Source organism: Faecalibacterium sp. OF04-11AC (assembly GCF_003460645.1).
Taxonomy (GTDB): Bacteria; Bacillota; Clostridia; order Oscillospirales; family Ruminococcaceae; genus Faecalibacterium; species Faecalibacterium prausnitzii_I.
The window spans coordinates 1-57,671 of the sequence record NZ_QTVP01000012.1 but is presented as its reverse complement, the minus strand read 5'-3'; the positions used below and the strand labels follow the sequence as shown (position 1 = coordinate 57,671).

Here is a 57,671-nt window from a genome sequence, read left to right as displayed (position 1 = left end):
GATGAACGAGATGAAGTGGTCTTTTGTCATGGGGTGATGGAGCGTGACAAAAAGCTCATCCTCCACCCGCTCGATGGTCAGCTGGTGGTGCTCGTCGGCGTCCTCCGCTTCCGCAATGTCCTGCGCGGGCAGGGCCACGCCACAGCAGCTGACCACGGCCTGCCCGGTGGCGTGGAGCACATTGCCGCAGACGGGGCAGACATAGAGTTTGGAGCGCAGGAGATTGGCGGAACGGTTCCGGTTGACGACAGGCTCCCCCTGCATCAGCTCCAGAACAGAGACGCCCAGCGCAGCCGCCAGGGGCTCCAACAGGGAGATATCGGGCAGGCCCTTGGCCGTCTCCCATTTGGAGATGGTCTTGGCGCTGACGGAAAGGGCAGCGGCCAGCTGCGCTTGTGTGAGGTGTTTTGCATCCCGCAGCTGTCGGATGGTGCTGCCGGTGACATAATTGTTCATGGGTCTGTTCCCTCCTTTTCTTCTGCCCAAGCATACCAGAACAAAACACTCCACGCAACCTACGCTGCGTGGAGTGTCTGAAATTACGGATTTGGAGAATGAATTTTATGGGTGGTTTCCAGCTCATCCACCCGCTTCTGCAAAGCAGTGATCTTATCATCCATACGGAGGAAAGCCCATACGAGGATGGCAAGTACAAGGGCAGGCGGGACGATCATCAACAGGGACTGCTGGCAATAAAGCAGCAGGGAATATCCGCCGAAGACCGTGAAAAGAAATACCACAAAAAGGCTTGCAGTCAGGATAGCAAAGAAGCCCATTTATGCGTCTCCTTCCTCATCGTCCTCATCCGGGTCCAGTGCAATGGAGAAAACGGCCTTTTTCAGCTTGCCGCAGCCCTGGGCCTTGAGGCCGGATTTGTAGGGCTCCCCGGCCAGATAGAGGGCAAAACGGCCCTCGCAGAGCATTCCGGCAATGCTGGTGCCGGCGCTGCCCACGGTGATGTCCGCAGCCTCGTCAGCGGGTTTGGTGGGGGAGAACTCGCCCAGCGAAACTTCAAACAGCTCGCTGCCCTCGAGGTCGGTCTCAAGGGTCAGGTGGGCGTCATGCCGGACAAAAGGCGCTTTCTCGCTGGCCTGCGGGGTGATGGTGCTCACGGTGACGAGGATGTTGTCGCCGTCGATGCGGGTCTTGCCTGCGGGCAGGGTGTTGATGTCCCGGGCCATGATGTATTCGATCACAGTGTCCAGGTTGTCGCTCATGCCCAGATAATTGGGGAGGTTGTTCAGGGTATCGTAGATCATAGGTTACTCTTCTTTCCGGGGCTCGGTGACGAGCTCCTTGATGGCGGGCACCACGCCGCCCAGGTTCTGCAGCTCCGAGGGGATGATGATCTTGGTAGCCTTGCCGTTGGCGACCTTGGCCAGTGCTTCCAGGCTGCGGAGGGCCAGCACCTTATCGTTGGGCATGGCCTCGTTCAGCAGGCGGATGGCGTCGGCGTTGGCTTTCTGCACGGCCAGGATGGCCTGTGCCTCGCCCTCAGCTTCCAGGATGCGCTGCTGCTTGACGGCGTCGGCCCGGAGGATGGCGGATTCTTTTTCGCCCTCGGCGGCCGTGATGGCGGCCTGTTTCTCGCCGTCGGCTTTCAGGATGACGGCCCGCTTCTCACGCTCGGCTTTCATCTGCTTCTCCATGGCTTCCTGAATCTCGCGCGGCGGAATAATATTTTTGACCTCCACACGGTTGACCTTGATGCCCCACTTATCGGTGGCTTCGTCGAGGATGGCCGTGATCTTGCTGTTGATGGTGTCACGGCTGGTGAGGGTGTGGTCCAGCTCCATCTCACCAATGATGTTGCGCAGGGTGGTGGCGGAAAGGCTCTCGATGGCCGCGATGGGCTGGTTGACGCCGTAGGTGTAGAGCTTGGCGTCCATTACCTGGAAGAAGACCACCGTGTCGATCTGCATGGTGACATTATCGCGGGTGATGACCGGCTGGGGCGGGAAGTCCGCCACCTGCTCTTTCAGGCTGACCTTTTTGGCCACCCGCTCAATAAACGGGATCTTGACATGCAGGCCGGAGGCCCAGGTCTCGGAGTAGCTGCCCAGCCGCTCCACGACATAGACCATGGACTGCGGCACGATGACGATGTTGGTGATGACCACCAGCAGAACCACGAGGATGAGGGCGAGGATGACAAAAAACAAGACCATAGTTCGCTCCTTTGTTAATGAGTGGTTTCGGTACGGATGGGCTCCACGATGAGCAGGGTGCTGTGAATTTCCGTGACGCGGCAGCTCTCGCCCGGGGCGAGGGTGTCACCCGGGGTGGCACAGCGGGCGTTCCAGTCCACGCCGTCCAGCCGGACGCGGCCGGTGGCCTCCGCTGTCACGGGGGTCAGCACCGTGCTTCCCGGCCCAGGTTGCGGTCGCCGTTGGTGGCGGTGGGGGCTTTGCGCAGTTTTTTGGCCAGAGGCTTAAAGGCCAGCAGGCAGAGGGCGCTGACGGCGATAAATACCGCCGCCTGCACCCGGAACGACTGCACCAGCAGGCAGCTGAGCAGGGCAGCGGCACTGCCCACGGCAAACCAGATGGAGACGAGATTCCAGGTCATGGCTTCCAGCACCACAAAACCGATGGCACACAGCAGCCAGAAGATGGGGTCGATGGAGACGACCAGAGACATGCACATCCCTCCTTTGCGGGGTTTCTGCCTCTATTATAAAGCAGAAAGCCGGGTGCAAGTCAATGATTTTTTCATGAATTGTTGCGTGGGATACGAAATCAGGTCACTTGTAATCGTAATAGCTGTGGTTGGGGTTGTGGCCCACCTCTTCCACCACGATGGTGAAGCCCATGGGGTTCACCTCGGTATGCTTGCCGGAGGCCAGTGGCTCCACGATGAGGTGCTCGGTGCGGTTGACGATGATCTCTGCCGTTTCCACCAGCCCAATGCGCTGGTAGTGGAGCACGCCGCCGTCCGCCCGCAGCACCCGCAGGCACCCGAGTGGAACGCCTCGCAGGTGTGGCGGAGCTGCGCCAGCTGTGCCAGCACCGGGCGGAGCCGCTTCTCGTGGCTGTCCCAGCAGTAATAGCCGCGGTTGAACGGGTCGCGGTAGCCCTGCATCCCGATCTCGTCGCCGTAGTACAGGCAGGGCACGCCGGGCAGGGTGTAGATGATGGCGTAGGCCATCTTGAGCCGGAGGATGCCCTCTTCGTAAGCCTCTCCGGTCACACAGCGGCCGCTCTGCCACTCCCGGCCCCGGCCATTGGCGGGCTCATCCGCAATGACGGTGAGGGCGCGTTCGGTATCGTGGGTGGAGAGGAAGTTGAGGGCGGTATCCATGGCCGGGGCCGGGTAGTGCTCACAGATGGTCAGGATCTCGTTCATGGCCTGCTCGGCGGGCTTGCCTTTGACGAAATCCAGCACGGCGTTTTTGAACGGGTAGTTCATCACGCTGTCCAGCCCTTTGCCCAGCAGGTAGGTGCGGCGCTTGTCAAAGCCGAACTTGGTGGTGGCATCCTCCCACACTTCGCCCAGCAGGAACTTTTCCGGGCCCACCCGCTTGACGGCGGCGCGCACTTTTTCAATAAAGCTGTCGGGCAGCTCGTCGGCCACATCCAGCCGGAAACCGGCTGCGCCCCGGCGGAGCCAGGTGTCGATGACGCCGCCCTCGCCCGTGACAAAATCGACATAGGAGGGGGTCTCCTCGTTGACTTCGGGCAGGGTCTCAAAGCCCCACCAGCTGCGGTAGCCGCCCTTGTACTTGGGGTCAAAATCGTACCAGTCGCGGTAGGGGGAGTTCGCGTCACGGTAAGCACCGCCCTCACCATAGCGGCCCTCCCGGTTGAAATACCGGCTGTCCGAGCCCGTATGGCTGAACACGCCGTCCAGCACGATGCCGATGCCGTATTTGGCCGCTTCCATGCAGAGGGCTTCAAAATCCTCGTTGGTGCCAAGCAATGGGTCTACGTTGAGGTAATCGGCCGTGTTGTAGCGGTGGTTGGAGTGGGCCTCAAAAATGGGGTTGAGGTAGAGGAAGTCCACCCCCATCTCGTGCAGGTAGGGGAGCTTGAGCTGGATGCCTTTCAGGTCGCCGCCAAAGTAGTCCTCATTCAGATGGCCGCCGATCTCGTTGGGCTGCCAGAACGGCTCCGCGTGCTTATCGGCCTGATAGAGCCGGTCCGGGAAGGGCATGGGCTTGTTCTCCACGCCCTCGCAGAAGCGGTCCGGGAAGATCTGGTAGAACACCTTGCCCTTGATGGAGTCCGGCGTCTGGAAGCTGGGCTCGTAAACGGTCAGCTGCCAGCTTTCGCCCTCCTGCCAGCTGACCACGCCGCAGTTGTCCGGCCCGCGGAAGATGCAGCGGAAATCGGTGTAGAGGTCAAAGTAATAGAAGTACAGGCCCACGTCGCCCAGCGTGACGTCCACCGAAAAGTGGTTCTGTTTGGGCGTCTGGCCGTCAAATTTCATCCGGTAATGGACGGGCACATCGTACTTGCCCTCTTTCTGGATGACGAGGTGTGGGTCCACATAGCCCAGCTCTTCCGGGATACAGAGGGACAGGTGCACCGTCTGCCCGGCGCGCACGGCACCAAAGGGCTGCTTGAAATAGGGGTCATAGCTGTTGAACAGACAAGACAAGGGAAAATCGATCCTTTCTCAAAAAACGCCCCGGAGCCGTTACACAGTCCGGGGCGCTTGGATTATTCAGGGAAAATGCTTACTTGACGGCAGATGCGTGCCAGATGTCACGAGCGTAATCGAGGACAGCACGGTCCGCGCTGAAGATGCCGCTGTTGGCAATGTTCTTCAGGCTCATCTGTGCCCACTTCTCGCGGTCGGCATACAGCTTCTGCAGGTCGGCCTGTGCACGGCGGTAATCCTTGAAGTCAGCCATGACCATATAGGGGTCGCTGCTGCGCAGGTTCTCAGTCACTTCGTGGAAGTTCTCGCCGTTCCAGCCGCGCTCCAGGAAGTTCAGAGCGGCATTGGCCACGTCATCGCCCATGATGAACGCGTTGGGGTGGTAGCCGACCCGCTTCAGGTTGTTGACCTCGGGAGTCAGCATACCGAAGATCAGCTCGTTCTCCTTGCCGGCAGCGTCTGCGATCTCGACGTTTGCACCGTCCAGAGTGCCCAGGGTGATGGCACCGTTGAGCATGAACTTCATGTTGCCGGTACCGGAAGCCTCGGTGCCAGCCAGAGAGATCTGCTCAGAGACCTCGGCAGCGGGCATCAGGTGCTCGCTCAGGGAGACACAGTACTCTTCCAGATAGACCACGCGCAGCTTTTCGCGGACAGCGGGGTCGTTGTTGATGAGGTCGCCCAGCTTGCAGATCATCCGGATCATCTGCTTGGCCATGTAGTAGCCGGGAGCAGCCTTTGCGCCAAAGATATAGGTCTTGGGGATGAAATCCGCGTTGGGGTTCTCTTTCAGGTACAGGTACTGGGCAGCGATGTTCAGCGCGTTCAGGTGCTGGCGCTTGTACTCGTGCATCCGCTTGACCTGGCAGTCAAAGATGGAGTTGGGGTCGATGACCTGGCCGGTGCTCTTGGAGAGGTAGTTGGCAAAGTTCTTCTTGTTGTCCAGCTTGATCTCGTTCAGCTTCTTGAGCAGGGTCTTGTCGGTGGCATACTTGTTCAGTTTGCTCAGGTCGGAAGCATCGTGCTTGTAGCCATCGCCAATGGTCTCATCCAGCAGCTTGCACAGCTCGGGGTTGGAGGCCAGCAGCCAGCGGCGGTAAGCGATGCCGTTGGTCACGTTCTTGAACGCCTGGGGCTTGAACAGGTAGTAATCGTGGAAGACGCTCTCCTTGATGATCTCGCTGTGCAGCTTGGAGACGCCGTTGATGCTGTTGGAGGTGTAAGCGCAGATGTTGGCCATGCGCACCTGATTGTCGCCGATGAGGGCCATATAATTGATCTTGCCCTCGTCGCCGGGGAATGCTGCTGCCAACTTCTCGCGGGCACGGCGGTTCATCTCGACCACGATCTGGTAGATGCGGGGCAGGGTCATCTTGAAGATGTCCACATTCCACTTCTCCAGAGCCTCGGCCATAACGGTGTGGTTGGTGTAGGAGAAGACGTTCTGGCAGATCTCAAAGGCCTTATCCCAGCCAAAGCCGCACTCGTCCAGCAGAATACGCATCATCTCGGGGATGGCGAGGGTGGGGTGGGTATCATTCAGCTGGATCGCGACCTTGTCGGCCAGGTTCTCCAGCGTGCCGTAGGTGGCCAGGTGGTTCTGGACGATATCACCGATGGAAGCGGCAGACAGGAAGTACTGCTGGCGCAGGCGGAGGATCTTGCCCTCAACGTGGTTGTCGTTGGGGTACAGCACCTTGGAGATGAGCTCGGTGCTTGCGTTCTTGCTCATCGCGGTGTTGTAGTTGCCCAGAGAGAAGCTGGACATATCAAAATCGGGGGCCTTGGCCTGCCACAGGCGGAGCTTTGCCACGCCCTTGCCGTCGTAGCCCTGCACATACATATCGGAGGGCACAGCCATGACGCTGTTGTAGTTGGTGTGCTGGATATAATGGAAGCCGTGATCCCAGTTCTCGTGGATCTCGCCGTCAAAGCGGACTTCCACAGCCTGATCGGGGTGGCTCTTCAGCCAGACCTGACCGCCGGGCAGCCAGTTGTCGGCACGCTCCTGCTGCCAGCCGTCCACGATCTTCTGCTTGAAGATGCCGTACTCGTACAGGATGGAGTAGCCGGTGCCGCAGATGCCGGTGGTGGCCATGCCATCCAGGTAGCAGGCAGCCAGACGGCCCAGACCGCCGTTGCCCAGGCCTGCATCGGGCTCTTCCTCAAAAATGCTGTCGATGCTGATGTCGGCATCGGCCAGTGCTTTCTGGGCCACATCTTCCAGCCCTAAGTTGAACAGGCTCATTTTCAGGCTGCGGCCCATCAGAAACTCCATGCAGAGGTAATACACTTGCTTGGTGCCGGTGCCAATGGCACGGGACTGGAACTTTTTGTGGTTCTCGCTCATCATCTGGCGGCAGATCAGTGCCAGAGCACGGTAGATCTGCTGCTGGGAAGCAACGCTCAGCTCCACGCCATATTCGCTGGTCAGCTTGTCCTGAAGAATTTTTGCAAATTCTTTTGTCGTCATAAATAACTCCTATCCGCACGAGTGCTTAAAATTATTGAGCTTTTTGAAAATAGGACACCCACTTTATATACTCCCAATATTCCCGCGTGTCCTTCACACAACGGTAATATTATAATATGTTCCCCGGGTGATTGCAAGAAAAAGCCCCTATTTTTTCCGTAACTGCTATTTTTGAGCCTTAGTTTCTGACAAATCTGCCAAAAATTCAAAAATAGCACTTTTTCTCGCACGGTATTTATATTATAATAGAGGGTACAGATGGGTGGCGCAGGGCCGAAACCGGGCGCGGAACAGCCTCTTTGGATGGGTAATTCGGCCACAAACTCCACCCCAAATGAAAAAACCGCAGAGAAAAGCTCCGCAAAGGGCGGGGTTCGGTACCGGAACCCCCGGGAACACGCCATTTTGCCCGGGAGTCCCGGCAGACACCCGCCGCAAGGAGCCGCAAAACCCTGTGCAAAGTGAGGATAGACGATGGTAAACAAAGTGAGAGTGACCATTGCGGGCGCGCCTATGCGATCGCAACGACGGATACCGAGAGCTACATCACCTCTCTGGCTAAGAAGCTGGATGAGGACATTACAAAGCTGCTGGACGACAACGGCAACCTTTCCCTGAGCAAGGCAGCGGTCTTCTGTGCCATGGATTATCTGGACGAATACCGCAAGAGCGCGGGCAGTGCTGAAAACATGCGCAGCCAGATCCAGGATTACATTGCCGATGCAGCCAAGGCAAAGCTGGCCGAGGATAAGGTCCGGGCCGAAAACGAGGTGCTTCAGCGGGAAAATGCTGCCCTGCGGGAGCAGCTGGCAAAGCTGCAGGCCAAAATGAAAGAGACTGCTGCCCGGGAGCAGGCCGCCAAAGCCGAGGCAGGCAACTGAGGGACAGCTCTCAGATCGATTCTATTTAATAGGTACAGCAACATGCCGTCAAAAGGAGAGTTATGGCAAATATTGAGATCCTTGCCCCTGTGGGCAGTGAAGAAATGCTGCACGCCGCCGTATTCAGCGGGGCAGATGCGGTTTATCTGGGCTTTTCCGGCTTCAACGCCCGCACGGGCGCCGGAAATTTTGATGCCGACAGCCTGAAAGAGGCCGTCCGTTTCTGCCACGCCCGGGGCGTCAAGGTCCATGTGGCCCTCAACACCACCGTGTACGGCGGGGAACTGGCCTCTCTGCGCGATGCCATCCGGGCGGTGGCCGCCAGCGGGGCGGACGCGGTCATCTGCCAGGATCTGGCCGTGGCCACCCTCATTGGGAAGATCGCACCCCAGCTGCCCCGCCATGGCTCCACCCAGATGAGTGTCCACACCCTGCAGGGGGCGCTGGAGCTCAAGGAGCTGGGCTTTACCCGGGTGGTCCTGGCCCGGGAGCTGAGCCTGCCGGAGGTGGAGCACATCACAAAGCACTGCGGCATCGAGACGGAGTGCTTCGTCCACGGAGCGCTCTGCATGTGTGTCAGCGGCCAGTGCTATATGTCGGCGTTTTTGGGCGGACGGAGCGGCAACCGCGGCTCCTGTGCAGGCCCCTGCCGCCTGCCCTTTGAGGCCAACGCCCTGCCCGAGGGCAAGCCCGGGCGGCTGCACCACCTTTCCCTGAAAGACAACTCCGTCATCGACAAGCTGGACAAGCTGCAGGCCATCGGGGTGGCCTCTGCCAAGATCGAAGGCCGCCTGCGCACGCCGGAGTATGTGGCGGCGGCGGTCAGCGCCTGTCTGGCAGGCCGGGAGGGCCGTGCCTATGACCGTGACCTGCTGAAAAATGCGTTCAGCCGCTCCGGCTTCACCTCCGGCTATCTGGACGGGAAGATCGACGGCACCATGTTTGGCGTCCGCAGTGAGGCCGACGCCGAACTGACCAAAAAGACCCTGCCCGCCCTGCGGGAGCTCTACCGCCGGGAGCGCTCCCGGGTGCCCGTGCGGATGAAGCTGGAAATCGAAGAGGGCGGCGAGAAGCTGACCGTGACCGACGCCGACGGCAACAAGGCGTTTGCCTACGGCGATTTTGAGCCTCAGCCCGCCCGCGCCGACCCCACCGAGAGCCTGAAGCGGAGCCTCGCCAAGACGGGCGGCACCCCCTTTGCAGCGGAAAACATCGAGGTGGAGATGGACGAGGGCCCCTGGTTCGTGCCCGGCAGCACCGTGAACGAGCTGCGCCGGGAGGCGCTGGACGCCCTGCTCAAAAAGCGGGAGGTGCTGCGCCCCTGGCCGGTGCAGGATGTGGAGCTGGAGCCGCTGCCCCAGCGCACCCTGCCGCCCCAACGGACCCTCCGTGCCCGGTTCGAGCGGTGGGATCAGGTGCCGGAACAGGCTCTTTCCGGCGTGGAATATCTGATCCTGCCCATCGCGCAGGCCGACCGTGTCCCCCGCGAGTGGCGGGGCAAGACGCTCCTGGAGCTGCCCCGGGTCATGTTCGGCAAGCTGGAAGAGGATACCGCCCGCCGCGTCGCGGCCACCCAGGATGCAGGCTTTGCGGGCTATGAGGTGAGCAACATCGCCCACCTGCGGCTCTGCCGGGGCCTGCCCATGTCCGGCGGCTTTGGCCTGAACGTCACCAATCAGGTGGCGGCGCAGTTCTACGCGGACAACGGCCTTGGCTCGGTGCTCATCCTGCCCGAGACGAAAGACAGCGACATCAGCACCATTGCCCCCACCCATGCAGGCAAGCCGGTGCCCACGGGCGTGCTGGTCTACGGCCACATGCCGCTGATGGTCACCCGCGCCTGCCCGCTGCAGAACATCCACGACTGCGCCCACTGCGATCAGACGGGCGTCCTGACCGACCGCAAGGCGAAAAAGTTCCCGGTGCGGTGCGGCATGGGCGTGCGTACCATCTACAACCCGGTGCCCATCTATATGGGCGACAAGCCCGGTGCCCTGACGGTGGACTACGGCGTGGCCTACTTCACGCTGGAAAGCAGGGAAGAGGCTGCTGCCATTCTGGACAATATCCGTGTCCATGCACCTTTCGAGGGCGATTTCACCCGCGGACTCTATTTTAAAGGAACAAACTGAGGTATACTATGGAACCCATCACTGTAAACTATAAAGTATTGGACCCCCGGGCGAAGGTGCCCGCTTATGCAACCCCCGGCTCTGCTGCTGCCGACCTGTGTGCCGTGCTGGACGAGCCCCTGACACTGGCCCCCATGGAGCGGGCACTGGTGCCCACCGGCCTTGCCATTGAGCTGCCCGGTGCCCATACGGTGGCGCTGGTCTATGCCCGCAGCGGCCTGTCCATCAAGCATGGCCTGTGCATGGCCAACGGCGTTGGCGTCATTGACAGCGATTATCGGGGCGAGCTGAAAGTGCCCATGGTCAACCTGGGCAAGGAGCCCTATACGATCCAGCCCGGCGAGCGGGTGGCGCAGCTCTGTATCGCGCCGGTGTACACCGCCGCCTTTGCTCCGGTGCAGGAGCTGGGCGATACCACCCGCGGCGAGGGCGGCTTTGGCTCGACGGGGAAGTGAACGATAGAATGAAAAAACTGATTTTAGCTTCCGGCAGCCCCCGCCGGAAAGAGCTTTTGAGCCTGTACACGACGGATTTTGAAATCCATGTCAGCGATTTTGACGAGAGCGCCGTCACGGCCGATACCCCTGCCCGGCTGGTGGAAAAGCTGGCCCGGGGCAAGTGTCTGGCCGTGTCTGCCCGACACCCGGGGGATCTGGTACTGGGGTGCGATACCGTGGTGGATGTGAACGGGGAAGTCTTCGGCAAGCCCCACAGTGTGGAGGACGCCAAACGGATGCTCCGGGCACTGTCCGGTGCCACCCACCAGGTCCACACGGGCGTCTGCGTCTCGGACGGCGTACGGACCAAGAGCTTTGTGGACAGCTGCCGCGTGACGTTCTTCCCCATCTCCGAGGAAGAAATTGAGCGGTACACGGCCACAAAAGAGCCCTACGATAAGGCCGGAGCCTACGCCATTCAGGGCCGGGCAGCCCTCTGGCTGGACCGCATCGAGGGCGATTATTACACCATTATGGGCCTCCCCGTCAGCCGCACTGTCCGGCTCATCGAGCAATTTTGATGCACTGAAAATGAAAAATTGCCGAAAAAACTTGACAAAACGCTTGAGAAAACAGCGTCTTGCGGCTATAATAGTAGCGTGTTATTCTGCGATGGACAGCCGGACGGAATCTCGCCCGGTCTGCCGTGCGTTTTGGGAATAGAACTGGAAAGAATTTAAGGAGAGAGCTTCAGTATGAGTTTGTTTTCAAAAGATGTAGGGATCGACCTGGGTACTGCCAATACCCTGGTTTACATGAAAGGAAAAGGCATTATCATGCGGGAACCGTCCGTTGTGGCGGTGGACACCAAGACCGACGAGGTGCGCTGCGTGGGCGGTGAGGCCAAGGCGGTCATCGGCCGTACCCCCGGCAGCATCGTGGCGGTCCGCCCCCTGAAAGACGGCGTCATTGCGGATTTTGACATCACGGCCAATATGCTGGAAAACTTCCTGAAAAAGGCCTGCGGCAACAGCATGTTCTCCCGCCCCCGCGTGGTCATCTGCATCCCCTCGGGCGTGACCGAGGTGGAGCGCCGCGCCGTGCGTGAGGCGACCCTGAAAGCCGGTGCCCGTCAGGTCTCCGTGATCGAGGAGCCTATGGCTGCCGCCATCGGTGCGGGCCTGCCCATCAGCGAGCCCACCGGCAGCATGATCGTGGACATCGGCGGCGGCACGGCGGAGATCGCCGTGATCTCGCTGGGCGGCATCGTGGCTTCCCGCAGCGTCCGGATGGCCGGTGATATGTTCGACCAGGCCATCATCGCGTTCATCAAGCGGAAGTACAACCTGCTCATCGGTGAGCGTACCGCGGAGCAGATCAAGATCGAGATCGGTTCCGCCTACCCCATGGACCCCGAGATGACCATGGAGATCAAGGGCCGCAATCTGGTGGACGGCCTGCCCAAGAACATCGTGGTCCACTCCGAGGATGTGCGGGAAGCGCTGCTGGAGTGCCTGGTCAAGATCACCAGCGCCATCAAGGAGACGCTGGAGCGCACCCCGCCGGAACTGAGTGCCGATATCATCGACCACGGCATCACCCTGACGGGCGGCGGCGCTCTGCTGCGCGGCCTGGACCAGCTGATCCAGAGTGAGACGGGCATTGACGTCCATGTGGCGGAAGACCCGCTGGACTGCGTGGCCAAGGGCGCCGGCGCGGTGCTCGACCATGTGGATGTCCTGCACGATGTGCTGGATACCGACGGCGCACACATGTGATAAAGCGCGCGGATGGCTCCGGCTGTCCGCGCTTTTTTGCAATCGGAGGAAGCTCCCTTGAAAGATTTTTTCGATACCTGGAAATTTAAGATCCTCGTGGGCATCGCGGTGTTTCTGGCGGCCATCATGGCCTATGCCGGTGCCAATGGCCGCCTGACGGCCGCCCCGCAGGAGATTTTGAGCGTGGCGGTGGCCCCGTTCCAGCGGGCGGCGGCGGCGGTGAGCAATGGCGTTTCCTCCCTGTGGGAGAAGTACACCAACATCGACGCCATTCTGGAAGAGAACGAGAAGCTTACCACGGAAAACGCCGAGCTGCGCGGCCAGATGGTGGATTACGACAAGCTCAAAGCGGAAAACGAGGCCTACAAGGCCTTGACCAACATTCAGGAGCAGCACCCGGAGATGAGCTATGTCTCGTCGTTCGTCATCGGGCGGGACCCGCTGGATTCGTTCTACGGCTTCACGCTGGATAAGGGCAGCCTGGACGGGGTGGAGGCCAACGACGCCATCACCAGCGACGAGGGCTATCTGTTGGGCGTGGTGACGGAAGTAGACCTGACCAGCTGCAAGGTCATGACGATTTTGCACCCCAGCTTCAACGCGGCGGGCGTGGTGTCCCGCACCCGGGACAACGGCATCATCACGGGCAGCGCGGATTACGCCGCCGAGGGCCTGTGCATCCTCTCCAACCTCTCCCGCGGGACTCTGACCAAGGCCAACGATCAGGTCATCACCACCGGCTTGGGCGGCGTGTTCCCGCCGGATGTGCTGGTGGGCGTGGTGCAGGAGCTGGTGCCGGAAGCCAGCGGCAAATCCACCATCGCGGTGATTAAGCCCGGCGCGGACCCTCGCACCGTCAAGCATGTGTTTATCATTACCAATTACTGATAGGAGGAGCCTGTCTATGGAATCACGCCGCAAGCGCAAAAGCAGCCAGATCTTCAAATGGGTCTGCTATACGCTGCTGATGCTGCTGTGTACGGTTTTGCAGACCATGCCTGGGCTGTTTCAGCTGGGGGCGGCAAAGCCGCTTTACCTGCTGCCGCTGGCACTGGCGGTCTCCGTGTTTGAAGGGGAGTTTGCCGGGGCGATTTTCGGCGCGGTCTGCGGCCTGATGTGGGACTACACGGCGGGCCGAACCGTGGGGATGCTGGCACTGGAGCTGATGATCCTCAGCTTTGCCGTCTCCGCCGTGGTGCAGCTCTACCTCAAGGACACCGCCCAGAACTTTTTGCTCATCGCGGCGGGGTGCGCGGTGCTGGTGCTGGCCTGCGACTGGCTGTTCTTCTATTACATGCCGGGCTACAGTGGGGCGTGGAACCGCTTCTTGTGGTTCGTGCTCCCCAGCGCGGTGCTGAGCATCCCGGTCAGCCTGCCCATCTATTGGGCGGCGCGGAAGATCAGCATTGAATTCAAGATCGACAACGGCGTGGTCTGAGTGCTGCGGCTCCGCAGCCTGCCCCGCCGGGAGGAAACCAGATGAATTTGGACGAACACAAGACCGTTATGCGCCGGATGCGGCTGCTCATCGCCTTTGCGGCGGTCATCGTGGGGCTGTATGTGTTCCGGCTGATCTTTCTGCAGCTGGTCAACGGCGACAGCTTCAAAGCCCGCGCCACCAACACCACGGACTATAATTTTACGGTCACGGCGGCCCGCGGCGACATCGTGGACAGCGAGGGAAAACGGATCGCGGCCAGCACCACCAGCTACAATGTGGTGCTCAGCAAGCTGCTGATGGGCGGCGAGGATCTGGACGCCATGCTGCAGCGGATCGTGGAGCTGCTGGGGCAGAACGGCGAGAGCTGGAACGACTCCCTCCTCATCAGCGAGCCGGATGCCAACGGCCACTATACGTTTACGGCTGCGGAGGACAGCACCAGCGACCAGAAGAGCCTTGCCAACATGAAAGAGGGCCTGGGCCTGCAGCAGTATGCCACTGCCGATGACGTGATGGAAAAACTGGTGGAGGACTATGACCTCAGCGCCTACTCCCTCCACTGGCAGCGGGTGCTGGGCGGCATCCACTATGAGATGCAGCAGCAGGCGTTCTCCAACGTCAACAACTTTGTCATGGCCGAAAACGTCAGCGATGTGACCGTGGCCACCATCAAGGAAAACAGCCTCTCCCTGCCTGGCGTGGAGATCGTGGAGACCTCCACCCGCAGCTATGAGCAGAGCACGGTGCTGCCCCATGTGCTGGGCCGGGTGGGCAAGATCACGGCGGAAAAGTGGAAAGTGACCGATGAAAACGGCCAGACCACCTATCCGCTGCGGGATAAAGGCTACAATATGAACGATGTCATCGGCATCTCGGGCCTGGAATCGGCCTATGAGGACGAGCTGCGGGGCAAGGATGGTGTGGAGACCATCACCCGCAACTCGGATGGCGTCATCGTCAGCACGGCCATGACCACGGTGCCGGAGCCGGGCCACACCGTCCAGCTCACCGTCAACAGCGATTTCCAGAAAGCGGTGGAGCAGGCGCTGGGCAAAAACATTGATATGATCAGCCGGGCCTACGGCACCGATGGTGCCCGGGCCAATGCAGGCGCGGTGGTGGTGCTGGATGTCAAGGACGGCAGCGTGCTGGCCTCCGCCAACTACCCCAGCTTTGACCAGAACCTCTACGCCACCCAGTACAGCGAGTACAGCGCCGACCCCGGGATGCCGCTGTTCAACCGGGCGCTGCAGGGCCTGTACACCCCGGGCTCGACCTATAAGCCTCGGTGGCCGTTGCCGCGCTGGACACCGGCGTCATCAACCGGTATTCCACGGTATACTGCAACGGCGTGTACAACTACTTCCAGGATTACCACCCCAAGTGCACCCGCCACGGCCACTCGGGCAACATCGACGTCATCACGGCCATCAAATGGAGCTGCAACATCTTCTTCTACGATGTGGGCCGCCGGATGACCAGTGACGTCTACGACGCTTATGCCTATAAGCTGGGCCTGGGCCAGCGCACGGGCGTGGAGGTCAGCGAGGCACTGGGCCGCCTGACCACGAAAAACGACTCCAACTACACGGCCTCGCTGGAAGTGCAGGCCGCCATCGGCCAGGGCAACACGGTCATCACGCCGGTGCAGCTGGCTACCTATGCGGGCACCATCGCCAACCGGGGCACCCGCTACCGTACCCACTTTGTCAAGTCCATCCTGGACACCAACACGGGCAAAATCCTGCAGGAGACCCAGCCGGAGATCATGGATGTCATCGAAGACCGGGGCGATACCTTTGACCTGGTGCAGCAGGGCATGGTGGGCGTGGCCCAGACCATCCCGGCACTGGCAAGCTATCCCTACACCATCGCCTGCAAAACGGGCAGTCCCCAGCGCAGTGAGAGCTACTACGCCGGCAGCACCCGCAAGCATTACACCAACGCGACGATGATCGCCTATGGCCCGGTGGAAGACCCGCGGATCGCCATTGGCATCGTGGTGGAATACGGCGGTGCCGGTGCCCGTACCGGCCAGCTGGTGGCGGATATTTTTGACGCCTACTTCGCCATGCAGAACGGCACCCTGACGGTGGACGAACCCGAGACCGCCGACCCGGCGGTAGACGATCCGAAGACAGAGGCTGTGGACGGCGACGCCGCAGCCGATGAGACGGACACGGCAGGGGAGACGGCTCCCGTGCCGGAACCCGCGGCGGCTCCGGCGGCATAAGGCGCTGTAACGCGGATTTGGTGGAAAAACCAGAAAAACCAGCGGAAATGCCCAAAAAACAGTTGTAAAATGACGGAAACTGTGATACTATGATATATGCAATACGATGCCCTAGAGAGAAAATAGAGCTGGGAGAGGTAAAAGGAGAGGTTGACCGATGACGATTGCACTGATTGCGCATGACTCCAAAAAGGAGCTGATGGTTCAGTTCTGTACGGCGTACTGCCGGATTTTGAGCCAGCATAAATTGGTGGCCACCGGGACGACTGGCAAGATGATCGCAGAGGCCACGGGCCTGCAGGTGCAGCGTTTCCTGGCAGGGGTTCAGGGCGGTGACCAGCAGATCGCGTCCCGCATTGCCTGCAATGAGGTGGATCTGCTGCTGTTCTTCCGCGACCCCATCAATGCAAAGCCCAGCGAGCCCAATGAGATGACCCTGCTGCGCCTGTGCGATGTGCACAACATCCCCATGGCCACCAACATCGCCACCGCTGAGGTGCTCATCCACGGCCTGGAGCGCGGCGACCTGGATTGGCGTGATATCGTCCACCCGCAGCAGTCCGTGTGATCATTTAATAAATAATAAAAAGAAGAGGCTCTGGATCGCAAGACCCAGAGCCTTTTTGTGTGCGTCAAACGTTAAAATCCGCGGCCATCTCCTGCACATCCTCCGGGGTGAAGGACCCCAGCGGCAAGATGAGCCGGGCCAGGATATCCTGCGGCAGGGCGGCAAGAGCATCGCTCTCGTCCTGGGCAGGGTCTTCCGGCGGGTAGATATGGCTGATGCCGTCGGCCCCGGTCTCCACCTGGGCAAAGTGCCCGGTGGCGATGTACTGGATGCCCAGTTTGTCTGCCGCCGTCAGCAGGGCAGAGAGGCGGGCGTCCACAGGGGTGGCTCCCTGTGCGGCCAGCGCCTCGGCGTTGAGGGTGGCACACTCGATGCCAAGGGCCTTTGCGGCCTCTTTTGCGGACTGCACCAGAGGCTCTTCTTCGGCAGAGAGCTTCACGACGGCACCCGCTACCGCAAAGCCCTGCTGCTGCAAAATACGGACGGCTACTTTGGCTGCCGTGCCGCCGCCCAGGCCTACCAGCACTTTGTCCTGCTGCTCGTAGGTATCAAACCCGCTGCCGGGCAAAAAAGTGTCGCTCATCGTCCCTGCCTCCCGCCATGTGCCTGGCTCTGTGCCACGGCCAGCTGGTCGCAGCGTTCGTTTTCCGGGTGGCCCGCGTGGCCCTTGACCCAGACGTATGTGAGTTTGTGCCGTGCTTCCTGCTCCAGTGCCTGCTCCCAGAGGTCCGGGTTCAGGGCAGGGGAGCCATCGGATTTTTTCCAGCCCCGGCGCTTCCAGCCCTTGGCCCAGCCTTTTTCCAACCCGTTGATAACATACTGGCTGTCGGAGCACAGGCGTACTTCGCACGGCTCCTTGAGCTGGCGCAGGGCCTCGATAAAGGCCGTCAGCTCCATCCGGTTGTTGGTGGTGCTGGCGTCGCCGCCGCTGAGCTCTTTTTCGTACACTTTGCCATTGAACCGATACCGCAGCACCGCGCCCCAGCCGCCGGGGCCGGGGTTGCCGCTGCACGCGCCGTCGGTGTAAATTTCAACCTGTTTCATGCGTTTCTCCCGGTGTGTAAATTTTTACTGCTTCTATTTAGAGCCATTTTACACGTTCTGTCAAGAGGAAAGTGCATAGACCCCGCCCGGCCTGCCAAACCTTGGAATTGACAAAAACGCTGAGAAATACTATACTGATGGCAACGAAATGCGTATAGGGGCGCGCTGTAAGTGCGCGCTCACGGCGTTCCCGGATAAGTGCCGCGGTCGCATCGAACAGATGGACTGGAAAGGCAGAGAGCTTGTTTCGGAACCACCAGCAGGCTTTAAAAAAGGCGCTGACAGGATAAATTCTATACGGATGCATCCAACGGAAGCAGATGCTTATTTTATGCTTCCCTGTGCAGAAAAGACGGCCGCTCCCGGGTGGGGGTGGGCCGTGTTCTGCGATTTGTTTTTTGGAGGTACGAATGGCACAGGTTAAAGAACAGAACCCCGCGCCCGCCCAGAACCGGGCCAGTGACAACAGCGGCGAGAAGCGCCCCCGCACCCGCCGCCCCTATTATTCGCGGCGTCCCCGCCGCCCGCAGCAGCCCAAGGAGGCCGCTGTGCCCATCCACATCTATCCGCTGGGCGGCCTGGGGGAAGTGGGCAAGAACATGACCGTGTACGAGTGCTGCGGCGATATGATCATTGTGGACTGCGGCCTCGTCTTCCCGGACAGTGATATGTTCGGCGTGGACATGGTCATCCCCGATTTCACGTTCGTGGTACAGAATAAGGAGAAGATCAAGGGCCTGCTCATCACCCACGGCCATGAGGACCACATCGGCAGCATCCCGTATCTGCTGCAGAAATTTGATCTGCCCATCTACGGCACCCGCCTGACCTGCGGCCTCATCAAGAACAAGCTGGAGGAGTTCGGCCTGGCCGGCAAGACCAAGTTTGTGGAGATCGTGCCCAAGCAGAAGATCAAGCTGGGCTGCTTCACGGTGGAGCCCATCCATGTCAACCACTCCATCCCGGACTCGGTGGCCTTTGCCATCGACAGCCCGGCGGGCACCATCATCCAGACGGGCGACTTCAAGGTCGATTACACCCCGCTGGCCTGCGGCCCCACCGACCTGACCACGCTCTCCGAGTACGGCCAGAAAGGCGTGCTGGCCCTGCTGAGCGATTCCACCAACGCGGAGCGCCCGGGCTTTACGGCCACGGAGCAGAAAGTGGCGGCAGGTGTGCGCAGCCTGTTTGCCCGCGCCCAGAACAAGCGCATCATCATTGCGACGTTCGCCTCCAACATTTACCGCGTGCAGCAGATCATTGATCTGGCTGTGGAGGATGGCCGCAAGGTGGCGTTCAGCGGCCGCAGCATGGTCAACAACACGGCCATGGCCCAGGAGCTGGGCTATATGCACATCCCGGAGGGGACTCTCATCAGCGTGGATGAGCTCAACCAGTACCCGCCGGAGCAGGTGGTGCTGGTGACCACGGGCAGCCAGGGCGAGCCCCTGAGCGCCCTCTCCCGCATGGCCTCCTGCAGCCACCGTCAGGTGCGGGTGGGCCCCGGCGATTTCATCATCATCTCGGCCAAGCCCATCCCCGGCAACGAGAAGAGCGTGACCAAGATCGTCAACGGCCTGCTGCTGCTGGGCGCGGAGGTCATCTACGAGGGCATGTACGATGTCCACGTTTCCGGCCACGCCTGCCAGGAGGAGCAGAAGCTGATGCTCACCCTGACCAAACCCAAGTATTTCCTGCCCGTGCACGGCGAGTACAAGCAGCTCAAAAAGCACGCCATGACCGCCGCCAGCCTGGGCATCCCCACCAGCAACATCCTGATCGCGGAGAATGGCTCCAACGTCATCCTCAGCCGGGATGAGATCAAGCTGGGCGAGCCTGTCACCGCCGGTGCCGTCATGGTGGACGGACTGGGCGTGGGTGACGTGGGCAATGTGGTCCTGCGGGACCGCAAGCACCTCTCCGAGGACGGCCTCGTCATCATCGTGGCCACTGTGGACAGCAAGACGGGCCAGGTACTGGCTGGCCCCGACCTCGTCAGCCGCGGCTTTGTCTATGTGCGGGAGAACGAGAGCCTGATGGACGGTGCCCAGAGCATTGTGGAATCGGCGCTGGACCGCTGCGTGGAAGAGCATGTGCGGGATTGGAACAGCGTCAAGACCCGTGTGCGCGAGGCGCTGAGCAGCTATATCTATCGCCGTACCAAGCGCAGCCCCATGATCCTCCCCATTTTGATGGAGGTCTGATCGACCGGGCCCTGCTGTGCAGGAGCAGGCCCGCCAGGAGGCATATGATCTGATGAAACAAAAACCAAGATGGACTTTGGAGATGCTCACCGCCTGTCTGGCGATTCTGTGTGTCCTGCTGATGCTGGTATTGCTGGTGCAGCGCCCAGCCATCTGGCCGGTACTGGTGGTGCTGGCAGCGGCCTGGTGCATTGGCATGGGCCTGTTCCGCTACCGCCTCCGCAGCCAGCTGGCACGCTGGGTCTGTGGCGGCGACTTTACAAAATCGAAAACAAAATTCAGCCTGGAACCCCTCTCCCAGCCGGTGGTCCTCCTCTCGGGGGAAACCGTGCTCTGGTACAATGACCAGTTCCGCCAGCGGATGCTGGGCGGGCAGGACCTGCTGGTGAGCCGGGTGCAGAAAGTCATCCCCGGGCTGGACCTGCAGCAGGCCCGCACCCAGGAGGGCCAGCAGCTGACCCTGGCCGATGGCGTGTGGTCTGCCCACAGCTCCACCGTGCCCGGCGATGCTGAAACGATGACGCTGGTGGTCTTCAATGAGGAGACCGCCCTGCGCCGGGTGGAGGCGGAGTATAAAGCCAGCCGCCCGGGTTACCTCGTCTTTCTGGTGGATGGCTACGACGATGTGTTCAGCGACATGCTGGACAGCGAGCGCGCCCGCCTGCTGGAGGGCATCAACCGGGTGCTGGAAGAGATGATCGGCCGGGGCACGGGCTTTTTGCGCCGAGTGGCCAGCGGCCGCTACATCGCGGTGGTGGAGGAGCGCCAGCTGGAGCAGTTTGCCAAGCGGGGCTACGACGTGCTGGATAAGATCCGCGCCCTTGACCCCAGTGTGAACCTGTCCCTCTCCATCGGCATCGGCCGCGGGGCCAAGACCTGCGGGAGGCCCAGGACATGGCTGTGCAGGCACTGGATATGGCCCAGGGCCGCGGCGGCGACCAGGCCGCTGAGATGACGCCGGACGGCTTTACGTTCTACGGCGGCGTCAGCCATGGCGTGGAAAAGCGCAGTAAGGTGCGCAGCCGCATTGTGGCCGACCAGCTGGTCAAGCTCATCAAGGAGGCTGACCATGTGGTCATCATGGGCCACCGGATGAGTGACCTGGACGCCATCGGTTCTGCCGAGGGTGTGCTCCGCATCTGCAAAATTTGTGATGTGCCGGCCGTTATCGCGGTCCGCCGGGATGCCACGCTGGCGTCCAGCCTGATCAATGCTCTCGTTGCCGCCGGGCAGGAGGACGATTTCATCGACCCCAAAGGTGCACTGCCCATCATCTCCAAGCGGACGCTGTGCATCGTGGTGGATACATACCAGGTCAATCTGGTAGAGAGCAAAGAAATTCTCGAAAAATGCGGCAAGGTGGCCGTCATCGACCACCACCGCAAGGGCGTGGGCTTTATTGAGAACCCGGCCCTTGTCTGCCACGAGCCCTACTCCTCCTCTGCCAGTGAGCTGGTCACGGAGCTTTTGCAGTATGTGGGCGAGCGGGATGACAAGCCCAACCGGGTGGAAGCTGAGGGCCTGCTGGCCGGCATCATGCTGGATACGAGAGACTTTACCCTCCACACCGGCGTGCGGACCTTTGAGGCCGCGGCCGCCCTCCGCCGCTACGGCGCGGAGACCGAGCGGGTGCGCCAGCTGTTTGATGTGACCATGGTGGAGTACAACGCCAAGGCCGACCTTGTGGAGGCGGCCCAGATGTACAAAAACTGTGCCGTCTCGGTGAGCGGGGAAGTACCCCCGGAGGCCCGGGTAGCCATTGCGCAGGCCGCCAACGACCTGCTGACCATCCAGAACGTGGAGGCCAGCTTTGTGGCGGTGCAGGTGGGCACGGGCGTGAACATCTCGGCCCGGAGCCTGGGCGCGGTCAACGTGCAGGTCATCATGGAGTCTCTGGGCGGCGGCGGCCACCAGACCATGGCGGCGGCACAGCTCAAGCATATCACCCCGGAGGCGGCCCGGGCACGCATCCAGACCGCCATCGACCAATACCGCGAATCCCAGAAGAAGACTTCTTCCGAGGCGGACGCGGAACCAAAGAAAAAGGATAACAAGCCATGAAGCAGTATGATTATCTCATCGTGGGCGCGGGCCTGTACGGCGCGGTGTTTGCCCATGAGGCCAAAAAGGCAGGCAAGCGCTGCCTCGTCATTGATAAGCGGGACCACATTGCGGGCAACATCTACACCGAGAGCGTGGAGGGCATCCATGTCCACCGCTACGGTGCCCATATTTTCCACACCAATAACAAGGCTGTGTGGCAGTATGTGAACCAGTTTGCAGAGTTCAACCGCTATACCAACAGCCCGGTGGCCAACTACCACGGCGAGATCTACAACCTGCCGTTCAACATGAACACGTTCAATAAGATGTGGGGCGTGGTGACTCCCGCCGAGGCAAAAGCAAAGATCGAGCAGCAGCGGGCCGAGGCAGGCATCACCGAGCCGAAGAACCTCGAGGAACAGGCCATCAGTCTGGTGGGCACCGACATCTACGAGAAGCTCATCAAGGGCTACACTGGTAAACAGTGGGGCCGCCCCTGCACCGAGCTGCCCGCGTTCATCATCAAGCGGCTGCCCGTCCGTTTTACCTACGATGACAACTATTTTAACGCTCTGTATCAGGGGATCCCCAACGGCGGCTACACGGCCATGGTGGAGAAGATGCTGGACGGCGTGGAGATTGAGCTGGGCGTGGATTATCTGGCCCGGAAAGCGGAGCTGGACAAGCTGGCGGAGAAGATCGTCTACACGGGCCCGGTGGACGCCTACTTTGATTACAAGCTGGGTGCTTTGCAGTACCGCAGCGTCCGCTTTGAGACGGAGGTGCTGGACACCGACAACTATCAGGCAACGCCGTGGTGAACTACACCGACGCCGAGACCCCCTACACCCGCATCATTGAGCACAAGCACTTTGAGTTTGGCACCCAGCCCAAGACCGTTATCAGCCGGGAGTACAGTGCTGAGTGGAAAAAGGGCGACGAGCCGTACTACCCCGTCAATGATGAGAAGAACGGCGCTTTGTATGCTGCCTACAAGCAGCTGGCCGATGCGGAGCCGGGGGTCATCTTCGGCGGCCGCCTGGGCGAGTACAAATACTACGATATGGACAAGGTCATTGAGGTGGCCCTGAGCGTCGCGGAGAAAGAGCTTGCCGAATAATTGCAATTGCGGTATACTAGAGTTACAAAACTGCACCGGTTCTCCGGTGAGAAGTGAGGGATAACATCATGAAAGTGATTCTGAAGCAGGACGTCAAGGGCATTGGCAAAAAGGACGAGATCCATGAGGTCTCCGACGGCTACGCCCGCAACTTTCTGTTCCCGCGCAAGCTGGCGGCTGTGGCCGATGCCAGCGCGGTGAATATTGCCCGCGGCAAGGAAGAGGCTGCGGACTTCCATGAGGCAGAGAACGTGGCCGCTGCTCAGGCAGTGGCTGCGAAGATCAACGGCAAGACCGTGACGATCAAGGCCAAGGGCGGCGCTTCCGGCCGCCTGCACGGTAAGGTCACCGGCAAAGAAGTGGCGGCAGCCCTCTCCGAACTGGCCGGCACCGCCATTGATAAAAAGAAGATCGAGCTGGAAACCAAGGACATCAAGGACGCGGGCGTTTTCAACGCCAAAGTCCGCCTGCATGTCGGTGTGGTGGCTTCGTTCAAAATTCAAGTGGAAGTGGAGCAGGCCTGATCTGAAAAAGCCTGTCTGCGCCCCCTCACGGCAGGGGGCGCTTTTTGTAGTATGAGACCCAGAGGAAACGATCATGCCGAACGAACGACATTACTCCAATGAACTGAATCTGGAAAGCGTGGGCATCAATCTGCCCTACAACATGCAGGCCGAGCAGAGCGTGCTGGGCGCGGTGCTGCTCAAGCCGGAGACACTGACCGACCTGGTTGAGATCATCCGGCCGGAAATGTTCTACACCCGGCAGAACGCCCAAATTTATTCGGAAATGCTGCGGCTGTTTACCAGCGACCAGACCATTGATTTCGTCACCCTGCTGGACGCGGTCATCTCAGACGGCGTGTTTCCCAGCGTGGACGAGGCGAAAGTCTACCTGACCGGTCTGGCCGAGACGGTGCCCAGCATCTCCAACGTGAAAGCCTACGCCCAGATCGTGCAGGAAAAATATCTGGTCCGCCAGCTCATGGGTGTGGCGAAAGATATCTTGCAGGATGCGGGCGACGAGCCGGATGCGGACCTGCTGCTGGAAAACGCCGAGCAGCGCATTTATGAGATCCGCTCCGGGCGGGATTCCAGCGCCCTGACGCCCCTTTCTTCCAGCATGGTGGAAACGCTGACCAATCTGCAGAAGATCAGCGGCCCGGATGCCGATAAGTACAAGGGCATCCCTACAGGCTTCCGCCTGCTGGACACCGTGCTCACCGGCCTCGGCCGCGGCGACCTTATTATTCTGGCTGCCCGCCCCGGTATGGGCAAGACCAGTTTTGCGCTGAACATTGCCACCCGTGTAGCCATGCAGCAGAAAGTACCGGTGGCCATCTTCAGCCTCGAAATGACCAAGGAGCAGCTGACCAACCGCATCCTCTCGGCGGAGGCCGGCATCGACAGCCAGGCGTTCCGCACCGGCGCCCTCCGGGCGGAGGACTGGGAGTACCTGGCCCTTGCCACCGAGAAGCTCCATGACGCGCCCATTTATATGGATGACACCTCGGGCATCACCATCACCGAGATGAAAGCCAAGATCCGCCGGGTGAACCAGGACCCCAGCCGCCCCAATGTGGGCCTCATCGTCATTGACTATCTGCAGCTGATGACCACGGGCCAGCGCACCGAGAACCGTGTACAGGAGATCAGCTCCATCACCCGAAACCTCAAGATCATGGCCAAAGAGATGAATGTGCCTATCATTGCGCTGAGCCAGCTGTCCCGTGCGGTGGAAAAGCAGGGCAACAACTCCTCCCACCGCCCCCAGCTGTCCGACCTGCGTGATTCCGGTTCCATCGAGCAGGACGCCGACTGCGTGCTGTTCCTCTACCGTGATTCCTATTACGCCAGCCAGAACCCGGACGGTGCCGAGGTGGACGCCGACACGGCCGAGTGCATCGTGGCCAAAAACCGCCACGGTGAGACCAGTACCGTGCCGCTGGGCTGGGATGGTGCCCACACCCGCTTTATGGATGTGGACTTCAAACGCTGATGAAACACGACGATTTTTCCGGCATTTTGCAGCGTGTCCGCGCGTTTTGCGAGGCTGAGGCGCTGCTGACACCGTTGGCAGCCGGAAAGCCGCTGCACTTGGCCGCGGCGGTGTCCGGCGGGGCCGACAGCATGGCCCTGCTGCACCTGCTGCTGGCCTTACAGGCAGAGTCCGGCTTTGTGCTGAGTGTCTGCCATGTCAACCACGGCCTGCGGGGGGAGACGGCTGACCGGGACGAAGCTTTTGTGCGGGAGGCCTGCGCGGAGCTGGGCCTGCCGCTGCGGGTCTTCCGCCCGGCGGAGGTTGGCTTTACGGTGCCGCCCCATGCCGGGGAGGACTGGGCCCGCCGCCTCCGCTACGCCTGTTTTGAACAGCTGCGGCAGGAGGGGATAGACTGCATTGCGACGGCCCATACTGCAAGTGACCAGGCAGAGACGCTGCTGTTCCGGCTGGCCCGGGGCACCGGGCTGCACGGGGCAGGGGGCATCCGCCCCAAACGCCCCGGCTACTGCCGCCCTCTGCTGGGCCTGACCCGGGCAGAGACGGAGGCTGTCTGCATGGCCCGCGGGCAGCGCTGGGTGACGGACGAGACGAACACGGGGGACGACTACGCCCGCAACCGCCTGCGCCACGCCGCCCTCCCGGCTCTTGGCTCGGTCAACGAGGCGGCGGAGGAAAATCTGGCCCGCTTTTGCGAGAAAGCCGCCCGGGCAGACGCCTATTTTGCCCGGCAGGCGGCGACACTGCTGGAAGAGGCCGGGCAGCGGCTGCCCCCAAAGCTCCCCGCCGGGGCGCGGTACGCGCGGGAGGCCGGGGAGGGCGTCTGGGCGCTGGAGCCATTGCAAAAGGCCGACCCGCTCATCCTGGAAACCGCCCTCCACAGCCTGACGGCCCCGGTGCGGGACGCCGAGGAAAAATACATCCGCCTGCTGGCAGCGCTGGTGCGGCGCGGCAGCGGGGCGGTGCAGCTGACCGGAGAGATCCGGTTCCGCGCTGGGGAAGAGGCATTCTGGCGGGAAAAAACGCCGGATGCCTGCCCGGAGAACACCGGATTTTATGAGCCGTTTTTCCCCACGGATGGGGCCGAATATCCCCTGTCCGGAGGCCAAAAGCTGAAAATCCGGGTGGTTCCGGCCCCATTTGAAGAAAAAATACAGGGTGTTCATAAAAAAGACTTAAAAAATCAAGCGGATTATGCTAAAATAACTACGTTGTATCCTGCTCTTGTTCTGCGCTGCCGTCAGCCGGGAGACCGTTTCCACCCGGCAGGCCGGGGCGTGGGCAAGGAGCTGCGCAAATGGATGAACGAGGCGGGGATCCCGCCCCGGCAGCGGGCTGGCCTGCCGCTTCTGGCAGCAGGCAGCGAGGTGCTTTGGGTCCACGGCACAGGCTTTGCCGCTGGCCTTGCCCCGGATACGGGCAGCACGCTGGTTTTGCAATTGGAACTGCAAACAATGGAGGAAGTAGAATCATGAGTATGCATGACGATATCAAGAACGTTCTGGTCTCCGAAGAAGAGCTCAAGGCCAAGGTGCGGGAGCTGGGCGCACAGATCAGCAGGGACTATGAGGCAAAAACCTTGTTCTCGTTTCCATCCTGAAAGGCTCCGTGGTCTTTATGGCCGACCTGATGCGGGCGGTGAGCATCCCCTGCAGCATTGATTTCATGGTCGTGTCCAGCTACGGCGGCAGCAACACCAGCAGCAGCGGCCTGGTCAAGATCATCAAAGACCTGGACGGCGACCTGTCCGGCAAGGACGTGCTGATCGTGGAGGACATTCTGGACACGGGCATCACCCTCTCCAACCTGGTGCCCATGCTCAAGATGCGCCACCCCAATTCCGTGAAGATCTGCACCATCCTGGACAAACCCAGCCGCCGCAAGGCGGACATCAAGCCGGATTACGAGGGTTTCCAGGTGCCGGATGAGTTCGTGGTGGGCTATGGCCTGGATTACGACGAAAAATACCGCAACCTGCCGTATATCGGCATCCTCAAACCCTGCGTTTACGAGAAATAAAAACATTACCAGAACTGGAGTTGATCATTCTTGCAACCAAAAAGACCTCGTATTAACCCGCTGATCTTTGCGCTGGCATTGGCAGCGGTGCTGATGATCTGGTCGGTGTTCACCAGCGGCACTGGTATGTCCGGCGGCTCTACCATGAGCTACTCGACGGTGGTGCACTACTTTGAGCACAATCAGGTCACCAAATTCACCCTGGACCGCAACACCAGCGTCATTACCCTGACGCTGAAAGAGGGCGACCTCGACCTGCCGCAGGCTACAGCTGCCTCCACGGCAGATTCCACCGGCGGCCTGTTGTCCGGGATGCTGTCGTCTTCGTCGGCGGATTCCACGGCCGCGGAGAAGAACTCGGACGGTACCGTGACGGTCCGCTACAAGCTGCCCTATGCCTACGTTTTCATTGAGAACGTGCAGAGTTATATTGATTCTTATGACGCGGCCAACCCCACGGCTCCCATGGAGTACGATTACACCTCCCTCAAGGAGACCATTCCCTGGATGGAGATTTTGTTCTATCTGGGGATGCTGGGCTGCACAGGTTTCCTGCTCTTCTCCATGATGCGCGGCGGCGGTGCCGGCGGCGGCATCATGAATGTGGGCAAAGCCAAGGTCAAGGACGAGCGGGAAAACAAAAAGACCGCTACCTTTGCCGATGTGGCGGGCGAAGACGAGGAGAAAGAAGAGCTCAAAGAGGTGGTCGAATTCCTCAAGAGCCGGATAAATTCAACTCACTGGGTGCCCGCATCCCCCATGGCGTGCTGCTGGTGGGCCCTCCGGGTACCGGTAAGACCCTGCTGGCCCGCGCCTGTGCTGGTGAGGCCGGTGTGCCGTTCTACTCCATCTCCGGCTCGGATTTTGTGGAGATGTACGTCGGTGTCGGTGCTTCCCGTGTGCGCGACCTGTTTGACAAGGCCAAGAAGACCATGCCCTGCATCATCTTTATTGATGAGATCGATGCGGTAGGCCGTCAGCGTGGTGCTGGCCTCGGCGGCGGCCACGACGAGCGCGAGCAGACCCTGAACCAGCTGCTGGTGGAGATGGATGGCTTTGAGGCCAACGATGGCGTCATCGTCATGGCCGCCACCAACCGCGCCGATATCTTGGATAAGGCACTGCTCCGCCCCGGCCGCTTTGACCGTCAGGTCTATGTGGGCCTGCCCGATGTCAAGGGCCGTGAGGAGATCCTGAAAGTCCACACCAAGAATAAGCCACTGGCTCCGGATGTGTCCCTGAAAGTCATCGCGCAGCGCACCGCGGGCTTTGCGGGCGCTGACCTGGAAAACCTCGTCAACGAGGCTGCCCTGCTGGCTGCCCGCCGCAGCCGCAAGGCCATCACGATGGAGGACATCGAGGAAGCATCCATGAAAGTGATGGCCGGCCCGGAGAAGAAGAGCCGCGTCGTGACCCCCGAAGAGAAAAAGCTCACGGCCTACCACGAGGCAGGCCACGCGGTGGCGGGCTTCTACTGCAAGCACCACCCCCGTGTGCATGAGATCACCATTATCCCGCGCGGCCAGGCTGGCGGCTACACCATGTATCTGCCCGAGAAAGACCGCAGCTATGTGACCAAGGGCGAGATGTTTGAAGACATCGTTTCCAGCCTGGGCGGCCGTGTGGCCGAGCAGCTGATTTTGGAGGACATCTCCACGGGTGCTTCCAATGACCTGCAGCAGGCCACCAACATTGCCCGCCAGATGATCACCAAGTACGGCTTCTCCGAGCGGCTGGGCCCGGTGGTGTACGGTACCTCTCAGGAAGAGACGTTCCTGGGCCGCGACTTTGCACAGGGCAAGGGCTACAGTGAGACCACCGCTGCCGAGATCGACAGCGAGATGCGGGACATCATCGACGAGGCCTACGAGACCTGCCGCCGCACCCTGACGGAGCACATCGACCAGCTGCACGCGCTGGCCAAGGCCCTGATGGAGCGCGAAAAGCTCAACGAGCAGGAGTTCAACACCGTGATGGCGGGCGGCACCCTGGCTCCCCGTGACGGCGAGGAACCCAAGGCGGAAGAGCCTGCCCAGCCGGCTCAGACCACGGTAGAACAGGCAGAGCCCGCCGAACCGGCAGAGCCCGCCGAGATGGCGGAACAGACCCGGCCCGTGGAGACTCCGGCAGAGGAGGCCCCGGCCCAGAAACCCGAAGAATAAACCGGAAAGGGGAGAGTGTTGTGGAGGAAAATTTTGAACCGGTCGCACGGACACGCGCCAATTACTACACCCCGGGCAGCCCGGTGCAGTTTGTCTGCGTGGAGCTGCTCAAGGGCGAGATCAGCGGCGAGCACGCGGTCTGCCTGACCTTTAAGAATATTTCCAAGGTGACGCTGACAGCCCTGGAGATTCATTTCAAGTGCAAGGGCGTGGACGGCATCATCCTCTGCGAGGACGAGTTTGAGTATCGTGACATTGCCGTGAAGCCCGGCGAGAGCTTTGGCATGGACGATGCCGTGTTTGTGACCCAGAAAGCCATCACCAGTGTGGATGTTTCCCTCAAGAACGTCTACAACGGCAAGCGGGTGGTCCATCTGGACGCCATCAAGCGGGTGCGCCTGCCGGCCCCCCGCCGCCTGAGCCCCGAGCTGCAGAAAGCACTGGAGGCCCGGATGAACCGTCAGGGCCTGAAGTATATGCCCCAGGTATTTGAAAACGGCTGGTACTGCGCCTGTGGCGCGTTCCATCCGAAAGAAGAGGATACCGTATACTGCACCGAGTGCGGCTGTGACCGCATCCTGCTGCAGAACGCCCTGAACACCCTGCTCCAGCCGGAGCAGCCGGACCCCGTGCCCGCTGCCCAGCCGGAAGCACCGGTGCGGCCCGTTCAACCTGCCGCGCAGGAAGAGCCTACCCGCATCATGAGCAGCGCGGCCCAGGAAGAGGCGACCCGGGTCATGCCTGCCCGCCCCCATGTGGAGCAGGCGGCCTCCTTTGCGCCGCCGCTGGAGCCGGTGGAAGCCGGAGAGCAGACCCGCATCCTGGAGCAGCAGACCCGCATCCTGGATGCACGGAACTACCAGCCTGCTGCCCGCGCGGCCCGGCCGGACGACGAGGGCACCCGTGTGATGCCTGCCGCCGTGCGGGACGCTGCCCCGGCACCGCAGCGCGCTCCGGAGCCGCAGCCCGTGGATGAGGACGACTACGAGGAGGAAGCGGACTCCCGTGACAGCATCGCTGAGACCCTTATCCGCTGGGTTCCGCCCATCACGGCTATCATCTGCGCAGGCATTGCGCTGTGGGGCTTTGTGTATTATCAGTTTATCCTGTAAAACAGCAGCGGAGGAGGCGGTGAGCGTTTCCTCCGCTTTTTGTTGCAACTGCTATTTGGCTCCCCTGCCAGGACAGACTCCCTCCGGCCGGAGGGAGATGTCGCGCCAGCGACAGAGAGAGGATAGCTGGACGCGCCAAAGCGCGGCCTGAGAGGTTTTATTTCAAATCGAGGAAGTGGCAATATGGTAGACGAGACGTTACAAGCGGCGTTTGAGATCAAGACGGCCTGCGATGAGATCAGCCGCAAGCTGCTGCGCTGGCACTGGGAGCAGAAGCCCGGGGCCCACAGCCTGGATGCCCTGCTCAAGCACCTGGCCCAGCGCCAGAAAGAAAGCCCGGATTACTACGACCGAATGCCGGACCTGAGCGGAAAGACCAGCTGGCAGCAGCTGGATACCACCCTGTGTATGCGGGTGCTGCTGGACCCGGAAAAAGACGCGGCCAAGCCTCTGGACCTGCTGGGCAATACGCCGCACCCCTCGGCGGCCCGCCGGGCCTGCAACGCGGTGCGCACGGCCCGCAACGAAGCCGCCCACGCGGCGGACCGCACCGATGGCACCCAGGCGGCCATCCTCTTCAATGAGGCCATCGAGAGCCTGGAAGAGGGCTATGCGGGCACGGCGTTCAAGACCAGTGAGCTGGAGCAGTATTACCGGATGGCGGAGGATTTCCTCAGCCGCTGCGGGGCCAAAAAGCCGCTGGCCTCGGCCAAGGCAGAGGAAGAAGAGCCCCGTGCCAGCACGCGAAACCGGAATGGCACAAAGCCCCGCAGCCAGAGCCGCGGCAGCGGAAGTTCCCGCAGCGGAAATGCCCGCCGCACAAACAGCGGGCGGAGTGCGGGCCGGGGCAATGGCTCCCGCAGCCGCGGCAGCGGCCGCAAAAAGCAGCGCCGGGTGCACTACAGCCGCAAAATGGCCGTGGTGCTGGTGGCGGCGGTGGTGCTGGGCCTGCTGGTCCGGGCTGTCAGTATGGGCCTGTTTGCAAAATAATGCAGGAAAGACAAAGAACCGAGAGGACTTTTCCGGATGGAGAAGCGCTCCCGGTTCTTTTTATGCGCCCGGGCCATACAATGGCAGCAGAACCCAAAAGGGAGGGAGGATCACGGAAAGGACAGAGATTTTACCACTGTTTGGCGGGCTGGCGCTGTTTCTGTTTGGAATGGACCGGATGAGCGAGGCACTGCAGCAGGCAGCGGGGGAGCGGCTGCGGCGGGCATTGGCAGCCCTGACCCGCACCCCGCTGACCGGGGCGCTGGCCGGGATGGTGGTCACGGCAGTGGTGCAAAGCAGCTCGGCCACCACGGTCATGGTCATTGGGTTTGTCAGCGCCGGGCTGCTGGAGCTGCCCCAGGCGGTGGCAGTCATCTTTGGGGCCAACATCGGCACCACGGTCACGGCCCAGCTGCTGGCATTCCGGGTGGAGGAAATGCTGGGGCTGGTGCTGTTCGGGGGCTTTTTTCTCTGTGCAGTGGCCCGGACAAAGCGGGGGCGGCAGATGGGGACGGCGGTGTTTTCATTCGGGCTGCTCTTTGCGGGGATGGAGCAGATCCAGAGCGTGGTGGAGCCGCTGGCCCTCCGCCCGGAGTTTGAGGCCTGGATGGCGCAGGTGCGGGAAAAGCCGCTCTGGGGTCTGCTGCTGGGGCTGGGGATGACGCTGGTGGTGCAGAGCAGCTCGGCTACCATCGGCGTGCTGCAGGGCGTGGCACAGCAGCTCGGCTACCATCGGCGTGCTGCAGGGCGTGGCACAGCAGGCCGGGCCGGACGGGGTGCACAGCCTGCTGGGGCTGGCCGGGGCCGTTCCGGTATTGCTGGGGGATAACGTCGGCACGACCATTACGGCGATTTTAGCGGCGGCGGGCGGCACCCGGGACGCCAAACGGGCGGCGGCCGCCCATTGCTGCTTTAACCTCTCGGGGTCACTGGTCTGCCTGCTGGCCCTGCCGTGGTTCGTGCGGCTGGTGGAGCTTCTGCCGCCGGAGGGAGAAGAGTTGGAAATTATCGCGCGGCAGATCGCCAACGCACACACGTTGTTCAATGCCCTCTGTACCCTGATCTGGCTGCCGCTGACGCCTCTCATGGTCCGGTTGGTAACGACACTGGTGCCGGAAAAAAGAACGGAATAAGGTCAAAACTGTTGCCATGGCAACGGCCGGGGGGTTGACAGATGTGGTATACTGATGTTAACTTTCAAAAGGAGGGTCTATCATGATCCGGAAAATCATTCACATAAACGAAGAAAAATGCAATGGCTGTGGTGCCTGTGTCACCGCCTGCCACGAGGGAGCCATCGGCCTTGTCAACGGCAAAGCCAAGCTGCTGCGGGACGATTACTGCGACGGCTTTGGCGACTGCCTGCCCGGCTGCCCCACCGGTGCCATTACATTCACCGAGCGGGAGGCCGCTGCTTACGATGAGCAGGCTGTGCTGGAAAACAAGCAGAAAAAAGCAGCGGCTGCACAGGCAGCTCCTGCCCAGCCCGCAGCCTCGGCATTTCACGGCTGCCCGGGCAGCCGGATGCACCAGTTCCACCGGGAGGAGGCAGCGGCTCCTGCCGCGGCTGCTCCGGGATGTCAGCCCTCACAGCTGGCCCAGTGGCCCTGCCAGATCAAGCTGGTGCCTGTGAACGCCCCCTACTTTGCAGGGGCCAAGCTTCTGGTGGCGGCAGACTGCACGGCGTATGCCTATGCCAATGTCCATCAGGAGTTCATGCGGGGCAAAGTGACGCTGATCGGCTGCCCCAAGCTGGACGATGTGGATTACAGCGAAAAGCTGACCCAGATCCTGCGCCAGAACGACATCAAGAGCGTGACCGTTCTGCGGATGGAAGTGCCCTGCTGCGGCGGGCTGGAGCGGGCTGTGGTCACGGCCCTGCAGAACAGCGGCAAAATGATCCCCTGGCAGGTGGTCACATTCTCGGTGGACGGCAAAATTCTGGACCGCTGAGAAGCGCGTGACCTGATAAAAAGAGAGGAACGAAGAAAAACGGCAGGTGCCCCCATTTAGAGGGGAACCTGCCGTTTTGGCGTGTGTGTTTATTGGATGGCGTTGAGAGTGCTCTGGACGAGCTGCGCGATCTGTTCCAACGTCTGCCGCAGCTGGACGAACGAGGCAATGTCGCTGTCCTGAATGAGATCCGTGGGGGCCGAGAGGTTGTTGACAACAGGGGCCACAGAGCCCGTGAGGGTCACAGAGACATCATGGGCGGGGATCTCCAGATGGATGTCCACCGGGATGCTGTCGTCAAAAAGAAGAGACTTGAGGGGCAGGCCCAGCACCAGCGTGGGGGAGCCAACGCCCTCCGACGGGAACTGAAAATAAGTAAAGCCCTGGGGATCGTAGTCCGGGTGGACGATCCACTTGGGGTCCAGTTTCAGGGTGTAGCCGGACATGTCCTGCATGGCCACCTGAGAATCCGGGACGCCCAGCATCTGGGCCAGCTGCGCCTGCGAGACGTAATTGGGCAGCGACCACTCGGGGAAGAACGTCCCTACCAGCGGGTAGCTGGAAACGACGGAATCCCGCAGGGTCCGGTAAAGCTTCCCGGCATTGAACAGAGTCTGGTCTGCATCAATATAGACATCGGTGAAAAAGTTGTCGCCGCTGGTCTCAGTGGTGGCGGCATCGCGGGAGTAAAGATAAAGCTGCAGCTGGCCGGGGGAGTAGAGGCCGGTCATCCGGCCCTCTGTGGCCCCGGCCTGGTCCAGAATGGAGTAAAGGGCCGGGTGGGTGGTGCCGCCCTGGGAGGTGACAGCGTAAGTGAACTCGAGATCCGCGCCCTGCTGCAGGGCTTTCAGCTTGCGGTTTGCAAGGCTGTAAAGGACAAGAGCCGCCACGATGCAGACTGCCGCAAGGCAGAGCAGGAGAGTGACAACGGCACGGGAACGCTTTTTGCGGGAAGATGCCATAGAGAACGCCTCCTTTTATTGAGAATACGAACCAGAACTTAAAAATCGTGCAAGCTGCCGGGGATTTTGGATCAAAATAAATTTTTCGGGGTATTGCCGGGCAATTTGCCGGTATCCGGCAATCCGGGCAGGTGTGCGGCCCTGATATAAGACCCACCAGACGAATTCAGCGTCGATCTTTTCCATACAGCCGGGCGCGGAGGAATCCCGCACGGCACCCCGGTTGGCCCACCACCGCCGGATGACCCGCCAGAGGCAAAGAAAGCGGTTGAATGCAAGGACGATGATCTGGTCCGCCTCTTCCAGCCGCCGAGCATAACAGGTTTTGGTGTAGTTTCCGTCCATGACCCAGCTGCTGTGGGTGTCAAGAAACGAGGTGACCAGCTGCTCCTCCTCTCCCGGAACGCGCTCCACCCAGCCGGGCAGAAAGTGCACAGCGTCCAGATGCAGGACCGGAGCGTGATAAAAACTGCCCAGCTGTTTGGCAAGGGTGGATTTTCCGCTGCCGCTGAGGCCCAGAATCGCAATTTTCATAAAAAACCTCTTAATGGCAGGCTTTGACAAAAGCGTCAAACAGGGCCTGCTGGCGGGGGTCGGCCTCGCTGAGCCACTCCGGGTGCCACTGGACCCCGAGGCAAAACTTTGCGTCCGGCTTTTCCAGCGCCTCTATGAAACCGTCCTCGCTGAGGGCGGCAATTTCCAGCCCCGGAGCCACCCGGCTGGCTGCCTGATGGTGCTGGCTGTTGACCAGAACGGTGCCCTGCTTTAAGATCTCCGCCAGCAGGGTGCCCCGGCGGACGGTCACGGTGTGGATTTTAGCCCAGTGATCGTTGTGAGGCACATGCTCCAGGGGCTTGATGTCCTGATACAGCTCCCCGCCGAGGAACGCGTTCAGCACCTGGATGCCCCGGCAGATGCCGAGGATGGGCTTGCCCGCCGCAAGGAATGCATGGAGCAGCTTGGGCTCAGCGGCATCCCGCAGGGGATTGGGCTCCCCGCAGGCCGGGATGCGCTCCTGCCCGAAGAGGCTGGGCTCAATGTCGCCGCCGCCGGGCAGCAGCAGGCCGGCACATTCCAGCGCCACGGCCACGGCCTTGTCCGGGTCAGCCAGCTCCACCCAGCGGACAGAAGCACCCGCCCGGGCCAGACTTTCCACATATTTGGATTGTGCGGTGGTCAGCTCCGGGTCGGCGCTCATCCGGGGCATGGCGATCGTAATGGACATTTTATCATCCTCTCAAACTTTCACATAAAGCAAAAACCCGGAACTTTTCAGTTCCGGGCGTTTTGGCGGAAAGATGGGGATTCGAACCCCAGAACGCTTTTGACACGTTACACGATTTCCAGTCGTGCGCCTTAGACCAACTCAGCCATCTTTCCACATCTTCTGTTTTGCTTTCGGGCCGTGGCCCTCAGCGCTCCACTATAATACCTGAAACAAGGGATTTTGTCAAGCAATTTTTCAAAAAAATTTGTATTTTTTCAAAAAGGACGATGGTGCGTAGTATGACTTTTGAACGGAACTCCCGAACGCCTGCAAAACCTCTTGACGCGGGGAAAAAGAAAGACTATGATGAGAGCAGAGAGAGTGCGGACCCTGGTAAAAACGCAGGGTCAGGAACGAACAGGGAGGAAAATACAATGAATTATTCTGATGTTTTAAACAACGCGCGGCAGTGTATCGGCAAATACTGCAAGGCCTGCCCGGTGTGCAATGGCGTGGCCTGCAAAAACCAGGTCCCCGGCCCGGGTGCCAAGGGCGTGGGCGACACAGCCATCCGCAATTATAATAAGTGGGCGGACATCCGGGTGAACATGGACACCCTGTGCGAGAACGGCACCCCGGACACCCATGTGGAGCTGTTTGGGCAGAGCTTCCAATACCCGTTCTTTGCAGGCCCGGTGGGTGCGGTCAGCCTCCACTACTCGGACGCCTACACCGACATGACCTATAACGATGTGCTGGTGCGCGCCTGCGCGGAGAACGGCATCACCGCCTTTACGGGTGACGGCACCAACCCCGACGTGATGACCATGGCCACCAAGGCCATCGGAGCGGCGAACGGCTGCGGCGTGCCCACCATCAAGCCCTGGAACATCGACACCATCAAGGCCAAGATGGAGCAGGCCAAAGAGAGCGGCTGCTTTGCCGTGGCCATGGATGTGGACGCGGCCGGTCTGCCGTTCCTCAAGAACATGACCCCTCCGGCCGGCAGCAAGAGCGTGGCGGAGCTGAAAGAGATCGTGGCGCTGGCGGGCAAGCCGTTCATCGTCAAGGGCATTATGACCGTCAAGGGGGCCCTCAAGGCCAAGGAAGCAGGAGCGGCCGCCATTGTCGTCTCCAACCACGGCGGCCGTGTGCTGGACCAGTGCCCCGCGACTGCAGAAGTCCTGCCGGAGATCGCGGAGGCTCTTAAGGGCAGCGGCGTGAAGATCCTGGTGGACGGCGGCATCCGCTCCGGCGTGGATGTTTTCAAGGCACTGGCCCTGGGTGCCGACGCGGTGCTCATCGCCCGTCCGTTCGTCACGGCGGTCTATGGCGGCGGCGAAGAGGGCGTCAAGTGCTACATTGATAAGATCGCAGGTGAGCTTGCCGACACCATGCAGATGTGCGGGGCACACAGCCTGAGTGAGATCACCCGGGATATGGTGCGGGTCTGAGCATCTGCGGTGAGGACGATTTTAATGGTCTCCGCTTCGCTCTGACCATGTTCAGCGGAAAAGATATTATTTATAGAACAACGCCGGGCAGACTGCGGTCTGCCCGGCGTTGAATTTTCACAAGAGGGGGCGTAGCGGAGAACGGCAGCTGCTGGAGATGATTTTACTTCAAAGTTCCGTCCAGCACCTGCTGGTAATACCAGGGCTTCGGGGCGTGGAACGTTTTGCCGCTGAGAAACTCGAAATCCGGCTGGGTGAAGCGGGGCATGGTGAGCTCCCAGGCACAGAGAGCCTGATACTTCAGCTTCAGCTCCCGGTTGGCGCTGTTGTTGCCGTACTTGCTGTCGCCCAGGATGGGGCAGCCGATGCTGGCCATGTGGGCGCGGATCTGGTGGGTGCGGCCGGTGATGAGCTTGACCTTGAGCAGGGCCAGACGGCCAGAGACGGCGATGGTCTCATACTGCGTTTCCACCTCCTTGGCACCGGGCTGCTTGTCCTCCACGATCTTGACGATGCCGCGGTCAGCGTCCTTGAGCAGGTAGCCGCCCAGCGTGGCGTCCGGCGGGGTGGGGCGGCCAAAGGTGACACAGAGGTAAGTCTTCTGCACATCGCGGTTTTTGATGGCAGCCAGGAAGAGCTCCTCAGCCTCGGGCGTTTTGGCGATGATGACCAGACCGCTGGTGCCGGTGTCCAACCGGTGGCAGAGGGCCGGGGTGTAGAGGCTGTTCTCCTTGTATTCCCCCTGCTGGTTGAGATAGAGCAGGGCACGGTTGAGCAGGGTGTCGTCCTCCGGGCCATCCACGGCAAGGCCGGCGGGTTTGTTGACGATGAGGATCTGCGGGCAGTCATACACCACCTGCGCGGGGCCGCGGGCGTTCTTCCAGGCGGGACCTTCCACCCGCTTGTCGGCGTCCAGCACTTCGTCCAGAATGAAGAGCTTGATCTCATCGCCCGCCATGACGCGGGTGGAGAGGGGCTGCTTTTTGCCGTTGAGTTTGATCTTGTTTTCGCGCAGGGCCTTGTTCAGGCGGCCCGGGTTCAGCGCCGGGAACTGCTCCATCAAATAATTGTCCAGCCGGGTGGGGGCAAGACATTTCACTTTTAAAATCTTCACGGAAATTTTCCTCTCTATCTTAAAATCAGTTGCAATAGAATGGGTTCTTGATTCGTTTTTATTGTAGCGGAATAAATCTACCGCGTCAAGAAAGAAGGTGTTTTTATGAACCTGAAATATAAGATTCTGGCTGTTCTGGCTGCGGGCATCGCATTGACGGCCTGCGGCAGCTCCGGCACCCCCGCCAGCACCCCCGCATCCAGTGCAGTGCCGGCCTCGTCCCATGTGGCAGAAGAAAGCGTTACAGAGCCGATCAATCTGCTGACATGGACACTGGATGACCTTGACAGGGAGGACACGGTCACCTTTATTCCGGCGGAGATCACCTCCGGTGTGCAGGGCGGCAACCTGACTGCAAAAATCTTCAGCTATGACCTTTATAAAAAAGAAGATGTTGAAAAACTTGCCGTTGGGGATCAGATCACCCTCCACGAAGAGGGGGCTGCATGGAACCAGTTTGTGACCGTTGCAGTGGAGAGTATCGAGAAAAACGATCAGTACCATCTTGTCACCATCAATGGCGGCATGGAGGAGCAGTACGGTCTTGACCTGAAGCTGGAAGATGATGCCTACCGGACGATGACCTTTGACGATTATCCTGTCTACTATGAGATGGGAGAAAAGACGATGCCGCTGGCAGAGGATGTAGTGCTGAAGGACAGTTCTGCCGACCCGCAGGCCGAAGCCGTGGAGACTACGGGCGCGGATGCGGTGGCAGCAGCGATCAATGCAGACCCCGATAACTGGACCACCTATAATACCACGCTAGTGGTGCAGGGCGGCAAGGTGCTGGAGGTGCGCCGCATCTGGGTCCCGTAAATTTTGTCCAAATCGGTTGACAAACGCTTTGCACATGCTATAATTTAACTGTACGCAAGAGGCGCTGTGTCCTTTTGCGGCAGCAGAATTATGACAGATGGCAATGATGGGGTCAGAAATGTACCACCCGCCGCCAGAGAGAGCGCCCGCAGGCTGCAAGGCGCTCCGGCAGGATGCGTTTCACGCCACCCCGGAGCTTCCGGCGAAAGAAACCGGACGCTGCGCAGCGTTAACGCGCCGAAAGCGGCAGGGGACACGTTTTATCATATCTCTTGCAATTTGGGTGGTACCACGGAGCTTGATTTACCAGCAGCCTCGTCCCTTTTGATGGGATGGGGCTGTTTTTGTTTTTGGCTCCGCCCGCCCCTCTGCCATAACAGCATACCCATAAACTGACGTGCAAAAGCGCCAAGGACAATTGAGGAGAGAAAACAGCTATGCAATGGACCGGTTTGAATGAACTGCGTGAAAAGTACCTGAGCTTCTTTGAGGGCAAGGGCCACCTGCGCCTGGACAGCTTCCCGCTCGTCCCGAAGAACGACCCCAGCCTGCTGCTGATCAACAGCGGCATGGCCCCCATGAAAAAATGGTTCCTCGCTCAGGAGGAGCCGCCCCGTCACCGCGTGACCACCTGCCAGAAGTGCATCCGTACCCCGGATATCGAGCGCGTTGGCATCACTGCCCGCCACGGCACGTTCTTTGAGATGCTGGGCAACTTCTCGTTCCAGGATTATTTCAAAGAGGAAGTCATTCCCTGGGCATGGGAGTTCCTGACCAGCGACGAGTGGATGGCCATTCCGAAAGATAAGCTCCACATCTCCGTCTACGAGGAGGACGATGAGGCTTACGATATCTGGACCAAGAAAGTGGGCATCGCACCCGATCACATGGTCCGTCTGGGCAAGGAAGACAACTTCTGGGAGCACGGCTCCGGCCCGTGCGGCCCCTGCTCCGAGATCTACTTTGACCGCGGCCCCGAGTACGGCTGTGGCAAGCCGACCTGCGGCGTGGGCTGCGACTGCGACCGCTATATGGAGATCTGGAACCTGGTGTTCAGCCAGTTTGACGCCGACGGCAAGGGCCACTACGAGCGTCTGGCACGCCCCAACATTGATACCGGCATGGGCCTGGAGCGCCTGGCCTGCGTGATGCAGGGCGTGGGCAACCTGTTTGAGGTGGATACCGTGCAGAGCGTGCTGCACCATGTGGAGCGCATTGCCGGCAAGACCTACGGTGCAAATGACAAGGACGACATCTCCATCCGCGTCATCACCGACCACATCCGCAGCTGCACCTTTATGGTGTCGGACGGCATCCTGCCCTCCAATGAGGGCCGCGGCTATGTGCTGCGCCGTCTGCTCCGCCGTGCTGCCCGCCATGGCCGGATGCTGGGCATCCGCCGCCCGTTCCTGGTGGAGCTGGTGGAGACCGTCATCCAGTCCAGCGAGTCCGCTTACCCCGAGCTGCGGGAGCATGAGGCTTATATCAAGAAAGTCATCGGCACCGAGGAGGCAAACTTTGCCCGTACCATCGACGCCGGCATGAACATCCTGAACAACATGATCGACGGCCTGGAGAAAGCACACCAGCATCTGCTCAAGGGCCTGGACGTCTTCAAGCTGAATGATACGTTCGGCTTCCCCATCGACCTGACCAAGGAGATCGCTGCCGAGCAGGGCATCGACATCGACGAGGACGGCTTCCACGCCGAGATGCAGAAGCAGAAAGAGCGTGCCCGCGCCGAGCGCCTCAAGAAGAATATCTCCGGCTGGAGCGAGGACCTGTTCGGCGGCCTCACCGCCGAGCCCACCGTCTTCACCGGCTACGACACCCTGTGCGGCGACGCTGTCGTGGTTGCCCTGAGCGACGAGGAGACCCTGACCGACGCCATCGCTACCGATGAGCAGGCCAAGGAAGACGTTCTGGTCGTTCTGGATAAGACCCCGTTCTACGCTGAGATGGGCGGCCAGGCTGCTGACCACGGCGTCATCACCGGTGCAGAGTGCTCCCTGCGCGTGCTGGATGTCAAGAAGACCCCCAAGGGCTACTACGTCCACACCTGCGTGCTGGAGAGCGGCATCGTCAAGGTGGGCGACCATCTGACCGCCCGCGTGGACAAAGAGTACCGCATGGCCATTGCCCGCAACCATACCGCTACCCACCTGCTGCAGGCTGCTCTGCGTGAGGTGCTGGGCGACCATGTCCATCAGGCTGGCTCCTATCAGGACGCCAAGATCACCCACTTCGACTTCACCCACTTCAGTGCGGTCACTCCTGAGGAGCTGGCCCGTGTGGAGAAGATCGTCAACGACAAGATCTTTGAGGCTATGAACGTCACCGTCAAGGAGATGCCCATTGAAGAGGCCAAGAAGCTGGGTGCAATGGCTCTGTTCGGCGAGAAGTACGGCAAGGTGGTCCGCGTGGTTGATATCGAGGGCTGGTCCACCGAGTTCTGCGGCGGTACCCATGTCAAGAACACCGCCCAGATCGGCTGCTTCAAGATCGTGAGCGAGAGCTCTGTGGCCGCTGGCATCCGCCGCATTGAGGCTGTCACCGGCAAGAACCTGCTGTTCCGTGCAAACCTGCAGGAGGCTATGCTGCACACCGTGGCGAACACCCTGAAAGCCAACAACGTTACCTCTCTGCCTGTTCGTGCCGAGGCTGTGATGGCTGAGAACAAGGCGATGACCAAGGAGCTGGAAGAGATCAAAGCAAAGGTTGCTGCCTCCAAGGTGACCAGCCTGTTTGATAATGCGGAGGAAGTGGATGGCGTGAAGATCGCTTCCGCTTACTTCACCGGCACCACCGGCGACACCCTGCGCGGCATGTGCGACAGCATCCGTGACAAGGCGGTGAACCCCGTGGTGGCTGTGCTGGTAGGCAAGGCCGAGGACAAGATCACCATGGCTGTCACCGTCAACAAGCTGGCACAGGAAAAGGGCCTGAAGGCGGGTGTGCTGGTGAAAGAGCTGGCTGCCATCGCAGGCGGCAAGGGCGGCGGCAAGCCGGACTTTGCTATGGCCGGCCTGAAAGACGAGACCAAGATCGACGAGGCACTGGCTGCTGTCAAGGGCATCGTGGAAAAACAGCTGGGTTGATTTTAAATAAAACCGAAAGGAGCAATTCCCATGGAAGATTGTCTGTTTTGTAAGATCGCGGCGGGCGAGATCCCCTCGAAGAAGCTCTACGAGGACGATCAGGTGGTTGCCTTTTATGACATCGCCCCGCAGGCGAAAGTGCATTTTCTGGTCATCCCGAAAAAGCACATCTCTTCTGCTGCTGCACTGACGGAGGCCGATGGCGCGCTGCTGGGCCATGTGTTTGCCGTCATCGCCAAGCTCGCCAAGGAGCAGGGCCTCGACAATGGCTACCGTGTCATCTCCAACGTGGGCGAGGACGCGGGCCAGACCGTGAAACACCTGCACTTCCATGTGCTGGGCGGCGAGAAACTGCCCGTCTGAAATTGAAAGAGAGGGAATTGTTATGGCTGAGACTTATACCCTGCATGTTGCGGGCCTGACCCGTGAGCTGACCATCTGCAAGGTGAACGACCACATGGACATTGCGGCGTTCATCATGCTGGGTGACGCCGAGCTGACCGTGGCTGCTGCCACCGAGCTGCTGAAGAAGTGCCCGGATTTTGATATCCTGCTCACCGCGGAGGCCAAGGGCATTCCTCTGGCTCATGAGATGAGCCGACAGAGCGGCAAGCCCTACGTCTGCGCGCGCAAGGGCATCAAGCTCTATATGAAAGACCCGGTGGTCGTGGAAGACAAATCCATCACCACCGAGGGCAAGCAGAAGCTGGTTATCGACCGCAAGGAGCTGGACGAGATGAACGGCAAGCGGGTCCTGGTCGTGGACGACGTCATCTCCACGGGTGGCTCCCTCAAGGCACTGGATGCTCTGGCAGAGCAGACCCAGTGCACCATCGTGGGCCAGGCGGCTGTCCTGGCTGAGGGCAATGCAGCGGAGCGCAAGGATATCATCTACCTTGAGCCGCTGCCTCTGTTCCTCCACTGATCGAATATGCGTCGGCCGCTCTGCGTCTTCTGCGTTGGTACGCTGGGGGTAGAGTTGGTGTGCGCGTTTTTGCCGCAAACGGGGCTTTTGCTGCCGTTTGCGGCATTTTTTGTGCCCGCACTGCTCTGGTTGCTCTTTGGCAAAAACAGCCGGGGCTATGGCGTCTGCCTGCTGCTGGGGGCTCTGGCGGGGCTGCTGCTCACGGCTCATACCCGGCAAAAGCTGGACCGTGTCCACACCGCTTACGCTGATCGGGAAGTGACCCTGACCGCCGAGGTGGAAGAGGTGTCGGCCTCCTATTACCCGGGCGTCGTCCATGCGGTGCTGCGGGTGGAGCCGACAGGCGGTGAGAAGACCGTATTTCGGGTGGAGTGTGTCTGTATGCCAAAGTGCACGGCCGGGGAGCGGGTGCAGGCCCGCTTCGCGCTGGAAGTACCAGCCCGGACACAGCAGCTTTCTTCCTATGCGGACGGCATTGCCCTGAGCGGGGGAATATCTCTCAGGAATGAAGCACCTGGCCCGAGTGAGAGCTTCCGGGCCAAAACGGCGCGGCTCCAAAGGCGGCTGAGCGCGGCTCTGCGCAAGGGGATGGCACAGGGCCCGGCGGGGGTGCTGGCGGCCATGGTGCTGGGTGACCGCACTCATCTGTCCAAAGACCTTCGCAGTGCCTACCGGGCGGCAGGTCTTTCCCATGTGCTGGTGGTCAGCGGAATGCATGTGTCCATCCTCTGCGGCAGCGTGTTTGCAAAATACCTGCCGGAAAAGAAAAAGCGGGAGCGCGGTTATGCCAGCCGGAGGCGGCAGGCGTTGTTCAGCGCTGCCATGGCCCTGCTGCTGGCCGGTGTCACCGGGCTGACGCCCTCGGTCCTGCGGGCGGCCACGGCGGTATGGGTCAGTGCGCTGGGCGTCTGGGTTTACGGCCCGCCGGATGCCCTCACATCGCTGGGCGTGGCAGGCGTCTGGATGACGCTGGGCAACAGCTACGCCGTCTGTGACATCGGCTTTGAGCTTTCTTTTGCGGCGGTGCTGGGCACATTGGCCGGGGCGGAACTGGCCCGGAAAAGCCGCCGCTTCCCGCTGCTGCGGAACAGTGTGTGGGAGACGCTCTGCGTTTCTGCCTGCGCCAGCGCGGCCACTTTCCCGGTGCTGGTGCTCCGGGGGTTGAGTGCCAGCTTGTATGCGCTGGTGTCCAGTGTGGCCGTGCTCTGGCTGGTGGAGCCCATTTTACAATTGGGCCTTGTCACGGCTCTGTTTGGCTGCTGGCCCGCGCTGGCCCCGCTGCACCGGGTGTGCTCCCTGTGCGCGGCCACGCTGGCAGGGTGTTTGAACCGATGGGCCCTCTGGGTATCCGGCTGGCCCGGGGCACAGATCTATTTTGACACTGCCTGCGCCGCCCTCATCTGCCTGCTGCTGTTGGGGCTGGGGTGGCTGGCGTACCACTGGCGTGTCCGGCCGCGGGTGGCACTGCCCTGTCTGGTGCTGACGGCGGCGCTGGCCATTGGTTTGGGGAACGTCCTGAACCGGGAGATCGTCCGGGTGGAGCTGGCCGGGAGCCGGAACGCTCCGGCCGTGGTCATCACGCGGGGAGAGAGCGCCGTGGTGCTCTTCCGGGGCGGCAGCAGTACCCAGCAGGCGGTGGAAACGCTGCTCACCCGGCGGGGCGCGCGGGAAGTGGAAATGCTGGTAGACCTGCGGATGAACCCGCGGACGCCCTGCACGCTGGAAGCCAGAGAGCGGATGGCAGCAGACGAGATGCCCCGCTATACTACCCGCCGTGCCCACAGCAGCCCGGCAGAGCTGGAAGTGCTGCGAGTACAGAATGGCTGTATCGTCCGTATCACGGCGGCGGGGCGGCAGTTTGCTGCCCTGAGCGGGAGCGTCCCGTTGGCAAAGCCTGTCCGGGTTGACTGGCTGCTGGCAAGCCCGGCCCGCCCGGACGCGGTGCAGTACACAGACTGCCTGACACTGAGCAGTGCATACCGCTGGATGGAGGAAAACGCGGAAACAGAGACCGCCTCCTGCCTGGCGCTCCGCCCCGGCGGCGGGGAGCGGCTTTCGTGAGCGCTTTTCAAAGCGGGCGGAATATGATAAAATAGCACTTGACAAAACAAAAAGGAGGCCAGCCTTTTGGCAACCGAAACAAAACTCCGGCAGCTGGCAGAGCAGGGCTGTGCGGTCTACTATTTTTATTCCAGCGAGCGGTATCTGGTGCGGCGGGCGGTGGCGGCTGCGTCCCAGCTGCTGGCAGCAGGGGAGGACGAAGAGACCACCGTGCTGGACGGAGCGACCCCGGGCATTGAGCAGCTCATCATGGCGGCGGGTACCATCTCGTTTTTTGGCACCCGGCGCGTGGTCGTCCTGCCGGAGATCGACCCAAGCGCTTACAGCGACAAAGACCTGGACGAGCTCTGCGAGACGCTGGGCAGTTTGGAAAACGCCGTGGTGGTGCTGGGCACCGTGTTTGACCTGGAACGCAATAAGCTCAAGCTGGGCAAGCGGGCGCAAAAGCTCATCAACCAGTGCAAAAAGCTGGGCTTTACCGAGGAGCTGGCCAAACCCAAGCCCTATGAGCTGAAAATCATGATGATCGAGCGGGCCAAGGAGCAGGGAACAAACCTGCCCGAGGGCGCGGCCGGTGCTTTGCTGGAGCGCTGCGGCGAGGACCCATTTCTGCTGGAAAATGAGGTGGACAAGCTCTGCGCCGTTTCCGGCTACAAGACCGTTACCACGGCCATGGTGGCCGAGATGGGCACTGTCAGCCTGGAAGCAGACGTGTTTGAGATGATCCGGATGATCACGGCCAAAAACGCCACGGGTGCCTGCAAAAAAATGCAGACACTGCTCCGCCTGCAGCAGGAGCCCATTGCCATTACAGCGGCCATGATCGGCAGCTATGTGGACCTGTACCGGGTCAAGCTGGGGGCGGTCCGGCGGAAAAACTACAGCACGGTCTTCAAGGATTTCGGGTACAGGGGGAGCGATTACCGGCTCAAGCGCTCGGCGGAGACAGCCGCCCACTACACGCTGCCCCAGCTGGAAGCCTGTATGCAGGTGCTGCTGGAGCTGGATAAAAGTTTGAAAAGCCAGCCTGTGGACGACGGGGTGCTGATGGAAACGGCCCTCTGCCGTCTGGCACTGGCGGGGAGCAGCCGATGAACGAAGCAAATTTTGTACACACCAGCCGGGTGCTGATCGTGGAGGGAAAATACGATGCAGCCCGGCTTTCCCATTTGACCGACGCCATGATCCTGCTGACGGACGGGTTTGCGATCTATAAGGACAAAAAGCGCCAGCAGCTGTTCAAGGCGCTGGCGAAGAAGAACGGCCTCATTCTGCTCACCGACTCGGACGCGGCAGGGTTCCGCATCCGCAACTACATCACCAATTTAGTAGGGGCGCGGAATGTGGTGCAGGCTTATGTCCCGGCCATTCACGGCAAGGAGAAGCGGAAACCCCAGCCCGGCAAAGAGGGGCTTCTGGGCGTGGAGGGCGTGGACGACGCCATTGTGGTCAAGATTCTGCGGGAAGCACTGGGCACGGAGGCCGATGCGGCAGCCCCCCGCCCGGAGGGACGGCAGATCACCTATACCGACCTGTACGATTGGGGCCTTTCCGGCACGGCAGGCAGCGCGGAGCGGAAAACAAAGCTCCTCAACGCGCTGGGCCTGCCGCCGCGCCTCTCCAAAAAGGAGCTGGTGGAGGCGCTGAACCGTCTGTACAGTTTTGAACAGTTGAATTCCATGCAAGAAACACTCTTTAAAGATGAAGAATAAGACGATTGAAAAACCCGGTAATCCGGCGGGGATTGTGCTATAATAGTAACATTATGCGCACTGGGTGTACGGAAACACCCGCAGGGCAAAAATCCGGCTGCACAAATCGGTGCGGCGGTGGAAGAAAGAGGAGAAAAATCATGGAACGAGAAAAACTCAAATCAAGACTTGGGTTTATCCTGCTTTCCGCAGGCTGTGCCATCGGCATCGGAAACGTATGGAAATTCCCCTACATGGCCGGCCAGGGCGGCGGCGGCGCGTTCGTGCTGTTCTATCTGCTGTTCCTGGTCATCTTGGGCCTGCCCATCATGAGCATGGAGTTTGCAGTGGGCCGCGCCAGCCACAAGAGTCCGGTGCGCGCCTATCAGGCACTGGAAAAGCCGGGCCAGAAATGGCACATCCACGGCTACTTTGCCCTCATTGGCTGCTACTTGCTGATGATGTTCTACACCACCGTGGCCGGCTGGATGATGCATTACTTCTACATGACGGCCGCGGGCAAGCTCTCCGGCCTGACCGCGGATGAAGTGGCAAGTGCCTTTACCGAGATGCTGGCAAGCCCCGGCATCATGGCGTTCTGGATGGTCGTGGTGGTCGTGTTCGGCATCTTTGTCTGTGCCCGTGGCCTGCAGAACGGTTTGGAGCGTGTGACCAAAGTCATGATGATCGCTCTGCTGGCCATCATGGTCATCCTGGCCGTCAACAGCCTGTTCATGCCGGGGGCAGCTGAGGGCCTCAAGTTCTATCTGGTGCCGGACTTTGCCCGCATGAAAGAGGTGGGCGTCGTCAACACGCTGGTGGGTGCTATGAACCAGGCGTTCTTCACCCTGAGCCTGGGCGTGGGTGCCATGGCCATCTTTGGCAGCTACATTGGCAAAGAGCACGCGCTGCTGGGCGAGTCCGTCCGTGTGGTGGTGCTGGATACATTCGTAGCCATTACGGCCGGCCTCATCATTTTCCCGGCCTGCTTTACTTATGGTGTGGACCAGACCTCCGGCCCCAGCCTCATTTTTATCACCCTGCCCAACATTTTTGCCAACATGGCCATGGGCCGGCTGTGGGGCAGCCTGTTCTTCCTGTTCATGGCGTTTGCCGCTCTCTCCACGGTGCTGGCCGTGTTTGAGAACATCATCTGCTGCGATATGGAGCTGATGCACTGGGACCGCAAAAAGTCCAGCTGGGTCAACCTGTTCCTCATCATTGCCCTCTCATTGCCCTGCGTGCTGGGCTACAACCTCTGGGCCTGGGATGGCTTTGCCATCTTCGGCGGCGCCGTGCTGGATCTGGAGGATTTCCTCGTCAGCAACCTGTTCCTGCCGCTGGGTTCGCTGGTCTACCTGCTGTTCTGCACCTCCCGCTATGGCTGGGGCTGGGAGAACTACAAAAAAGAGGTCAACACCGGCGATGGCCTCAAAGTGCACGACTGGATGCGTGGCTACCTGACCTACGGTTTGCCGGTCATCGTGCTGTTCATCTTTGCATTTGGCCTGTACGATAAATTCCTGGCGTAACCCGGCAGCCGGGGCCGCTGTAAATGACCACTGACCCCTAAGAGGCGGCCCTCCTTCCCGGAGGACTGCCTCTTTTTGCTTCCACAGGAGGAAAATGACCATGTATATTCTGATCTGTGATGACGAGCCCGCGGTGGCCCGGCAGGTGGAACAGCTTGCCCGGCAGCACCTGGAACAGCGGGGCATCCCGGTGCAGTGCACCGTCTGCACCCGGGGCGAGGAGGTGCTGGCCCGGTCAGACCTGGCCCAGTACCAGCTGGCCCTGCTGGACGTGGACCTGGAGACCATGACCGGCATTGCACTGGGGCGGCGGCTCAAGCAGCAGAACCCGGAGCTGGTGCTGGTGTACATTTCAGCCTATCTGGAGTTTGCTCCTGAGGGCTACACGGTCCGTGCGTTCCGGTATCTCCTCAAGCGGGATATGGAGCGGATGCTGCCCAGCTGTCTGGATGCCGTGCTTGCCGAGCACAGCCGGGAGTGCCGGACGCTGCCCATCCGGCAGGGGCGGCGCGAGACAGAGGTACCGCTGGATCAGATCTATTATCTGGAGAGCGACCTGCGCAAGATCAATGTCTATGGTGAGACGCTCCACAAGCCGCTCTGCTCCTACTACGGCAAACTGACGGACCTGCCCGCCTCCCTGCAGGAAGACGGTTTTTTGCGGGTCGGGCGCAGCTTTGTGGTCAACATGCGGTATATCCGGCAGATCAGCAATTATAAAGTGATGCTCCAGAACGGCGTGGAACTGGGCGTCAGCCGGAACGGCTATGCAGCCATCCGGGGCGCTTATCTGGAGTGGAAAGGGCAGTTTGGCGATGAACTATGAGTTGAAGATGAAGCTGCTGATGCACCTGGTCTGCATCGTGCAGTGGGGCGTGTTTGCCTCATCCACTGGGAGATGCTGGGCAAAGGCAAGTGGAAACATCCCTTTGCCTGTACGGCGCTGGCAATGTGCGGGATGCTGGTAATTTCGCTCTGGATCGATTTCGGCTTTTTCAATGCCGCTTCCATTGCGTTCAACGTGCTGTACCTGCTGGTGACATCGGCGTTTTTTGGCGGGACCATCCGCCAGAAGCTGATGTCCTGCATGGCCAACGGCGTGGTCTGCCTGCTGACGGAAAATACAGTCATATATCTCTATACCTATATAGAAGCGGTTCCGCCTGCGCAGGTGATCCGGCAGCCGCTGGGCGTTCTGCTCATGGCAGCGGCTATGCTCATCGTGGGTGGCATCACGGCTCAGATGGCAAAGCACTGGGGCCAGAAGCAGGCGCTGGAACCGCTGCAGCTGGTGGTTGCCATGTTCTTCCCGGGGGTGGTCGTGGTGCTCAACATGCTGCTGATGGTCTCGGGCGGCCGGTTCGACGCCACCCAGTTCAGCGTGCTGTTTACGGTGGGGCTCACGGTGGCGGTGTGGTACACCTGCTCTTTGTCCAGATGCTCAACGAGCAGGTGGTGCAGAAAAAGGATTCTCAGTACCGTGCCACATTGGAGCAGGAGCGGGCGGAAGCCCTGATGGAATCCTACACCACCCAGCGCCGCCTGACCCATGAGTTTGCCAACCATCTCGAAGCACTGAGCCTGATGCTCCAGCAGAACGACGTGGCCGGGGCCCGCGGCTACCTGACCTCCATCAGCAAGACCATCCAGATGAACAGTGCCATCCTCAATACCCACAACCCCCTGCTGGACGCTCTGCTCAGCAAAAAGTACGAGGAAGCAGCCCGGAAAGGGTCATGATGTACTTTGACCTCTCAGACCTGAAAGACATCCCGCTGGATCGGACGCATCTGGTCATCGTGGTGTCCAACCTGCTCAACAATGCCATTGAGGCGGCGGCACAGGCGGCCCCGCCCGAGGTGCATGTCCGGATGAAAAAGACGGAGGGAGAGTTGGTGATCTCGGTGCGCAACCGGGTCAGACAGAATGTGGAGATCCCGGAGGGGCAGCTGCCCCGCTCCACCAAGCGTGAACCTGGCCACGGCATGGGGCTGGCCAATGTCTGTGCGGTGCTGGAGGCGCACAACGCCGAGTACACCCTCAGCTGCCGGGACAACTGGTTCCGCTTTACCTGTGCGTTCCCGACCAACGGAATATGACATCCTGAGATGCAGAATATGACAACTCTCGTGCAATGGCGGCACAAATCTGCTATGATAAAAGCAGTAAAGGCGACCTGAGCGGGAATGGCGCTTTGATTGCGGCCGGATTTTTCCGGGGCGTCTGCTGATGCATAAGGCCCTGCGATGCGTGTGTGCAGGACCTCTGGCCTTTGCTTTACAAAAGTCTGACGGGGCTCTTGGCGGCAGTCTGGGGATTGCTGTACATAGAGAACTTGACCGCTGTGTGGCTTGCGGCGGGCGGCACCGTGTGTGGGAACGGGGTGCTGCCCGGCGGGGCTATGTGGTTTTGCAGGTCAAGAGCTTCGCCGGGCTTTTTCTTTTTACCGTTTTGTCATATTTCACGGTTTGTTTCTTGTTTTTTTGCCGGGTGCATGGTAAAATTAAGATATTCTTGAACAAGAAAATTCACAAAACTTTAAATTTTACGGTTAAAATACCCGGAAAGAAAGTGGGCGGAGCGGATGCGAAACAAACGGGCCGGAAAGGCTGTGGTAGCGTTGGCCATGGGAATTGTGGTGGCCGCGGGTCTGGTGGCTGTGGGCGCAAAGGAATCCGGCCCCAGCCTGACGTATCATGAGCTGCTGGTGCTGGCCGGGGATAAGACTCAGGCGGCCTCTGCGGAGCAAGATCTGGAAGCAGCGTCTGGCTTGCCGGAAGCCATCGGGGAAGAAGCGGTCGCTGTCAGCAAGTTAAAAGAAGAGCTGGAAGAGATCGACGCGGAAAACAGCGCTTCCAGTGAGGCAGTGCCGGAAGAGATGCCGGAGTCCGAGGCGGCTGCAGCCTCGGAAGAAAGTGCCTCGGCGGAGAGCACCGCCCTGGAGGTTTCCTCGGCCTCGGAAGCCGCCGCGTCTTCCGTGCCATCCAGTGCGGCGGGATCCCATGCCGTGTCCGAAGCCGCCAGTGCCCCGTCCAGTACAGCGGCCAGCAGTGCCCCCACTGCAGAGGAACTCTGTGACCAGCAGATTGCGGAGTATATCCGCCAGATCGAGCAGCTGCAGGCCCGCAGTGAAAAGCGGCTTTACAGTATTATGCTGTCGGCCTATAGCGAGTATATGTCTCACCCGGTGGAGGAGCGGAGCCTTGTGACGAAAGTGTCTGCGGTCCTCTCCAAAGCGGGGAGCTAACGGCCGCCCAGAACCAGTGTGACGCGGAGTTTGCGCAGATCATGGCTGCCATGCGGAAGACCCTGCGAGAAAATGGCCAGGATGAAAGCATTGCGGATGAGGCGGAAAAAACCTATAAGCAGAAGAAAAACGCCCTCATCAAGGAACTGACCAGCCAGGCCTACAGCGGCGGCGACGGCAGCGGCCAATCCGGCAAATGGCTGGCCGAGCACGCCGATGGAAACATCGTGGACTGAGATGGAAATAAGAAAAACAGCGCCGCTGCGGCTCTGGGAGAATTTCCTGAGAAATGCAGCGGCGCTGTTTTGCAGATGAAACACTTTCGTGTCCTGAACTTCACGGAAATCAATTTACAAACCTGAAGAGATATATTATAATAAAATCGCTGTGTTTCGATATAACACAACCAAAGGAGGAAAATTTGGTGCTGGTTACTCTGATTGAGAGCGTTTACAATTTTTTGTGGGGAGATCTGCTCACTCTGCCGCTGGGCGGGGTGACGCTCAACCTCTCCCTTATGGTTATCCTGCTGTTTACGGCGGGCATCTATTTCACACTACGTACCCGGCTGCTTCCGATGCGGCTGTTCCGGGATATGCTGGACGCTGTCTGCGAGAAAAAGCAGGGGAAGCAGGGCGGCCTTTCGTCGCTCCAGACGCTGGTGGTCTCCACCGCTACCCGGGTGGGTATGGGCAACCTCGTTGGCGTGGTGGCGGCGGTTTCCGTGGGTGGTGCAGGGGCCGTGTTCTGGATGTGGGTCACGGCGCTGCTGGGGGCGTCCACTTCCTTTGTGGAGTCCACGCTGGCGCAGAAATATAAGGAGCCTGATCCGCTTTATGGCGGCTGGCGCGGCGGCCCGGCATTTTATCTGCACAAGCTGGCAGAGCGCAAGCGGGGGAAGCTGCTCAAAAAATCTGTTGTGGCATCGTTGTTTGCGGCGTCCGGACTCATCTGCTGGTGCGGCATTAGCCAGGTTATCAGCAACTCGGTGAGCGAGGCGTTTTCCAATGCGTTTTCCATTCCGCCGCTGGTGACGACCTTTGCGCTTACCGCGCTGGCGGCAGTCATCGTCCTGCGGAAAGATGCAACGGTCAAGAGCCTGGATGTGATTGTTCCCATCATGGCGGGCTGCTATTTCCTCATGACGCTCTATGTTGTTTTCACCAATCTGCCGCAGCTGCCCGGCGTGCTTGCCCGCATTTTCTCGGAGGCATTTGGCCTGCGGCAGGCGGCCGCTGGCGGCTTTGGAGCCGTGGTCATGAATGGCGTCAAGCGAGGCCTTTTTTCCAATGAAGCAGGCTCCGGTTCTGCCCCCTGCGCGGCGGCGGCTGCCGAGTGTGACGACCCGGTCAAGATGGGATTGGTGCAGGCGCTGGGCGTTCTGATTGACACCATCGTGATCTGCAGCTGTACCGCTTTTGTAATGCTGCTGGCTCCGGAAAGCGTGACCGCTGGGCTGCAGGGCATGAATCTGTTACAGGCAGCGATGCAGTACCATCTGGGCGGCTTCGGAGTGGTGTTCATTGCCGTCACGCTGGCACTGTTCAGTTTCTCAACGTTTATCGGGATTTTGTTCTATGCACGATGCAACGTGGCTTATCTCTTTGGCGACCATTGGGGCTGGCAGACCGCCTATAAGCTGCTGGCACTGGCGATGATGCTGGTGGGCGGTGTGGCAGCCTATACGGTCGTATGGGATTTGGGCGATGTGGGCATCGGCCTGATGACCATTTTCAATATGATCGCTCTTTACCCCCTGTCCGGCGAAGCTTTGACCGCTCTGCAGGAATATGAGAAGAAAAAGCACCTGAAATAAAAATCACGGAAATAGAAGAAAAAAGCACCGTGCCCTGCTTGTAAGATGCAAGCCAGGGCGCGGTGCCTTTTTTGCTGGAGGAAAATGAGAGATAGAGGGGCATTCGATCGGCTTAATTGCTGAAAAGTATAAGTTTGTCAGAAGAGAAGCACAGGAACTTATGAAATGAGAAACCGCGGATGGTTCAGAACGGATAAGAAATCAGACAATTTGTAAAGAAAGCTCAAGCTGATGCGATTTTTTTTTCAGACAGTAATATAATGAGGACAAGGCGAAAACTATTGATTGTTGACGAGACACGTGATAAAATAATATGAGACTTAAAATGTGAAATAATGTCATTTGATAAAATATATTTATTACTGACAGGATAAAGCGGCATGTTAAATCAATTGAACGATACGTATGAATATTGAATACAAATTTCGTCAACAAATATTGTCAGATTTCTGAATTCTGAGACTTAAAATGAAATGACTGCACGGGAGAAAAGAAAAATGAATGCGGTGAGTTTAGAGAATAAAACAATTTTAGTCACAGGGGAGTGTGAAATAATACGCGGCTGTCATAATAGGGACAAGGGTACGGCAGAGAATGAAAGGCTCCGCGCCCTGAAGTTCATATTTTCTTACCCGGAGAATGAACGACTGATCTTTCTGAACGGCAGAAATGCCGCACAGAAAGAAATCTCGACCAAGAGGGCGGGGTGACAGCCAGCGGACAGGTGCACGAGCCTATCCGCTCTTTGTGTTGGCTGTATAGATGAATTAAAAGAAAATAGAGTGAGGCTGTGGGAAGGATTTATGGGCAAGAAACTTGCGATTGCGATGTTCGGACAGAAGCGATTATCAAGAGAAGGCGGAGTAGAAATCGTTGTCAAAGAGCTCTGCACTCGAATGGCACGGGATGGTTGTGACGTGACCTGTTACAACCGCTCAGGTCATCATGTAAGCGGTGCAGAGTACGATGATGCCACAATTGAATATAAAGGTATTCATCAGAAAACGGTCCCAACAATCAATCGAAGAGGGGCTAGAGATATAATAGGGTCAACCAAGAAAACCTACGATAACTAAAGGGTTTTGACGGCTTGAGTTGTCCTTCAAATGTTTTATTTGTTGAAAAACTGCAAGATGCGGAAAATCCGGGGTTATATGTAGGAGGCTTTTTGGAAAGCTCTGTTTTGACCCACAAAAGGAGCAGCAAATAAAGATTGAAGGAGAGTTCAAGCCTACGGTGGATTGCCTTTGAGTAATCCGCCGTGGGCTTGTTTTTATCCATAAGAGAATGGATGCAACATTAGCGATAAAAATGTGAGGATGGAATAGAGGAATGAATTCAAAAATAGAAGTGCAGCACGTATACCTTGTGGGTGCGAAGTCATTGGGGGCTTACGGAGGTTATGAGACCTTTGTCTACAAGCTCACAGAGTATCACCAGAATAAAGAAAACATCAAATATCATGTTGCCTGCAAAGCCAATGGTGACGGCTGCATGGATGAGAGCAAGTTTGAGGGCGTGACAAAAATCGACGACCACGAATTTGAATTCCACAATGCCCACTGCTTCAAAATTGATGTTCCACAGATTGGTCCTGCGCAGGCAATTTATTATGATGTTGCTGCTCTAAAGGCTTGTTGCGAACATATCAGGAAAAATCACATTCCCCACCCGATTGTTTACATCATGGCCTGCCGTATCGGACCTTTTGCTGGTCATTTCTATAAAGAAATCCACAAGTTGGGCGGCACTGTGTACTTGAATCCGGATGGACACGAATGGATGAGAGCAAAGTGGTCTGCACCGATTCGGAAATACTGGAAGATTTCTGAGCAGATGATGGTCAAATACTGTGATCTTGCTATCTGCGACTCATTGAATATCGAGAAGTATATTCACGAGTGCTATGACGGCAAAGGTATCAAGGGCAGAAATCCGAAGACGACATTTATCGCATATGGTGCAGATCTGACACACAGCAAGTTATCTGATGACGATGAGAAGCTGGTGAACTGGTATAAAGAAAAAGGACTGACGAAAAAGGAATACTACCTTGTCGTCGGTCGTTTTGTACCGGAGAATTCTTTTGAAGTTATGATTCGAGAATTCATGAAGAGTAAGAGCAAAAAGGATTTTGCCATTATTACAAATGTGAATGAGAAGTTTTTGAATGAGCTTGAGGAAAAACTTCATTTCAAGAGCGATAAGAGAATTAAATTTGTGGGCACTGTTTATGACCAGGAACTGTTGAAGAAGATTCGTGAGAACGCCTATGCTTATTTCCACGGCCATACGGTTGGCGGTACGAATCCGTCGCTGATTGAGGCTCTTGGCAGCACGGATCTGAATCTGTTGGTTGATGTTGGTTTCAACAAGGAAGTGGCAGAGGATTGCGCTTTGTATTGGAGCCGCAAACCAGGTAGCCTTGCAAAGTTGATTGATAAGGCGGACCAAATGAGTGCAGAAGAAATTGCAGAGATGGGCCGGAGGGCTAAGAAGCGTGTGGCAGAAGAGTACACATGGGACAAGATTTGTAGGCAGTATGAAGATGTGTTTACAAAGCGGGAGAACTAACTATGAAAATATTGGCAATACATAATTTCCATAGAAAAGGTTCAGCAAGCGGAGATGACCAAGTCTTTAAGAGCGAGACTGCTTTGCTGGAAAACCATGGAAATCAAGTGATTCGATATACGGTTTCCAATGATGAATTCGATAATGCCGGAATCATTGGCAAACTATCTGCAACATTTGGGATGCTATGGAGTTCAAAAAATTATAAGGCTGTACGGCAGTTAATCCAAAAGGAAAAGCCAGATATTGTACATGTCCATACCTTTTTTCCGCTACTATCACCGTCAATTCTTTATGCCGCAAAACGGAGTGGTGTCAAAGTTGTAGCAACACTACACGACACTCGTTTTGTTTGCCCGTGCTCAACATCCTTGCGCGGAACAAAACTTTGCAATGAATGCGGTGATGGAAAGTATTTCCGCATGTGCAAATATGGATGCTTTAAAAACTCTAGGCTGCAGAGTTTTATCGTGGCAGGGATTTTTACATATCATCGGATAAGAAAAAGTTTTTATCAGCAAATCGACCGCTATATTTGTCTGAATGAAAATCAAATTAGGCTTCTCACTAATATTGGATTTGATAAGGATAAAATCACAAAGAAATACAATTTTGTACCAGATGCAGAAGCAAATCTTAAGGCAGAGAAAGTAGCTGGCTTGCCGGAACGATATGCCGTTTTTTATGGCCGTATTGGTGAGGAAAAAGGCATTAGAATCCTGATGAAAATTTGGGATGAGTTGCCGGATATTCCACTGGTCGTGATGGGAGGAGGCCCACTAGAAGAAGAGTTTAGACAGTGGGCAGACGGACACGATAATGTTTATTTTCTTGGATATACGCAGCACGATAAATGCCTATCAATTGTGAAAGGCGGAGAATTTGTGGTTTTCCCGTCCATTTGGTATGAAGGATGCTCTATGGTCGAAATTGAAACGGAAAGCCTTGGAAAAGGGTTGATAGCAACTGATCTGGGCTTTTCAACAGAAGCAATCGAAGATGGGAAAAATGGCTACAAGGTGAAACTGGGAAATATTGAGGGCTTCCAAAAGTGTATTTCGGAACTCTGGAGTAAGCCAGAACTGGCCTCAGAAATTGGTTGGAATGCGCGATTGGATTATGAACAGAAGTATAAGCCGGAAGATAATTATGAACAGCTAATGGGCATTTATAAAAAAACAATGGAGCGGTAAATATGGATTCGAGAATCAGCACAATTGACAAAATTTCGATTTTATATCGTACAGGAATCAAATTTTTGAGGGGGGGGTACGCAGAATCTTTCTTAAAGAATCGCATGGAATGCTTCTTGTAGGAAAGAACGTGCAGATTACTCACGGAAAACATATTCGCTGTGGAAAGAATGTTAAGTTTGAAGATTTCTCTGAGATTCATGGGTTGTGCTCTGATGGCTTGAATTTCGGAGATTATGTAACTATAAGCCGAGGAGTTATGATCCGTCCGTCTAGCTATTATGGTGGTGATTACGGGATCGGCCTAACGATGGGGGAACATAGTTCTATTGGACCATACGGATATATAGGCTGTTCTGGAAAAATCACTATCGGCAAGAATGTGATGTTTGGCCCTAAATGCAGTTTGTTTGCAGAAAATCATGTGTTCTCTGATACAGAGTGCAGCATCAAAAGTCAGGGAGTCCAGCGAAAAGGAATTACTATTGAGGATGACTGTTGGATTGGAAGCAATGTGACAATTCTGGACGGAGTAACGATTGGAAAGGGTTCTGTAATAGGTGCGGGAACACTGGTGACCAAAGATATCCCGGCAGATAGTATTATTGTCGATAAAAGAGAAAAGAGCATAAGAAATAGATAGTTAAGGATAATTCGAGTATGAAAATAGTATCATTTACAATGGTAAATAATGAAAGCGAGATAATTGAGTCTTCATTAGATACAATTATAATTTTTTGGACGAAATGTACATTATAGATAATGGATGTACAGATAACACGATTAAA

At 58.9% G+C, this 57,671-nt stretch carries 54 protein-coding genes, 1 tRNA gene and 4 pseudogenes (1 of these 59 running past the window's edge); 44 read left to right on the top strand and 15 right to left on the bottom strand.

From position 1 onward, the window contains the following. The 8 genes from DXA70_RS15430 to DXA70_RS07785 all read right to left on the bottom strand — a co-directional run. Positions 1–456, bottom strand: partial view of a GNAT family N-acetyltransferase gene (locus tag DXA70_RS15430; protein WP_128118135.1) — the start only. It extends 690 nt beyond the left edge of the window; 456 of the gene's 1,146 nt are visible here — the first part of the coding sequence; the start codon lies at positions 454–456; its stop codon lies beyond the left edge, outside the window. Between the two features lie 83 nt (positions 457–539). Then, on the bottom strand, positions 540–776 hold the full coding sequence (locus DXA70_RS07810) for a hypothetical protein (protein WP_128118134.1): 237 nt from the start codon (positions 774–776) through the stop codon (positions 540–542). Next, positions 777–1,259, bottom strand: a complete 483-nt coding sequence (locus tag DXA70_RS07805) for a YhcH/YjgK/YiaL family protein (RefSeq protein ID WP_128118133.1) — start codon at positions 1,257–1,259, stop codon at positions 777–779. A gap of 3 nt (positions 1,260–1,262) precedes the next feature. Then, positions 1,263–2,168, bottom strand: coding sequence for an SPFH domain-containing protein (locus tag DXA70_RS07800; protein ID WP_022257650.1), 906 nt, complete (start codon positions 2,166–2,168; stop codon positions 1,263–1,265). A 14-nt stretch (positions 2,169–2,182) separates the two neighbouring features. Next, on the bottom strand, positions 2,183–2,359 hold the full coding sequence (locus DXA70_RS14380) for an NfeD family protein (protein WP_243001226.1): 177 nt from the start codon (positions 2,357–2,359) through the stop codon (positions 2,183–2,185). Next, entirely contained in the window at positions 2,353–2,640 is a 288-nt protein-coding gene (locus DXA70_RS14375) for a hypothetical protein (protein WP_243001225.1), read from the bottom strand. The genes DXA70_RS14380 and DXA70_RS14375 overlap by 7 nt, the downstream gene beginning before the upstream one ends. A 177-nt stretch (positions 2,641–2,817) precedes the next feature. Further along, positions 2,818–4,599, bottom strand: coding sequence for a glycoside hydrolase family 13 protein (locus DXA70_RS07790; RefSeq protein ID WP_243001224.1), 1,782 nt, complete (start codon positions 4,597–4,599; stop codon positions 2,818–2,820). A 79-nt stretch (positions 4,600–4,678) separates the two neighbouring features. After that, positions 4,679–7,075 (bottom strand): glycogen/starch/alpha-glucan phosphorylase, encoded by a 2,397-nt coding sequence (locus tag DXA70_RS07785; protein ID WP_128118132.1) that lies wholly within the window; start codon positions 7,073–7,075, stop codon positions 4,679–4,681. A gap of 461 nt (positions 7,076–7,536) precedes the next feature. Here DXA70_RS07785 and DXA70_RS07780 point away from each other — a divergent pair, with 461 nt between their 5' ends. The 10 genes and pseudogenes from DXA70_RS07780 (at position 7,537) to mgsA (ending at position 16,545) form a co-directional block, all read left to right on the top strand. Beyond that, positions 7,537–7,956 carry a cell division protein ZapA gene (locus tag DXA70_RS07780; RefSeq protein ID WP_243001223.1) on the top strand — a complete coding sequence of 140 codons (420 nt, stop codon included), beginning with the start codon at positions 7,537–7,539 and terminating at the stop codon, positions 7,954–7,956. A gap of 62 nt (positions 7,957–8,018) precedes the next feature. Beyond that, complete coding sequence (locus tag DXA70_RS07775; protein WP_128118131.1) at positions 8,019–10,088, top strand: U32 family peptidase; 2,070 nt, start codon at positions 8,019–8,021, stop codon at positions 10,086–10,088. A gap of 8 nt (positions 10,089–10,096) precedes the next feature. Next, entirely contained in the window at positions 10,097–10,543 is a 447-nt protein-coding gene (gene dut / locus DXA70_RS07770; protein ID WP_022257656.1) for a dUTP diphosphatase, read from the top strand. 8 nt (positions 10,544–10,551) lie between these two features. Further along, entirely contained in the window at positions 10,552–11,106 is a 555-nt protein-coding gene (locus DXA70_RS07765; RefSeq protein WP_128118130.1) for a Maf family protein, read from the top strand. A gap of 174 nt (positions 11,107–11,280) precedes the next feature. Beyond that, positions 11,281–12,303 carry a rod shape-determining protein gene (locus tag DXA70_RS07760; RefSeq protein ID WP_022257658.1) on the top strand — a complete coding sequence of 341 codons (1,023 nt, stop codon included), beginning with the start codon at positions 11,281–11,283 and terminating at the stop codon, positions 12,301–12,303. Between the two features lie 57 nt (positions 12,304–12,360). Beyond that, positions 12,361–13,191, top strand: a complete 831-nt coding sequence (gene mreC / locus DXA70_RS07755; RefSeq protein ID WP_243001222.1) for a rod shape-determining protein MreC — start codon at positions 12,361–12,363, stop codon at positions 13,189–13,191. A gap of 16 nt (positions 13,192–13,207) precedes the next feature. Beyond that, positions 13,208–13,741, top strand: a complete 534-nt coding sequence (gene mreD / locus DXA70_RS07750) for a rod shape-determining protein MreD (protein ID WP_128118128.1) — start codon at positions 13,208–13,210, stop codon at positions 13,739–13,741. Positions 13,742–13,782: 41 nt separating this feature from the next. Continuing rightward, a pseudogene (locus DXA70_RS15075) lies at positions 13,783–14,970 on the top strand (peptidase); the annotation flags it as partial. 62 nt (positions 14,971–15,032) lie between these two features. Next, complete coding sequence (locus DXA70_RS15070; protein WP_278321321.1) at positions 15,033–15,977, top strand: penicillin-binding transpeptidase domain-containing protein; 945 nt, start codon at positions 15,033–15,035, stop codon at positions 15,975–15,977. A 157-nt stretch (positions 15,978–16,134) separates the two neighbouring features. Further along, complete coding sequence (gene mgsA, locus DXA70_RS07740; protein WP_022257662.1) at positions 16,135–16,545, top strand: methylglyoxal synthase; 411 nt, start codon at positions 16,135–16,137, stop codon at positions 16,543–16,545. Positions 16,546–16,609: 64 nt separating this feature from the next. Here mgsA and DXA70_RS07735 read toward each other — a convergent pair whose 3' ends face one another. Beyond that, positions 16,610–17,128 (bottom strand): hypothetical protein, encoded by a 519-nt coding sequence (locus tag DXA70_RS07735; protein ID WP_128118127.1) that lies wholly within the window; start codon positions 17,126–17,128, stop codon positions 16,610–16,612. After that, positions 17,125–17,589: a ribonuclease HI gene (gene rnhA / locus DXA70_RS07730; RefSeq protein WP_022257664.1), complete on the bottom strand. Its 465-nt coding sequence runs from the start codon at positions 17,587–17,589 to the stop codon at positions 17,125–17,127. Before rnhA ends, DXA70_RS07735 begins: the two co-directional genes overlap by 4 nt. Before the next feature lie 410 nt (positions 17,590–17,999). Between rnhA and DXA70_RS07725 the strand changes: the two genes are divergently transcribed. From DXA70_RS07725 to DXA70_RS07670, 14 genes and pseudogenes are all read left to right on the top strand, one after another. Next, positions 18,000–19,793 (top strand): ribonuclease J, encoded by a 1,794-nt coding sequence (locus DXA70_RS07725; RefSeq protein ID WP_128118126.1) that lies wholly within the window; start codon positions 18,000–18,002, stop codon positions 19,791–19,793. A gap of 52 nt (positions 19,794–19,845) precedes the next feature. After that, entirely contained in the window at positions 19,846–20,748 is a 903-nt protein-coding gene (locus DXA70_RS14370) for a hypothetical protein (protein WP_243001221.1), read from the top strand. Next, entirely contained in the window at positions 20,688–21,854 is a 1,167-nt protein-coding gene (locus DXA70_RS14365) for a DHH family phosphoesterase (RefSeq protein ID WP_243001220.1), read from the top strand. The genes DXA70_RS14370 and DXA70_RS14365 overlap by 61 nt, the downstream gene beginning before the upstream one ends. Then, a pseudogene (glf, locus tag DXA70_RS07715) lies at positions 21,851–22,956 on the top strand (UDP-galactopyranose mutase). The gene DXA70_RS14365 and the pseudogene glf overlap by 4 nt, the downstream one beginning before the upstream one ends. Positions 22,957–23,024: 68 nt before the next feature. Continuing rightward, on the top strand, positions 23,025–23,480 hold the full coding sequence (gene rplI, locus DXA70_RS07710) for a 50S ribosomal protein L9 (protein ID WP_022257668.1): 456 nt from the start codon (positions 23,025–23,027) through the stop codon (positions 23,478–23,480). A gap of 73 nt (positions 23,481–23,553) precedes the next feature. After that, positions 23,554–24,954, top strand: coding sequence for a replicative DNA helicase (gene dnaB, locus DXA70_RS07705; protein WP_128118125.1), 1,401 nt, complete (start codon positions 23,554–23,556; stop codon positions 24,952–24,954). Beyond that, positions 24,954–26,429: a tRNA lysidine(34) synthetase TilS gene (gene tilS, locus DXA70_RS07700; RefSeq protein WP_128118124.1), complete on the top strand. Its 1,476-nt coding sequence runs from the start codon at positions 24,954–24,956 to the stop codon at positions 26,427–26,429. Before dnaB ends, tilS begins: the two co-directional genes overlap by 1 nt. Then, positions 26,426–26,973 (top strand): annotated as a pseudogene (gene hpt, locus DXA70_RS07695) (hypoxanthine phosphoribosyltransferase). The gene tilS and the pseudogene hpt overlap by 4 nt, the downstream one beginning before the upstream one ends. A gap of 93 nt (positions 26,974–27,066) precedes the next feature. Next, positions 27,067–29,135 (top strand): annotated as a pseudogene (ftsH, locus tag DXA70_RS07690) (ATP-dependent zinc metalloprotease FtsH). A 20-nt stretch (positions 29,136–29,155) separates the two neighbouring features. Then, complete coding sequence (locus DXA70_RS07685) at positions 29,156–30,247, top strand: hypothetical protein (RefSeq protein ID WP_128118123.1); 1,092 nt, start codon at positions 29,156–29,158, stop codon at positions 30,245–30,247. Positions 30,248–30,430: 183 nt separating this feature from the next. Continuing rightward, the gene (locus DXA70_RS07680; RefSeq protein WP_128118122.1) at positions 30,431–31,237 is read left to right on the top strand and encodes a hypothetical protein; all 807 of its coding nucleotides are present in this window, start codon (positions 30,431–30,433) and stop codon (positions 31,235–31,237) included. 178 nt (positions 31,238–31,415) lie between these two features. Beyond that, positions 31,416–32,066, top strand: a complete 651-nt coding sequence (locus DXA70_RS14360) for a Na/Pi symporter (protein WP_243001219.1) — start codon at positions 31,416–31,418, stop codon at positions 32,064–32,066. Beyond that, positions 31,987–32,370, top strand: a complete 384-nt coding sequence (locus DXA70_RS14355) for a Na/Pi symporter (RefSeq protein WP_243001218.1) — start codon at positions 31,987–31,989, stop codon at positions 32,368–32,370. The genes DXA70_RS14360 and DXA70_RS14355 overlap by 80 nt, the downstream gene beginning before the upstream one ends. A gap of 82 nt (positions 32,371–32,452) precedes the next feature. Then, positions 32,453–33,190, top strand: a complete 738-nt coding sequence (locus DXA70_RS07670; protein WP_128118121.1) for a 4Fe-4S dicluster domain-containing protein — start codon at positions 32,453–32,455, stop codon at positions 33,188–33,190. Positions 33,191–33,279: 89 nt separating this feature from the next. On the opposite strand, the gene DXA70_RS07665 is transcribed toward DXA70_RS07670, so the two are convergent. From DXA70_RS07665 to DXA70_RS07650, 4 genes are all read right to left on the bottom strand, one after another. After that, positions 33,280–34,152, bottom strand: coding sequence for a hypothetical protein (locus DXA70_RS07665; RefSeq protein WP_128118120.1), 873 nt, complete (start codon positions 34,150–34,152; stop codon positions 33,280–33,282). 15 nt (positions 34,153–34,167) lie between these two features. Further along, positions 34,168–34,686 carry a DNA topology modulation protein FlaR gene (locus DXA70_RS07660; RefSeq protein WP_112147856.1) on the bottom strand — a complete coding sequence of 173 codons (519 nt, stop codon included), beginning with the start codon at positions 34,684–34,686 and terminating at the stop codon, positions 34,168–34,170. 10 nt (positions 34,687–34,696) lie between these two features. Continuing rightward, complete coding sequence (locus DXA70_RS07655) at positions 34,697–35,377, bottom strand: gamma-glutamyl-gamma-aminobutyrate hydrolase family protein (RefSeq protein WP_128118119.1); 681 nt, start codon at positions 35,375–35,377, stop codon at positions 34,697–34,699. A 63-nt stretch (positions 35,378–35,440) separates the two neighbouring features. Then, positions 35,441–35,532, bottom strand: a tRNA-Ser gene (locus tag DXA70_RS07650). 261 nt (positions 35,533–35,793) lie between these two features. Here DXA70_RS07650 and DXA70_RS07645 point away from each other — a divergent pair. Continuing rightward, the gene (locus DXA70_RS07645) at positions 35,794–36,813 is read left to right on the top strand and encodes an alpha-hydroxy-acid oxidizing protein (protein WP_128118118.1); all 1,020 of its coding nucleotides are present in this window, start codon (positions 35,794–35,796) and stop codon (positions 36,811–36,813) included. A 163-nt stretch (positions 36,814–36,976) separates the two neighbouring features. Here the strand turns inward: DXA70_RS07645 and DXA70_RS07640 are convergent, their stop codons facing one another. After that, positions 36,977–37,927 carry an RluA family pseudouridine synthase gene (locus DXA70_RS07640; RefSeq protein ID WP_128118117.1) on the bottom strand — a complete coding sequence of 317 codons (951 nt, stop codon included), beginning with the start codon at positions 37,925–37,927 and terminating at the stop codon, positions 36,977–36,979. Between the two features lie 105 nt (positions 37,928–38,032). Between DXA70_RS07640 and DXA70_RS07635 the strand changes: the two genes are divergently transcribed. From DXA70_RS07635 to DXA70_RS07550, 19 genes are all read left to right on the top strand, one after another. Next, a complete protein-coding gene (locus DXA70_RS07635; protein ID WP_128118116.1) occupies positions 38,033–38,746 on the top strand; it encodes a hypothetical protein in 714 nt (237 codons plus the stop codon). Between the two features lie 437 nt (positions 38,747–39,183). Further along, the gene (alaS, locus tag DXA70_RS07625; protein ID WP_128118115.1) at positions 39,184–41,844 is read left to right on the top strand and encodes an alanine--tRNA ligase; all 2,661 of its coding nucleotides are present in this window, start codon (positions 39,184–39,186) and stop codon (positions 41,842–41,844) included. Between the two features lie 30 nt (positions 41,845–41,874). Then, a complete protein-coding gene (locus DXA70_RS07620; RefSeq protein WP_022257684.1) occupies positions 41,875–42,207 on the top strand; it encodes a histidine triad nucleotide-binding protein in 333 nt (110 codons plus the stop codon). A gap of 22 nt (positions 42,208–42,229) precedes the next feature. After that, positions 42,230–42,769, top strand: coding sequence for a phosphoribosyltransferase family protein (locus DXA70_RS07615; protein ID WP_022257685.1), 540 nt, complete (start codon positions 42,230–42,232; stop codon positions 42,767–42,769). 111 nt (positions 42,770–42,880) lie between these two features. After that, positions 42,881–44,830, top strand: a complete 1,950-nt coding sequence (locus DXA70_RS07610; RefSeq protein ID WP_243001217.1) for a ComEC/Rec2 family competence protein — start codon at positions 42,881–42,883, stop codon at positions 44,828–44,830. Positions 44,831–44,896: 66 nt separating this feature from the next. Continuing rightward, positions 44,897–45,925, top strand: coding sequence for a DNA polymerase III subunit delta (gene holA, locus DXA70_RS07605; protein ID WP_112114635.1), 1,029 nt, complete (start codon positions 44,897–44,899; stop codon positions 45,923–45,925). Beyond that, positions 45,922–46,542 (top strand): DUF4093 domain-containing protein, encoded by a 621-nt coding sequence (locus DXA70_RS07600; protein ID WP_112114636.1) that lies wholly within the window; start codon positions 45,922–45,924, stop codon positions 46,540–46,542. The genes holA and DXA70_RS07600 overlap by 4 nt, the downstream gene beginning before the upstream one ends. 140 nt (positions 46,543–46,682) lie before the next feature. Further along, positions 46,683–48,053: a sodium-dependent transporter gene (locus DXA70_RS07595; RefSeq protein ID WP_128118114.1), complete on the top strand. Its 1,371-nt coding sequence runs from the start codon at positions 46,683–46,685 to the stop codon at positions 48,051–48,053. Positions 48,054–48,153: 100 nt separating this feature from the next. Next, a complete protein-coding gene (locus tag DXA70_RS07590) occupies positions 48,154–48,879 on the top strand; it encodes a LytTR family DNA-binding domain-containing protein (protein ID WP_128118113.1) in 726 nt (241 codons plus the stop codon). Positions 48,880–48,921: 42 nt separating this feature from the next. Then, a complete protein-coding gene (locus DXA70_RS14350; protein WP_243001216.1) occupies positions 48,922–49,569 on the top strand; it encodes a hypothetical protein in 648 nt (215 codons plus the stop codon). Then, positions 49,569–49,793 carry a hypothetical protein gene (locus DXA70_RS14345; protein ID WP_243001215.1) on the top strand — a complete coding sequence of 75 codons (225 nt, stop codon included), beginning with the start codon at positions 49,569–49,571 and terminating at the stop codon, positions 49,791–49,793. The genes DXA70_RS14350 and DXA70_RS14345 overlap by 1 nt, the downstream gene beginning before the upstream one ends. Next, positions 49,790–50,152, top strand: coding sequence for a GHKL domain-containing protein (locus tag DXA70_RS14340; RefSeq protein ID WP_243001214.1), 363 nt, complete (start codon positions 49,790–49,792; stop codon positions 50,150–50,152). The genes DXA70_RS14345 and DXA70_RS14340 overlap by 4 nt, the downstream gene beginning before the upstream one ends. Before the next feature lie 485 nt (positions 50,153–50,637). Continuing rightward, positions 50,638–51,300, top strand: a complete 663-nt coding sequence (locus DXA70_RS07580; protein ID WP_128118112.1) for a hypothetical protein — start codon at positions 50,638–50,640, stop codon at positions 51,298–51,300. Between the two features lie 41 nt (positions 51,301–51,341). Next, a complete protein-coding gene (locus tag DXA70_RS07575) occupies positions 51,342–51,536 on the top strand; it encodes a hypothetical protein (RefSeq protein ID WP_128118111.1) in 195 nt (64 codons plus the stop codon). A 188-nt stretch (positions 51,537–51,724) separates the two neighbouring features. Continuing rightward, positions 51,725–53,116 carry an alanine/glycine:cation symporter family protein gene (locus DXA70_RS07570; protein WP_199522865.1) on the top strand — a complete coding sequence of 464 codons (1,392 nt, stop codon included), beginning with the start codon at positions 51,725–51,727 and terminating at the stop codon, positions 53,114–53,116. A gap of 803 nt (positions 53,117–53,919) precedes the next feature. Continuing rightward, the gene (locus tag DXA70_RS07565; RefSeq protein ID WP_347553523.1) at positions 53,920–54,192 is read left to right on the top strand and encodes a hypothetical protein; all 273 of its coding nucleotides are present in this window, start codon (positions 53,920–53,922) and stop codon (positions 54,190–54,192) included. Between the two features lie 256 nt (positions 54,193–54,448). Beyond that, positions 54,449–55,690 carry a DUF1972 domain-containing protein gene (locus DXA70_RS07560; protein ID WP_128118109.1) on the top strand — a complete coding sequence of 414 codons (1,242 nt, stop codon included), beginning with the start codon at positions 54,449–54,451 and terminating at the stop codon, positions 55,688–55,690. A gap of 2 nt (positions 55,691–55,692) precedes the next feature. Then, a complete protein-coding gene (locus DXA70_RS07555) occupies positions 55,693–56,883 on the top strand; it encodes a glycosyltransferase family 4 protein (RefSeq protein WP_128118108.1) in 1,191 nt (396 codons plus the stop codon). A 130-nt stretch (positions 56,884–57,013) separates the two neighbouring features. Beyond that, positions 57,014–57,526 (top strand): acyltransferase, encoded by a 513-nt coding sequence (locus DXA70_RS07550; RefSeq protein WP_199522864.1) that lies wholly within the window; start codon positions 57,014–57,016, stop codon positions 57,524–57,526. Positions 57,527–57,671 lie beyond the last annotated feature (145 nt).

Excerpts from the sequence above, each read along its gene's own strand:
- DXA70_RS07595 (WP_128118114.1), top strand. The coding sequence starts at position 46,683 with ATGGAACGAGAAAAACTCAAATCAAGACTTGGGTTTATCCTGCTTTCC.
- DXA70_RS07555 (WP_128118108.1), top strand. The coding sequence starts at position 55,693 with ATGAAAATATTGGCAATACATAATTTCCATAGAAAAGGTTCAGCAAGC.
- rnhA (WP_022257664.1), bottom strand. The coding sequence starts at position 17,589 with ATGAAACAGGTTGAAATTTACACCGACGGCGCGTGCAGCGGCAACCCC.
- DXA70_RS07560 (WP_128118109.1), top strand. The coding sequence starts at position 54,449 with ATGAATTCAAAAATAGAAGTGCAGCACGTATACCTTGTGGGTGCGAAG.
- dut (WP_022257656.1), top strand. The coding sequence starts at position 10,097 with ATGGAACCCATCACTGTAAACTATAAAGTATTGGACCCCCGGGCGAAG.
- DXA70_RS07785 (WP_128118132.1), bottom strand. The coding sequence starts at position 7,075 with ATGACGACAAAAGAATTTGCAAAAATTCTTCAGGACAAGCTGACCAGC.
- DXA70_RS14370 (WP_243001221.1), top strand. The coding sequence starts at position 19,846 with ATGAAACAAAAACCAAGATGGACTTTGGAGATGCTCACCGCCTGTCTG.
- DXA70_RS14340 (WP_243001214.1), top strand. The coding sequence starts at position 49,790 with ATGATGTACTTTGACCTCTCAGACCTGAAAGACATCCCGCTGGATCGG.
- DXA70_RS07655 (WP_128118119.1), bottom strand. The coding sequence starts at position 35,377 with ATGTCCATTACGATCGCCATGCCCCGGATGAGCGCCGACCCGGAGCTG.
- DXA70_RS07765 (WP_128118130.1), top strand. The coding sequence starts at position 10,552 with ATGAAAAAACTGATTTTAGCTTCCGGCAGCCCCCGCCGGAAAGAGCTT.
- DXA70_RS14365 (WP_243001220.1), top strand. The coding sequence starts at position 20,688 with ATGGCTGTGCAGGCACTGGATATGGCCCAGGGCCGCGGCGGCGACCAG.
- DXA70_RS07810 (WP_128118134.1), bottom strand. The coding sequence starts at position 776 with ATGGGCTTCTTTGCTATCCTGACTGCAAGCCTTTTTGTGGTATTTCTT.
- tilS (WP_128118124.1), top strand. The coding sequence starts at position 24,954 with ATGAAACACGACGATTTTTCCGGCATTTTGCAGCGTGTCCGCGCGTTT.
- DXA70_RS14360 (WP_243001219.1), top strand. The coding sequence starts at position 31,416 with ATGAGCGAGGCACTGCAGCAGGCAGCGGGGGAGCGGCTGCGGCGGGCA.
- mgsA (WP_022257662.1), top strand. The coding sequence starts at position 16,135 with ATGACGATTGCACTGATTGCGCATGACTCCAAAAAGGAGCTGATGGTT.
- mreD (WP_128118128.1), top strand. The coding sequence starts at position 13,208 with ATGGAATCACGCCGCAAGCGCAAAAGCAGCCAGATCTTCAAATGGGTC.
- DXA70_RS07800 (WP_022257650.1), bottom strand. The coding sequence starts at position 2,168 with ATGGTCTTGTTTTTTGTCATCCTCGCCCTCATCCTCGTGGTTCTGCTG.
- DXA70_RS14345 (WP_243001215.1), top strand. The coding sequence starts at position 49,569 with ATGGAATCCTACACCACCCAGCGCCGCCTGACCCATGAGTTTGCCAAC.
- DXA70_RS07735 (WP_128118127.1), bottom strand. The coding sequence starts at position 17,128 with ATGAGCGACACTTTTTTGCCCGGCAGCGGGTTTGATACCTACGAGCAG.
- DXA70_RS07725 (WP_128118126.1), top strand. The coding sequence starts at position 18,000 with ATGGCACAGGTTAAAGAACAGAACCCCGCGCCCGCCCAGAACCGGGCC.
- DXA70_RS07775 (WP_128118131.1), top strand. The coding sequence starts at position 8,019 with ATGGCAAATATTGAGATCCTTGCCCCTGTGGGCAGTGAAGAAATGCTG.
- DXA70_RS07565 (WP_347553523.1), top strand. The coding sequence starts at position 53,920 with ATGGGCAAGAAACTTGCGATTGCGATGTTCGGACAGAAGCGATTATCA.
- alaS (WP_128118115.1), top strand. The coding sequence starts at position 39,184 with ATGCAATGGACCGGTTTGAATGAACTGCGTGAAAAGTACCTGAGCTTC.
- DXA70_RS07670 (WP_128118121.1), top strand. The coding sequence starts at position 32,453 with ATGATCCGGAAAATCATTCACATAAACGAAGAAAAATGCAATGGCTGT.
- rplI (WP_022257668.1), top strand. The coding sequence starts at position 23,025 with ATGAAAGTGATTCTGAAGCAGGACGTCAAGGGCATTGGCAAAAAGGAC.
- DXA70_RS07575 (WP_128118111.1), top strand. The coding sequence starts at position 51,342 with ATGGCTGCCATGCGGAAGACCCTGCGAGAAAATGGCCAGGATGAAAGC.
- DXA70_RS14375 (WP_243001225.1), bottom strand. The coding sequence starts at position 2,640 with ATGTCTCTGGTCGTCTCCATCGACCCCATCTTCTGGCTGCTGTGTGCC.
- DXA70_RS07665 (WP_128118120.1), bottom strand. The coding sequence starts at position 34,152 with ATGGCATCTTCCCGCAAAAAGCGTTCCCGTGCCGTTGTCACTCTCCTG.
- DXA70_RS07590 (WP_128118113.1), top strand. The coding sequence starts at position 48,154 with ATGTATATTCTGATCTGTGATGACGAGCCCGCGGTGGCCCGGCAGGTG.
- DXA70_RS07620 (WP_022257684.1), top strand. The coding sequence starts at position 41,875 with ATGGAAGATTGTCTGTTTTGTAAGATCGCGGCGGGCGAGATCCCCTCG.
- DXA70_RS07680 (WP_128118122.1), top strand. The coding sequence starts at position 30,431 with ATGGTAGACGAGACGTTACAAGCGGCGTTTGAGATCAAGACGGCCTGC.
- DXA70_RS07805 (WP_128118133.1), bottom strand. The coding sequence starts at position 1,259 with ATGATCTACGATACCCTGAACAACCTCCCCAATTATCTGGGCATGAGC.
- DXA70_RS07635 (WP_128118116.1), top strand. The coding sequence starts at position 38,033 with ATGAACCTGAAATATAAGATTCTGGCTGTTCTGGCTGCGGGCATCGCA.
- DXA70_RS07645 (WP_128118118.1), top strand. The coding sequence starts at position 35,794 with ATGAATTATTCTGATGTTTTAAACAACGCGCGGCAGTGTATCGGCAAA.
- DXA70_RS07580 (WP_128118112.1), top strand. The coding sequence starts at position 50,638 with ATGCGAAACAAACGGGCCGGAAAGGCTGTGGTAGCGTTGGCCATGGGA.
- DXA70_RS07760 (WP_022257658.1), top strand. The coding sequence starts at position 11,281 with ATGAGTTTGTTTTCAAAAGATGTAGGGATCGACCTGGGTACTGCCAAT.
- dnaB (WP_128118125.1), top strand. The coding sequence starts at position 23,554 with ATGCCGAACGAACGACATTACTCCAATGAACTGAATCTGGAAAGCGTG.
- DXA70_RS07615 (WP_022257685.1), top strand. The coding sequence starts at position 42,230 with ATGGCTGAGACTTATACCCTGCATGTTGCGGGCCTGACCCGTGAGCTG.
- DXA70_RS07600 (WP_112114636.1), top strand. The coding sequence starts at position 45,922 with ATGAACGAAGCAAATTTTGTACACACCAGCCGGGTGCTGATCGTGGAG.
- DXA70_RS07660 (WP_112147856.1), bottom strand. The coding sequence starts at position 34,686 with ATGAAAATTGCGATTCTGGGCCTCAGCGGCAGCGGAAAATCCACCCTT.